This window comes from Zunongwangia pacifica (genome assembly GCF_023499215.1).
Lineage (GTDB): Bacteria > Bacteroidota > Bacteroidia > Flavobacteriales > Flavobacteriaceae > Zunongwangia > Zunongwangia pacifica.
The window spans coordinates 57672-115342 of record NZ_JAKHSK010000005.1 but is presented as its reverse complement, the minus strand read 5'-3'; the positions used below and the strand labels follow the sequence as shown (position 1 = coordinate 115342).

Here is a 57671-nt window from a genome sequence, read left to right as displayed (position 1 = left end):
TTATTTATGTGCTGTACTTTGGATGATATGCTCTGATCTTACTTATTTTATAGCCTATTATCTGGATTTTCCAGAATTTTATTATGCAGATCGCTTTTTTAATGTATTGGGATCTGGCTTTTTAATGCTTTTTGCGTCTACATCTAATAAGAAAAGAAAACTTCTTGATGCCTGTATTTAAGCCTAGCCGGGTAAATATCTCATTTCAATTAAATCATTTTTAGAGGTTACGGAGAGGGTTTGTTTATTCTGAAATAAATAAACTTCATCTGAAATCTCCAATATCGCTTCATAGCGGTGATCTGTAATTATAATGGCTTTTTTTGTTTTTTCCTGTTGAATGATTTCTGAAAATTTCTCTATCATTAACGGCGAAAGCTGTGCAAAAGGTTCGTCCAGTAATACAATATCCACATTTCTTTTAAGGACAAGATAGATTTCAATAATTCGTTGTTGCCCGCCAGATAATTCCCTTGCCCGTTGATGTTTTACGGAAGTCATTTCTAAAAAAACACTGCTAAAATCACCAAAATCGACATTATAGATATCAAAAGCTTTTTCAATTTTAATCCTGGGCGGAAGTAAAGGGAACTGTGGTAGCATTGCGACTCTTTCGGTTGTATAAAAGCGCTTCAGGATTGGCTTTTTATCTATTCTTAGCAGTTTATACTTAGGTTTTAAGGTGCCAAAGAGAATTTTCAAGAGACTGCTCTTTCCGCTTCCGTTTCTACCCAGTAATCCCGTTACTTTTCCGGTTTCGGCCTTTACATAAGCTGCTTTCAGTATAGGTTTATGATCAAAGTAAATTTCCACATTATCAATTTCAAAAATCATAGCAGAAAATTTACGGCAGCAAAAAGGCTAAGTAGAAAAATATCGGCGAGAAGGGCCAAACTGAACAATTGCAATCGGCTAAAGCCAAGATTATAAAAAAATATAAGATCATTTTTTAATGACGTAAACTTGTAAAGAATGTAAATGATAAACGCAATAAATAGTTTATCCAACACAATAAAGACAAGCGGACTACTAAGCCAAAACAATAGGAAATTTATTAAAAGTGAAGGCACTAAAAATTTGCGATAAAATTGTAGAAATACGCCAAAGCTGTTGGTCATTTTTTGAGATTTTGATTGATGCTTTGAAATGAAAGCGTTAAAAAGCTTATTTTATTATGAATATCACCAAAATAAAGAAAACGAACAGGTAAAGTTTAGAGAAGATAAAAATTCAGTCAAATTATTGTAAATTTGTGATCTAAATTCTTAAGAATTGTATGTTAGAGAAGCTTAATATTGTTAAACAACGTTTTGATGAAGTGAATGATCTGATTATCCAGCCAGATATTATTTCCGATCAAAAACGTTATGTTGAACTTAATAAAGAATACAAAGATCTTAGAGCGCTTATGAATGAGCGCGAAAGATATATTGAACTTACCGAGAATCTTAAAGAAGCTGAAGAGATTATTGCTGATGGTAGTGATCCTGAAATGACAGAGATGGCTAAACTTCAACAGGAAGAAGCCAAAGAAGAGTTACCGGCGCTTGAAGAGAAGATACGGATGATGTTGGTGCCTAAAGATCCTGAAGACGCTAAAAACGTCGTGATGGAAATTCGTGCAGGTACCGGTGGTGACGAAGCAAGTATATTTGCAGGTGATCTTTACAGAATGTACACCAAATATGTAGAAAGTAAAGGTTGGAGTCACAATATTGTCGATTTTAGCGAAGGGACCAGTGGCGGATTTAAGGAGATGATCTTTGAGATTTCTGGAGAAGATGTTTATGGTACCATGAAGTTTGAAGCTGGTGTTCACCGTGTACAGCGCGTACCGCAAACCGAAACCCAGGGACGTGTACATACCTCGGCAGCCACCGTGATGGTATTGCCAGAAGCTGAAGAATTTGATGTGGAGATCGATCCTAAAGATGTTCGTATTGATTATTTCTGTTCATCGGGACCTGGTGGGCAATCGGTAAACACTACCTATTCTGCCGTGCGATTAACTCACGAACCAACAGGTTTGGTCGCCCAATGTCAGGATCAAAAATCGCAGCATAAAAACCGCGAAAAGGCCTTTAGGGTGTTGCGCTCCCGTTTATATGAAATGGAGCTGGCAAAGAAGATGGAAGCCGATGCCGCAAAGCGTAACTCGATGGTTTCAAGTGGTGACCGTAGTGCAAAAATTAGAACCTATAACTATCCGCAAGGTCGTGTAACCGATCATAGGATTAACCTTACCCTTTACGATCTATCCAATATTGTAAATGGTGATATTCAAAAGATCATCGACGAGCTTAGACTGGTAGAAAATACCGAGAAGCTTAAAGAGAATTCAGATATATTTTAATATTCGGCATTTTAAATGTCATTTAAAACCTAAATATGACCACTCAGGAGTTAGTAGAGCAGATTAAAAAAAAGCAATCCTTTTTATGTATAGGTCTAGATGTAGACCTTAAAAAAATTCCGACTTATCTACTTTCTGAAGAAGATCCCATATTTAGTTTTAATAAAGCCATTATAGACGCCACGCATCAATTTTGCGTGGCCTATAAACCCAATACGGCTTTTTATGAAGCCTGTGGTTTAAAAGGCTGGGAAGCTTTGCAAAAAACCATTAATTATCTTCACGATAACTATCCTGAAATTTATACCATTGCTGATGCTAAGCGTGGCGATATAGGGAATACTTCTAAAATGTACGCGAAGACCTTTCTTAAAGATATGGGATTCGATTCGGTTACCGTAGCACCATATATGGGAAAAGATTCGGTAGAGCCATTTTTAGAATTCGAAAATAAGCATACAATTCTCCTTGCCTTAACGTCTAACGAAGGTGCTTTCGATTTTCAAACCTTAAAATCTGATGATACCGAAATTTATAAAAGAGTCCTTGAAACCTCTAAAACCTGGGAGCATTCAGAAAACCTGATGTATGTGGTTGGTGCAACTAAAGCCGAATATCTTGCTGAGGTTCGTAAAATTGTACCTGAAAGTTTTCTACTTGTTCCTGGCGTTGGAGCACAGGGGGGAAGTTTAGAAGACGTTTGTAAATATGGAATGACCAAAAATGTGGGGCTTTTAGTGAACAGCAGCCGTAAGATTATTTATGCTTCTACCAATAATAATTTTGCTGAAGTCGCCGCAGCGAAAGCCGAAATTTTACAGCAACAAATGGCTGAAGAATTACAGAAATTTAAATTTGGACATGCGTAATGAATTATAAGAGTACCGTCACCCTGAACCTGCCCGTCCGGCAGGCGGGCTTGATTCAGGGTCTCATACTCAAAGTCTTTTCTTCAATCTGTATGAGATTCCGGATAATTCCGATAGCTATCGGAATGGAATGACAAAAATCACATTGATTACAAATAACTGATAATCATTAATTCCAATAATTTTTATGACGATTTTCGATCATTTAGGCCGAAAATTAATGCTTCGCAATACTCCAAAGCGCATTGTCTCTTTAGTGCCAAGTCAGACAGAGCTTCTGTTAGATCTTGGTCTTAAAGATCGTTTATTGGGGATCACTAAGTTTTGCGTACATCCAAAAAATCTTAGGAATGAAAAAACAATTGTTGGCGGTACAAAATCAGTCCATATAGATAAAATCAAGGCTTTAAAGCCAGATATTATTTTGTGCAACAAAGAAGAGAATACAAAAGAAATGGTAACCGAATTAGAGAAAATCGCCCCGGTTCATGTTTCAGATATTTCCAATACTTCAGATGCACTTCAACTTATAAAAGAATATGGGGAAATCTTTAGAATGCCGGAGAATGCACAAAATTTAGTCTGTTCTATCGAAAATAAAATAGAGATTCTTTCAAAAGAAATTCAGCATAAAAAATGGAAAAGTTGTATTTATCTTATCTGGAAAGACCCGTATATGGCTGCGGGAAAGGATACCTTTATTAATGAACTACTACAACTTAATAAGTTAGAGAATAAAATTGATGAGAATCGATATCCATCGATTAGTAAGGAACAATTGATTGAGTATGCACCAGATCTAGTATTACTGTCTAGTGAACCTTTTCCTTTTAAGCAAAAACATATAGAGGAGATAAAAAGCCTTGGGTTAAACGCTATTCTTGTAGATGGAGAATATTTTAGTTGGTATGGCTCACGATTAGAAAAAGCAATGGATTACTTTAAAACCTTAAATTAATATTCTGTAGCCCAATTTTCGACTTCGGGATAATGCATACGCCTTAGTTCGCGTAATATTTTTTTAGCCTTAGCATTAATTTTATCACTACGTTCTTTATCTACAAGTGCTAATTTATAGGCCTTATGCATTAATTGCGTGTATTTCTCACACATGCATTCTTCTTTCATCTTTTGTTTGAAAATCCTAAACATACTCCTAATCGTTCTTCTGATGAATACAAAGATAGGCCGGAGTTCATTTAAGATTTACTAAGCAGCAGTTAAGGTTAATGTAAAGTTTATTGATAAACCTGTGTTTTTGTTAAAATATTTTGGACTTCTTAATCCTGAAGCGAAAAAACGCGTTTTAGCAGGGGTGTTGTTCGTGCAGAAATATCATCGCGTATATCCTTTTCTTCTACTGCAATCATGGTATAAACACCATCTAAAGCCTCTGAAGTTACATAATCTGAAAGATCTGGATTTACCTTATTGGTTAGCGGAATGCTGTTATAACGCTGAATAATAGTACTCCAAATTTGGTTAGCGCCAACTTTATCCAAAGAGTTTGTAATTATAGGGCTAAATTTATCGTAGAGCTGAGATTTGGTTTTTCCTATTAAATATTGGGTAGCGGCATCATCTTGTCCCAATAAAATATTACGGGCATCATTAAAGGTAATTTCCCTAACCGCGTTTACAAAAATTGGGGTAGCTTCTTTAACAGCATCTTCAGCAGCGCGGTTCAACACTTTTAAGCCTTGGTCGGCTAAATTATCCAATCCAACACCGCGCAAGGTTTTATCTACCTTTTGTAACTCGGCCGGCAAGGTGATTTTTACTAATTCGTTCTTAAAAAAACCATCTTCCTGGGTAAGTTTGGTAACCTGTTTATCGATACCAAAATCTAAGGCCTGGCGTAATCCAGCCGCAATTTCAGTGTTGGTAATACCATAACCACTTTGGGGTAACTGGCTGGCAATATCTTGCAATTCTGCACAAGAGCATAAAGTGAAAATAGCGATAAGGCAAAGTAATTTTTTCATGGAGCTTTTTTTCAAATATAAGATATCTAATGTAGATCTATTATTATAAAAATTTATGAATAAATTAAAATTATCGATTTCTATTATTGAAACATCCTATTTACCTTTAAAAAAATTGAAACTAAAACTAGAATTATGTCTAACGAGAAAAAATTAACCACTGCTTCAGGAAGGCCTTTTGTAGAAAAAGAAGATTCCTTAAGCGTGGGAAGAAGAGGACCGTTATTGCTTGAAGATTATGTACTTCACGAATCAATGGCCCATTTTAACAGAGAGCGAATCCCAGAGCGTGTGGTACACGCCAAAGGTTCTGGTGCTTTTGGGACATTTACAGTAACAAACGATATTACGAAGTATACCCGGGCAAAAATATTTTCTGAAGTTGGTAAAAAAACCGATATGCTGGCAAGGTTCTCTACCGTTGGTGGCGAAAAAGGTTCGGCAGATTCCGATCGTGATCCACGAGGATTCGCATTAAAATTTTATACCGAAGAAGGTAACTGGGATTTAGTGGGAAATAATACTCCGGTGTTCTTTATTAAAGATCCTAAGAAATTCGCCGATTTTATACATACTCAAAAACGGCATCCGTTTACCAATATGAAATCGCAAACCATGCGTTGGGATTACTGGTCGCTAAACCCAGAATCATTACACCAGGTGCTTATTTTAATGAGTGACCGTGGTACGCCTTACGGTTTTCGCCACATGAATGGTTATGGATCACATACTTTCTCGATGATTAATGATAAGGATGAGCGTTTTTATGTGAAATTCCATTTTAAAACCGATCAGGGAATTAAAAACTTCACCGATGAAGAATCAGTTAAAATGGCAGGTGAAAATCCAGATTTCGCTCAGCAGGATCTGCTGGAAAATATTGAAAATGGCAATTTTCCAACATGGACGCTTAAAATTCAGGTAATGCCAGAAGAAGAAGCGAAAGACTATAAATGGAATCCTTTTGATCTTACCAAGGTTTGGCCGCATGATGATTATCCGTTAATCGAAGTGGGGAAGATGGAATTAAACAAAAATGCCGATAATTATTTTGCTCAAATTGAGCAATCGGCTTTCGCGCCAGCACATATTGTAGATGGTATAGGTTATTCTCCAGATAAAATGCTACAGGGACGTTTGTTGTCTTATCCAGACGCGCACCGCTATCGTTTAGGGGCAAATTATGAGCAGATACCGGTAAATCGTTGTCCTTATATGGTGAATAATTATCAAAGAGATGGTTTTATGCGTGTGGATGGTAACGGCGGAAGAAGTGAAAATTACTACCCAAATAGCTTTGATGATATTACGGTAGACGAAAAATATAAATTGAAAGCACCAAGGGTAACCGATACTGAAGCCGAATGGTTTGATCGTAATGCGGCTGAAGCAGGCGATAATGATCATTATACGCAACCCGGTAATTTATACCGAATTATGAGTGACGAGGCGAAATCGAATCTGGTTTCCAACACCGTTGGATCAATGAGCCAGATTGAAGGTGAGAAGAAAGATGAAATTATTATGCGCCAGCTTTGTCACTGGTTTAGAGCTGATCCCGAACTAGGAGGACGAATCGCCAGTGGATTAGGAGTACAAATTAATATGGAAGAATTCGCTCGATAATTATTGAATCTTGAAAATATTGTAGCATATTTTTGAATCAAAGATTCAGAAAAAATAGATGCAAAGAGGCTGTCTAAAAACACCCAAAAACGTCATTTTGAACTTGTTTCAGAATCTCATCTCATTGATTTATAAATTGTTATGAGAAACTGAAACAATTCCGATAGCTATCGGAACAGGTTGACTAAAATTGAGTTTTTAGACAGCCTCTTTTATGTAAAAATGATGGTTTTGTTATTAAAGACCATTGTTTTTCTTTGAATATGAAGCTTTATTCCGCGTGAGAATACGATTTTTTCCAAATCGCGTCCTTTCAGGATCAAATCTTTTATGGAGTGTGAATGCGAAATTCGGGTAATATCCTGTTCGATAATTGGGCCGGCATCCAGTTCAGCCGTAACATAATGGCAGGTGGCACCAATAATCTTTACGCCCCGTTTGTAAGCCGAATGATAAGGTTTTGCCCCGGCAAAGGCAGGTAAAAATGAATGATGAATATTAATAATATTGTTAGGGAATTCGCTAATCATCTTATCTGAGATAATTTGCATGTAACGTGCCAGCACGATAAAATCGACTTCAAATTGTTGCAAAAGCTCCAGCTGTTTTGCTTCAGCCTCTGCTTTATTGTCTTTCGTAACGGGTACATGATAAAAAGGAATATCAAAAGCCTTGGCAATGGGCGCAAGATCCTTGTGGTTGCTTAAAATAAACGGGATCTCTACATTTAGTTCTCCCGCTTTAAACCTTCCCAAAATATCGTATAAACAATGGTCGTATTTAGAGACGAAAATGGCCATTTTTAAGACCCGTTCTTCAGCAAACAGCTTCCAGTCCATATTATAGGTTTCAGCAATCTCTTTATCAAATGCTGCCCGCAGTTCTGCAATATCAAAGTCTGTAGCAAACTCATTTTCCAGACGCATAAAGAAAATACCGTTTTCAGTATCTACATACTGGTCGATATAAACAATATTTCCGTTCCTAGCATGGAAGAAATTAGTAACCGTTGCGATAATTCCGCTTTTATCTTTACAATTAATAAGTAAAGTAACCTTCGCCATTTTTTTATATTAAAAGTTCTAAAAATTACACTACCTGGGACAAGCCCATAAGTAAGTTATTAGAACATTATTTTTATTTAAATGCATTCTTATCCCGTTCCCAATAGCATTGGTATTGGTACGGGATTAGAGTGTCTAATCTCGATTATCAAGTAAAGCCTGATAAAAAATAAAATTAGTCTAATCACTTTAACTGCACTAATATGAAGTCAGATTTATGCTTTTTTCAGAATAATCAAAAATTATTTACAATTTTCGTAAATTGCCACTTATAATTTCACTCTTTATTGATAATGGAACAACAGACTCCGTATTTACCTAAACATAAAATAAGAATTGTTACCGCTGCTTCACTTTTTGATGGCCACGATGCAGCCATAAATATTATGCGCCGTATTATTCAGGCTACCGGGGTAGAGGTGATTCACCTTGGGCATGATCGTAGTGTTGAAGAAGTAGTGAATTGTGCGATACAGGAAGATGCACATGCCATTGCCATGACCAGTTATCAGGGTGGGCATACCGAGTATTTTAAATACATGTACGATTTGCTACAGGAAAAAAATGCCGGACAAATCAAGATTTTTGGAGGTGGAGGCGGAGTAATCCTTCCTGAAGAGATTAAAGATCTTCATGAGTATGGTATTACCAGAATCTATGCGCCCGATGATGGTCGTGAATTAGGATTACAGGGAATGATCAATGACCTGGTGAAAACGGTAGATGAAGAAGTGCCTTCGTTACCTAAAAATAGTGATGTTGCTGCAAACTTAAAATCGAAAAACACCAATACGATTTCCCGATTAATCTCGCTGGCAGAAAATAAGCATAATGAATTTAAAACACATTTTGAAGCGGTAGCCGAAACCACAAAAAATATTCCGGTGCTGGGAATTACAGGAACCGGTGGTGCGGGGAAATCGAGTCTTGTAGACGAACTGGTACGCCGATTTTTAAGTGATTTCCCAGATAAACATATTGGGATTGTCTCTGTAGATCCTTCCAAAAAGAAAACTGGTGGAGCGTTACTGGGAGATCGTATAAGGATGAATGCAATAAACCATCCGCGTGTTTATATGCGCTCGCTGGCCACACGACAAAGTAATCTGGCCTTGTCTAAATATGTTCAGGAAGCGGTTGAGGTATTGAAAAAAGCGGAATACGATCTTATTGTGCTGGAAACCTCTGGAATTGGACAATCAGATACTGAAATTATCGATCATTCTGATGTTTCTTTATATGTGATGACGCCAGAATTTGGTGCAGCAACGCAACTGGAAAAAATCGATATGTTAGATTTTGCAGATCTGGTTGCGATCAATAAATTCGATAAACGTGGCGCCCAGGATGCCTTACGCGATGTAAAAAAACAATACCAGCGAAATCATCAATTATGGCATGAAGATGCTGAAAAACTTCCGGTGTTTGGTACCATCGCTTCGCAGTTTAATGATCCCGGTATGAATACCTTGTACCGTAAAATCATGGATAAGATTGATGAAAAAACAGCTTCAAAATTAGAATCTACTTTTGAAGTGACCAGAGAGATGAGCGAGAAGATTTTTGTGATTCCGCCAAAACGTACACGCTACCTTTCAGAAATTGCAGATAATAATCGCTCGTATAACGAAACCGCAAATAAGCAGGCCGATATTGCACAAAAACTTTTTGGTATCTATAAAACCATACTGAGTGTTGCGAATATTGCTGAAGAAAAATATAATGCACATTTAGATAAAAACGGACTTATACAGGAAGAATTTTTGGACGATCACCAGACTGAAAATCATGAATTTTTAGGGCTTCTTTTTAAAGAATTTGATCGTGTGAAGATGGATCTGGATCCTTACAATTGGGAGATCATCTTGGGATGGCAGGAGAAAGTAAATAAATATACCGAGCCTATTTATTCGTTTAAAGTTCGAGACAAAGAAATTAAAATTGAAACGCATACCGAGTCACTTTCGCGTACGCAAATTCCAAAGATAGCCTTACCAAAATATTCGGCCTGGGGTGATATTCTAAAATGGAGCTTACAGGAAAACGTACCGGGGGAATTTCCCTATACTTCAGGATTATATCCGTTTAAACGGCAAGGAGAAGATCCCACCAGAATGTTTGCCGGTGAAGGTGGGCCAGAGCGAACCAATAGAAGATTTCATTATGTAAGTTTAGGTTTGCCGGCCAAGCGTTTATCTACAGCTTTCGATTCGGTTACCCTTTATGGTAACGATCCCGATCATCGTCCCGATATTTATGGGAAAATAGGTAACGCCGGAGTTTCCATTTGCTGTTTAGATGATGCTAAGAAATTATATTCTGGTTTCGATTTGGCGCATCCGTATACTTCAGTCAGTATGACGATTAACGGCCCGGCACCAATGTTACTTGGATTCTTTATGAATGCCGCTATCGATCAGCAATGTGAGAAATATATTAAAGAGCATGCTTTAGAAGATAAAGTTGAAGCAAAATTAAAAGAGCTTTACGACGATAATAATATCGAGCGACCAGGTTATAAAGGCGAACTTCCTGAAGGAAATGATGGTTTAGGTTTGATGTTATTGGGATTAACCGGAGACCAGATTCTTCCGCAGGAAACGTATCAGGAAATTAAGATCAATACGCTGGCATCGGTGCGTGGAACGGTGCAGGCCGATATTTTAAAAGAAGATCAGGCGCAAAATACCTGTATTTTCTCTACGGAATATGCACTGCGTTTAATGGGGGATGTTCAGGAGTATTTTATTAAAGAGAAAGTAAGAAACTTTTATTCGGTTTCAATTTCAGGCTATCATATTGCTGAAGCCGGCGCCAATCCAATTACGCAGCTGGCATTTACCCTGGCTAATGGTTTTACCTATGTGGAATACTATTTAAGCCGAGGAATGGATATCAATAAATTTGGGCCCAATTTATCGTTTTTCTTCAGTAATGGAGTAGATCCCGAGTATGCGGTGATTGGCCGTGTGGCCAGAAAAATATGGTCTAAAGCTTTAAAAAATAAGTACGAAGCCAATCCAAGAGCGCAAATGCTGAAGTATCATATCCAGACTTCCGGGCGGTCTTTACATGCACAGGAGATTGATTTTAACGACATCAGGACAACACTTCAGGCATTGTATGCTATCTATGATAATTGTAATTCTTTACATACCAATGCTTACGACGAAGCGATTACTACGCCAACCGAAGCTTCAGTAAGACGTGCCATGGCAATTCAGCTAATTATAAATAAAGAATTGGGACTGGCGAAAAACGAAAATCCTATTCAGGGGTCGTTTATTATTGAAGAATTAACCGATTTGGTTGAAGAAGCTGTTTATGCGGAATTTGATCGTATTACAGAAAGAGGCGGAGTCTTAGGTGCGATGGAAACCATGTACCAGCGTGGGCAAATTCAGGAAGAAAGTTTGTATTACGAAACCCTGAAGCACAATGGGGATTATCCAATTATCGGGGTAAATACATTTTTAAGTTCTACAGGCTCTCCAACAGTTACTCCTGGTGAAGTAATAAGAGCGACAGAGGATGAAAAGCAGAACCAGATCAAAACTTTAGAAACGCTGCATACCGCGAAAGAAACCAAAGCAGAAGAAGCTTTGGAAGCGATCAAAAAAGCGGCCGTACAAAACGAGAATATTTTTGAGGTTTTAATGGAAGCAACTAAAGTATGCAGCCTTGGCCAGATTACGAATGCCATGTTTGAAGTGGGCGGGCAATACCGAAGAAATATGTAGCGTAATAAAGCATAAAAAAATCGATCTTAAAATATCGAAAATCAACAAATTGAAACCATCTTTTTTTATAACGAAAAAAGATGTTTTTTTTGTTTGTAAATCAATAAATCCACTCTAATTTTGCCGCCTTTTTAGAAGCGTATTGCAGTATTAATTTTTTAAGAATCTGGCATTGATAGAAAACGTTTGGTTATTCGCGATTGCGGTATTTACAGGTTTCTTTGCGATTAATAGTCCGTTTGGTAACATTCCGGTATTTATTAGTCTTACAAAACAGGCCGATCGTAAAACCCGAAAAAATATATCAAAAAAAGCCACATTTACAGCTTTTGTAATTGTGTCTGGTTTTGTGATTTTGGGTAAATATATCTTTGATCTTTTTGGTTTAACCATTCCGGCCTTTAAGATTACGGGTGGTATACTGATCTTTTTTGTAGGTTTCGAGATGATTAGGGCACAGGAATCCAGTATTGATAACCAGAGTGAAATTAACTTTAATGAAGGGATTTCTACGTCGCCATTAGCGATACCAATTCTGGCGGGGCCAGGTTCTATTGTAACGGCCATGAACTACACCACCAATGCCGGTTATATAGAATTACTGGTGATTTTGGTGATGTTTGGTTTAATCATGTGGTTAAATCACCTTGCTTTTATTTCCAGCGACTATCTGGTTAGGTTTATTGGACAAAACAAAATTGTGGTGATCGAAAAGATTATGGGATTGATCATTGCCATTATTGGAACTAATATGTTAATACAGGGGATAAAATTAGCTTTTTTTAGTGGAGAAACACTATCCTAATTTTTCTGATTTTGGTGAATCCAATCTGAAATTAAATGCTCAAAATGAAGAATTTCTCTTCTAAGCAAATCTAAAAATTCGGTTTCTTTAATACCGGTAATTTCAATATTGCGGCAATTGGATTTAATTCTTTTTGCCGCTTTTCGTATCTTCTCTATACGTTTTAAGCGTAGTTCTTTTGTCCGGGCAGTGACCACACTGGCAATACCGGGAGCAAGTTGTAAAGATTCGGTCACCAGGCGGCCTGCATAATTATGAGCGGGTACTGAAGAGAGTTCCATTTCAATGACATGTCTATTGTCAGAAAAATAAGAAGAAACGGCACTCGAAATTTTAAATATTTCTAAGGCTTTCTTGTAAACTGGCAATTGATAAGCTTTCATAATAGGGAATTTCTTGTATAAAATTACCTAGAAATCGCTTAGGTTACATTTAATATTTAAGGTGTAATTGTTGTTTTGTTTTAATATTTAAATATATTTGAGGTATTTACTTTAAATATGAATATAGATAAATTGAATTGGGCGATACTGGAATCCCTTCAGGAAAATGCCCGACTTTCCTTTTCTGAAATTGGACGAAAAGTAGGCTTAAGTTCGCCGGCGGTGGCTGAGCGGGTCAAGAAAATGGAAGATGCCGGGATTATAAAAGGCTATAAAACCGAGGTTTCTTACCAAAAAACAGGACATCATTTAAAAGCCATTATCACTTTGCGTGCTTTTATGGGGCGTTTAAAACCGTTCTTGGAAAAAGTGACTGAATTTAAGGAAGTCATAAACTGTTACCGAATTACCGGAAACGAAAATATTATTATGGAAGTCATTTTTCAGGACCAGGGACATTTAGAAGTTTTTATTGATAAGTTAATTACTTACGGAGAAACGAAAACGCATATTATTTTATCGAATGTTATCGAACATGCACCGGTAAGAAACCGAAAAATTACTTAATCCCACTAACAAGATACATTAAAGAACCACCGGCGGCGTGATATTGTTCGCGTTGTACGGCGCCCATAATATGATCTGATCGGGTATCGTATTTTTCCTGATATTCGAAATAAAAAGGCATGTATTCTTCTCCGGCAGCATTAAAATAATCGATATCCTTACGCGTTTCAGATTTCCAGGCACTGCCCTGCATCCATTGTTTAAGGGTGGCTATTTGCTCTTTATTATCATAAGGTGGGTACATGGCAATCGCTTTATCAGACAATCTTACCTGAATATCCTTAAGGGCTTCAGAGGCAAACCAGCCGGGTAATAAGTCCCCAAGAGAATTATCCCCTTCGCCAAGTTTCTTTTTCCCTTTTTCAATAATTAAGCGATACTTTATATGATCTAAAGTTTCTTCGATACTATCGTTTTGAGAGATAGAATTTTTGGTTAGGGTCTGGACAATATTGTTAGGTTCTACGCAAAGTAAAAGTCCATTAGGCTTTAGTACCCGCGTCATTTCTCTAAGTGCTTTTTTAGGATTTTTGAGATGAATTAAAACTGTTTGGCAGGTTACAAAATCAAATGTTTCATCTTCAAAAGGCAGGTTTTCAGCATCCCCTTTTTTTAAACTAAATTCAATATTCGATAATTTAAAGTAGTTCTCCAGATCGCTATTATTTTCAAACCAATTGATATCATTATCGATAGCAGTGATGTTCGCTTTTTCAGCAAGATATGGTGCCAGGGTTTTGGTCCAGTGTCCCTGCCCGCAACCAACATCCAGCATTTTAGAAAATTGATGTAACTCTAACCTCTGGGCGGTGAGATCAAGAAAACTTTTGTTCCACCAAAAGTCACGATACGATCCAAAGTAATTATGTGAGTGTCCTTTTTGCAATGCAACTAATTTAGTGGAACAAATATACTTTAGTCTTCAGGTTCTAACAAGTGTAAAGTTTTTAAGAAAAAATAAACCGCTGATATACTGAAAATTAACAATTATTAAATTATTGCCCTGAATTAGTTAAATTTAGGTAAATTGGAAATTCTTTAATAAAATTTTCAGTGATTAGGACGTATCTTTGAAGAAAAATAAAAAGCATTATGAAAAAGTATACGTTGTTGTTTTTAATTTTAGCATTGATAACCGGTCTTGTTGGATTCACGGGATTGCGATTTAGCGGTATTGAAGTAATACGTGTAGTATGTTTAGTAACAGCAGACCTTTTTGTAATTTCCCTAATGGCTAAATTATTTTTCCCAGACAAGAAATTAAGGTTACAAAGAATAAAAAAGGAATAGAATTTGCATTTGCAAAAGGTTTAAGCTTTCACATTAGTGAAGGCTTTTTTTATGCTTTCAATTTAAAAACAAGTTATATTTACTTGATAATCCCAAAGCAAAAATAATTTTTTGATAAATGCTTTAGGAGTGATCTGAGTTATTTTACGCGATAATTGAGATTTTCATTCTGAAGCGTTTTGTGAAATAAAAACTTAAATGGGCTATGGTTTACGAGAAGGCCATTTTAAACTGATGTTTTGCTAAGAAATAATTTAATACCTATGTATATACAAAGACTCACCTGTTTTTTTGCGTTACTAATCTCCTCTGTAGTATTGGCGCAACAGATACGATTGCAAAAAGGAAATGTGACTGATAATATAAAAATTAGCGATTCTACAGAGGCTACTTATGCTGTTTATCTTCCGCAGTCTTATGATATGGAGAAACCAGCTCCTGTCATTTTTTTGTTAACTCCCCAGGGAAATGGAAGGGAAGCAATCCAGATGTTTCGACAAACCGCAGAAGATCAATATTATGTGATAGCGGCGAGTAATCAAAAGATAGAAAGTGATTCTATTCAGGAGGATATGTTGCAATCTGTAAAATTTATGAATGGATTTTATCGTACCATAAAAGTAGACCCCAATTTATTTTATATCGCAGGTATTAATAAAGGAGCCGAAATGGCTTCAGCTATGCCTTTAATTAACGAAGGCGTTAGTGGTGTTTTGGCGATAAATAAAACCTGGATAAATGGGGAGTTTGTCGAAAACCGTAAGAGACCTTATGTTTTTTCAGCCATATCGGGTACCAGGGATTACTCTAGATTTGGATTGCTTGAAGTTGTAGAGTTTTTGAAAGGAAAAGACTTTCCTACTGAAATTAATTATTTTGAAGGCGGTCCTGAGTCCTGGCCAGATACGTATACTATTAATAATGCTGTGGCGAAATTTACCCTGGAAGCTATGAAAAATGGAAGCAGGACAAAAAACGATACCATTATCAATACTATTTTTCAGAATGAAATTAAGTCCATTGAAAATTTAATAAGAGAGAGTGCGTATTACACCGCATTTTTACAAGTGAAGAAGGCAGAAGATAAATTTGAGGATTTTGAACGTTTTGAAGAGCAATTAAAAAACTTAAAAAAGAGTATTCGAAAAAGCGGAACTTTTAAACAACAGCGAAGAAAGTGGTATGATGTAAAAGAGGAAGAAGCTTTCCAGAAAGAAGATTACGCCTATTTTCTAGAAATGGACATTTTTACGAACAATTTTGAAAATATAGGTTGGTGGGCAGAGCAGGTTGATAAACTAAAGGAAGGGCAGCAACAAAAAAATACGATCGATCGGAATATGGCTTATCGTCTGGAGGATTATTTAGATGATCTGGTGACCGGAACTTATAAAACGGTGATTGCTTCGAAGCGTCCTATTGATACAAAGATTTTTATTTCTATCCTAAAAACCATCGTAGATAAAGAAAACCCTGAAGGCTATTTAAGTATTATTCAACTTGCCGGTCATGATGGGGATGCTCAAACTGCCATGTTATATGTAGAGGATCTTTTAAAAACAGGTTTTAAGGATTTTGATAAGCTTTATGAAATAGAAGGAATCTTGGATTTGCAGATGAGTACCGAATTTAATTTGCTAATCGAAGAATATGGAGGAGAAGCAAAATACATTATTTTTGATTCTGAAAAAGAGACTGAAAAAACTGAAGCAACCAAGACTAATTAATGCCTCAACGCGGCTTTGTTTTCCTGAGGATAGCCTCTAAATTGTAAAATTTCACTATACTACGATACATATCTTTGCGTGCTTTTTTTACTATAAATACCAAAAAATAATCGATGAAAACTGCTATTTTTAGCTTTGTATTTTTATTAATTCCTTTTCTGAATATTGCTCAACATTCTCATGAAAGCCAAATTGAAAGTATAAGAGAATTTCAGAAACATCTTAACGAAGAATATAAAGATCCGGAAGAATCGCCTTTATCTGAAGATGAACGATTGTTATTTCCCCATCATGATTTTTATGAGATAGATACTTCGTTTATTGTAGAAGCCGAGTTTGTAAGAACACCTTATGAGACTACCTTCAGGATGCAAACTTCTTCAGATCGCCAGCCGGTTTATGTGAAATATGCCGATTTGTATTTTACCTTAAAAGGTGAAAAGATGAAATTAGCAGTGTATCAAAGTCAGTCTTTAAAAGAAAATCCAGAGTATTTTGATTATTTGTTTTTGCCGTTTACCGATCTTACTAATGGCGATGGTTCCTATGCAGGCGGAAGATATATCGATTTAAGAATCCCCGAAGAAGGGTTGAAAAAAATCACTTTAGATTTTAATAAAGCTTATAATCCTTATTGTGCGTATAGCGGCGGGTATTCCTGTCCTGTACCTCCTGCTGAAAATAACCTGGATATGGCCATTACAGCAGGAGTAAAAGCTTACAATAAGCATTGACAGGTGCATAATAAAAAATTGAGACTAAAAGGAGATAGGTTTATTATGCATAAAAATTTGGTTAGTTAGTTGTCGATTTTTGATTGTTAGAATGAATAAATCGCTGCAACTAAAAATGATGATAAATTATCCTGCATCATAAGGTCTGAATCCACAAATGGCGCAGCACCATCTACGCTGTCTAATCTTAGTTCTGGTTTTATCATTAGATTTCCATAAGTATAGCTTCCGGTTAATGTAAAAGCTGTTGTATTAGCATCTGCTCCATAAACTAGACCTTCGCCATCTGATAATTCGTTAAAATATTCAGCTCTTAAACCAATAGCAAAGCTATCTGAAGTACTCAACTGAGGATAGATAGCGGCACCAGCAAATCCTTCTCCGTCTGTGGTTTGGTAGGTTCCGTTAAATCCTAAATAGAATGAGTCACTTAGGTTCCATCCTGTAGTTAAATCAACTTGAAATAAAGCATCATCAGATAACGACTGTTCTCCATAAATTAAATTAAGGTAGGCACTACCAGCATCGTTAGCATACCCTAATTGTCCGCCAAAGGTATATTTGCCAATAGGATTAAATTCGGTATAATCTGTTGGGTTCATTACCGCTAACATGGCGCTCCAGTTTTCATCTATGGTAAAATCTGCTTTTAAACCTGTATGAGAAAATGGTCCATAGGAAAACATATAAGAAGTGGAATAGTTAAAGTTAGCTGCCGGAGAGATTACTTCGTACCCCAAAAAGGTATTAAAATTACCAAAGGTCAATTTAACATTATCGCTAAGATTATAGTATACATATAATTGGTTAACGATAGCAGGAGAACCGGTAGATAAAAACACGGCATCTTCACCACGGGGACCAAAAACAAGATCGGCTACAAAACCAACTTTGTCACCTTCGTACCCTAAAATTACATTCGCCATACCAATGGCAAATCCAGGATCGTTAGCAAAAGAGCTTGCAGGTGCTGCGGCATCATACAAAGGATCGCCATTATCATCGTAAGCTGTTTTATTTAATCCGTTAAAATTGGCTCTAAAATATGCATCTACAGTACCTGAGATGCTAAAGGAACTTTCTTTTTCTTCTTGCGCCTGAAGGTCTATATTTAAAAAGGCTGTTATTGAAAATACTAGAAAAAGTCGGATATTTGCAAAAGTGAATTTAGACATGTTTACATGATTTAGTTTGTTCGACAAAAATGAATTAATAGTAAGCAGTAAGAAAAATTCATAGTAGAGGAGCACTCCGCCAAGTGCTCCTTTTTTATTTTTCAGACTGTAATAGTAAACGTGTGTGCTTGTTATATTTTTGAAGTGGGAGAGTTATTATTTATCTCTACCAAATTCAGGGTAAGAATCGATACCGTGTTCGTGAAGGTCTAATCCTTCTAATTCTTCTTTTTCGGTAACTCTTAATCCTATCACTGCTTTAAGGATAGAAAGTAGGATAAAAGTTGTGATCATAGCCCATCCGCCAATGGAAACCACACCAATAGCCTGTACTCCAAGCTGTCCAAATCCGCCTCCGTATAGCAGTCCGCCATCGGTAGCGAAAACACCTACTAATAACGTACCCACGGCACCAACAACACCGTGTACAGAGATTGCACCTACAGGGTCGTCAATTTTAAGTACTTTATCAATAAATTCGATAGAGAAGACCACTACAATACCAGAAATAACTCCGATAAAAAATGCTCCCATAGGATCTACTGCAGCACATCCTGCTGTAATACCTACAAGGCCTGCTAAGGCACCGTTAAGAGTCATAGAGATATCGGCTTTTCCGTATCTAATCCAGGTAAGGAATAAAGCAACTACGGCTCCTGCGGCTGCGGCAAGGTTTGTGGTAATTACAATGCCAGCTACGTTATTTGCACTATCTCCAGAGATTGCCAGTTCAGATCCCGGGTTAAACCCAAACCATCCAAACCAAAGAATAAATACTCCAAGGGCACCGTAAAGCATATTGTGACCAGGAAGCGCATTCGATTTACCATCGGTATATTTACCAATACGCGGGCCTACTAAAGCTGCAGCAACTAATGCAGCCCATCCACCTACCGAGTGAACAACAGTAGAACCGGCAAAATCAATAAATCCAAGACTGGTTAACCAACCATCTCCCTGCCATACCCAGTGACCTGAGATTGGATAAATAACGGTTGTCATTAATAAAGAGAAGATAAGATAGGTAGAGAATTTTGTTCTTTCGGCCACAGCACCAGATACAATGGTTGCTGCGGTTGCACAAAATACAGTTTGAAAGAATAAATTATGCATATCCCCGCGAACATTATAAAATAAACTAGGGCTTCCTATAAAACTACCAATAGAGTCTCCATACATGATTGTATACCCAATAGCCCAAAAAGCTAAAGAACCTACGGCAAGGTCCATGAGGTTTTTCATGATAATATTCGATGTGTTTTTTGCCCTGGTGAAGCCGGCTTCTACCAGTGTGAATCCTGCTTGCATAAAAAATACCAGTATCCCACAAATTACAATCCACATTAAATCTAATACAGCGTCTGTTTCCATAATAATTTCGTTATTTCAATGTTATTTAATTATTTTAGGGAATCGGTCCCTTTTTCTTTAGTACGTATACGGTAAGCTTCGTCGATTGTAGACACGAATATTTTACCGTCACCAACAGAACCTGTGTAGGCAGATTCTAAAATGGCATTTACAGTTTTGTCCAGGAATTCGTCTGAAACGACAATAGACAATTTTCGCCGTTGTATATCGGTAGTGCTGTAAGACACCCCACGATACACATGGCCTTGTTTCTCGTTTCCGACACCTGTAACATCCCAGTACGTAAAAAAGACAACCTCAGAGCTGTGTAAGGCTTTTTTTACTTCGTCAAATTTTGACTTTCTGATAATAGCTTCAATTTTCTTCATAAGAATTTCAGGTTTAGTGATTTAAAAGTATTAAAAATTCTTAAATAAAGTTAAAAAAATAGGGGGTAAGCTTAAATAAATGTGAATATCAGAAAATTACCCCCTTATTGTTATGGGGTAAATAATTAAAAAGTAGAAATTTTAGTTTTCAGTAGAAAGTTTTTAAACGCTATTAAGCCAATTTTGAAAAATAAAGGCCAATAGCTGCTGCGACAATTCCCAGAATTAAACTTCCTATAGCATAAACTGCAAAATTGTAGTAGTCGCCCGATTTTAAAAGGGCTTGATTTTCAAATGAAAAAGTAGAAAACGTAGTGAAACCGCCACAAAACCCCGTGGCTAGTAAAAGGTTGGTGGTACTATTAAGGTTATTGTTTTTTATGGCTATTCCCAGTAATACTCCAATAATAAAGCTTCCTAATATGTTAACGGTAAAAGTGCCCCAGGGTAAGACCGTTCCCTTGCTATTAAGGGCCTTGCTAATCAAATATCGGCATACACTGCCTAAACCGCCCCCCAGAAATACTAAAATTGCACTTTTAAACATACAAGTTTTAATTTACCGGAATATAGATGTTGGTTACCCAATCTGCTGGATTTGGGGTTTCCTCGGGACTGGTGAGGTAGACTTCAAAAGGTTTTGATTCTTCCGCAACTTCAAGTCCGTTTTTATCGATATAATCGTAAGCTTTATTCCAGGCCTCTTCAAGATTATCATATTTGCCTTTTAAAACAGTTTTTAAAACTTTTTGATTAGGCATGTTTCCGTTTAAAACATCTGCATCTAACGGAGTGATGACTTCGCTTGGGGTAAAGTAACCGGCCGAGAAGATGGCAGAACCATTAGATTGGTTCCATTCATTATAAATAACAAAAGGGTTTCCAATTCTTTCAATATTCTGGGCTTTCATAAAATTAGCTACCTCAGTAATCATTGGTCGCATTTTTTCGCTTACCTGGCTAATTTTACTCGCAGTTGTAGTATACATATAATAACCACCACCATGATTTACAACACCATCTACGCTAATGCTGTATTGGTTCATTTTATTGGTAATTACTTTTTCCATTTTAGAAAGTCCTTTCTCTAATTTAGGACGCATGATCTGCGGTAAGGATTCTTTAGTTAAAATAAAAGAAAGTTTTTCTTTAAAGCTTTGCTTACCTTCCATGCCCCAGGTGACTTTAGTTTGATTGTTTTCCTGGGTTTCAAACTTCCAGTACATCTTACCGGTAGTGTTGGCAAAAGTTTGTGATAGTGTGATTTTTTGAATGATCTCTTTAAAAGGCTTGGTTTCTATGGTAGTGATTTTACCATCACCCAATTCGTTACTTTCCCAGGAAAAAAGGGCACCTTCTCCTTTTAGGGTATCACCATAGCTTATAATTAGGTGATCTGATTCCTGATTCCAGGGATCCCAATATTCCCAGTTTTTAAAGTTATTTACTTCGTTAAACACAATTTCCTGAGGTGCGTTAAAAACCTGAGTTTCTTCAAATTTGTAATCTCCATCTTTGGTTGCCACATAAATAGAACCGCCAATAAGTACAATAAGAATTAAAAAAAGTAAATATTTAAAAATCTTCATGGGCTTTTCAAATCACAGTTATTGCTAAGATAATAAAATAGCAGCGAAGCACTTATTTTAAATATACCTTAATTACGAACAATAAAAGAATAAATGCAATAAATCCTATTAATACAAAAATACTGTTCTTATAATATTTACGGTGCAGCTTTAAATCTTTCCTATACATAATGATCATTACGATGATAAACGTTATAAGAAAAAAACCTGCAAATATCCACTGTCCTGTGCTAAACATTTTGTCTATTTTTATGCAAATTTAAACGAATAAGCGAAGAAAGTAATGAAAAAAAGAATTGATGCGGTTACGCAATTTCATAATGCATTTGGATTAGGGGTAAGTGATAAGCCACTAGCAAGTTTAGGGGAAGCTAAAAACAAGCTGCGGTTTGAATTAATGAAAGAAGAGAATGAAGAATATCTTGAAGCTGCCCAAAATAATGATCTGGTAGAAGTTGCTGATGCTCTGGGAGATATGCTTTATATTTTATGCGGAACCATTATTGAACATGGAATGCAGCATAAAATAGAAGAGGTTTTTGATGAAATTCAGCGTAGTAATATGAGTAAACTGGGAGCCGATGGTAAACCAATTTATAGAGAAGATGGCAAAGTATTAAAAGGGCCTAATTATTTTAAACCTAATATTAAGCAAATTCTGGATAAATAATTTATTGATATTCTAAAATATGAGGAGGCTCGTAACGGTAGTTTTTTAAGGTAAATTGATTGTCTGTATTTACATTGAAATACATAACGTTGCGACCTTTTCCTGGCATATTAGGGAAAATGGCAAAGGATATGCGAATATTATCAAAAACAAAATAGTCGTTACTAATAATAAATCCCATACCAAATTTAGTATAAAGATCATTGCTGAAAAAAGGTTTTGGAGCTTCACCAATAAAGCCCAGGTCGAAATTCACAAAAGGGCTCATCCTAAATCCTAACCAACTAAAGGGAACATAAGATTGTGTGTGAAAATTAAATACAAACTTACGTGTCCCAAAAACCTCATAGGTGTCAAAACCATAAATCCCATTTTCTTCATTTAAAGTAATCCTGTCGCGAATAAAATCTTTACGATTAATCCCAACTACAATATTTGATTTTGCAAATTGCCTGAAAAACCAATTGCCAATTCTAAAAATAGGGGAAAAATAGGTGTTTTCTAATTTAAAGAGGGATTGTCTGGCTGTATAGTTGCGAAAATAACTTCCGTATCCAAGATTGGTCGATAAATACCCAAAATTTTTAATGTAATCTGAATAGGTCAGATCGATCCCTAAATAAAAATAATTATGATTGTCAGAATTTCTTTGAATTCCTGAATTTATAAAATAACTGTGCCCAAGAGCAATATCTTCAATATCACCATTTCTAAAAATATAGCGATCTCTTGTGTAATTAATATCTCTAATCCCAACCGATCCCAAAAGAACATTGGTATTAGAGAAATACGCAACAGAATCTATATGCTCTCCAGGTTTGTCTAAGTAATCTCTTTTGGTATACCTCGCGGCCAATATAAGGTTGGTAGGCAGTTGCTTTTCAGAATTTTTATTGGCAACGGGAATGGCGTAAGCTCCCCAAGCATTGTAATCCCTAAATTTTAAGGGTTCTAAAAGTAAAGTATCCAGTTCTTCATGATAAATATGTTCATCATAAAGCGTTTCTCTTATACTTATTTGTCCTGCCCAGCGAGCATAAGGAGAATAAAACTCCCGGTCTATACTCACAAAATTCTCATAATTATCATCAACTTCTAAATCTCTTAAAACTTCAACATTAATGTAGGTTTTAAATAAATTCTGAGCGCGATACCCTACGGTGTAGCCGTTACCTATTTCATCCTTATACCCTTTTTTATACGCTAAAGTACCCCGATGTCCCAATCCAAAACTATTAAATTCCCGTAATCTTAATTCGCTTTTTCGGCCAGAGACACTTCCATCGATACCCATACTCCAACTATCTAGCACATATACATATAAGTCTACCAAAGTTGGATCACCTGCTACTTCTTTGGGTCTAATTAATGCCCTTCTTATATAATTTTGTGCTCTTAAAACACGTTCAGATTCTAAAACTTCCAAAGAGTCCATTTTAGAATTTTCTTTAATTAATAGTAAACCTTTTACTGTAAACTCTTTAGTACGTGCATGTAAAACGTTCCCTATTTTTTGGATTTTTTGGGTAGGTTTTACAGCGGTATCTTTTTCGCTATAACCAAAAGGATCCAGAGAGGTGATATAAATTTTATGTATAGTTTTTCCCTGATATTTTGAAAAATCACGTTGTAGCTGATTTTCTATTTTTTTGGTGGCGGTTTTAGAGTCTGCAGGATTTACAGGATCAAACATCAAATCGTAAAGCATCCTTGTAAACTTACTGTTTTTGGTTTTTTCCTGAAGTTGTTTATAGAAGTCACGATCTTTAAGCATCTGAACAGAATCCCGCACGGGAAATTGTTGCAGACTGTCATTTTGAGCGGATACTTTTAGACAGAAAAATAATAATATAATAATACAGTATCTCAACTCTTAATCTATTTTGCAGATGCCAACAAACTTATGTAATTTTTTTCAATGGAAATATTTAGCCTTTGTTAAAGAAACAAGGCTTTTTAAAACGAAAAATGCGCTGATTTTCAGCGCATTTTTCTATAATTTTTAGATAAATTTTTATTTTACCTCGTATCTCCAGCCAAATTTGTCTTCTGCCTTATTGTATTGAATTTTCAATAATTGATCTTTAAAAGATTTAGCGTAAGAATCTTCGATGGTTGGTAACTCGTATTTTTTACCTTTATAGCCAAAACCTAAAATAGGGGTAACGACAGTGGCTGTACCCGATCCAAAAATTTCTTTGAGCTCGCCGGCGTTTGCCGCTTCAATAAGCTCAGAAACTTTTATTCTTCTAATTTCAACATCGATATTAGCGTCTTTAGCAAGATCGATAATACTTTTCCTGGTCACACCATCAAGTATTCTATCACTGGTAGGGGCAGTAACTAAAGTATCACCAATTCTAAAGAAAAGGTTCATTGTTCCTGCTTCCTCTAAATATTCGTGCGTATTGGCATCAGTCCAGATAATTTGTTGATAACCTTCACTGTTTGCAATATCTGTTGGGAAAAACTGAGCGCCGTAGTTTCCGGCAGCTTTTGCAAAACCAACCCCACCATCTGCGGCTCGGCTATAATCTTCAGAAACTTTTACGCGAACTTCACCACTATAATAGGATTGCGCGGGAGAACATAAAATCATGAATTTATACTCGGTAGATGTAGATGCAGAAACACCAGCTTCAGTAGCAATTACAAAAGGGCGAAGGTACATAGAGTTTCCCAAGCCTTTTTGGATCCACTCTCTATCTAATTTTAGTAATTCTTCCAGTCCGTTAAAAAAATGACCTTTTGGGAATTCAGGGATAGCAAGTCGTTTACTCGACTTATTAATACGTTCAAAGTTTTGCTCTGGTCTAAACAGCCATATTTTGTCATCATCGTCTTTATAGGCTTTCATTCCTTCAAAAACTGCCTGCCCATAGTGAAATACTTTTGCAGATGGGTACATTTGTAAAGGTCCGTAAGGAACAATCTCGGGAGTTTGCCAGGAACCATCCTTGTAATCACAAACCATCATATGGTCGGTAAAGACTTTACCAAAGGTAAGATTACTAAAATCTACACTAGATAATTTAGAAGAAGGTGCTTTTGTGATTTTTACTTTCGTCGCGATGTTTTCCATTTTATATAATTTAAGAACTCCAAATTTACCTAAATAAAAGTAAAATTAAAATCTAAAGTTTTGGTATTTTTGAGGATAAACAATCAACCAATAACCAATAGAGATGAGAAAAATCATATATTCGGCTTTGCTATGTTGTGCAATGATGAGTTGCAAAAATTCCGAAGAAAAATCTAAAGCTATAAAAGATGCACCTGTCGCCACTGAAACTGGTAATGAAGATTTGGCGTATGCCTCTTTTGGAGAAGAAATTACTACGAAAGGTGCTTTAAATGCCAGTACTATGGCAGATAAATATGCCGAATTGAAACCTGGCGACACTATTCCTGCAAGTTTTACCAGTACGGTAAACTCGGTTTGTAAGATGAAGGGATGTTGGATGAATTTAGAGATTCCAGGTGATGAAGATGTAAGCGTAAAATTTAAAGATTATGGGTTTTTTGTTCCCAAAGACATTGAAGGCAAGGAAGTAGTAGTTGAAGGAAAAGCTTTTCTTAAAGTAGTATCTGTAGAAGACCAAAAGCATTTTGCTGAAGATGCCGGTAAATCTAAAGAAGAAATTGCTGCCATTACAAAACCAAAGCAGGAACTTGCATTTTTAGCTGATGGCGTGCTTTTAAAACAATAATATTTGGAACGAAAAATCATTAAAACCGGGGACGGTTCGGCTACGATTCATTTGCCGGAATGGAACGAGCAATACCATTCTAAACATGGTGCTTTGCAGGAAGCAATGCATGTTTTTATAAAAATGGGACTGGATTTTACGATTACGGAGTTTAATAAAACCGAACTGTATATTTTAGAGATTGGTTTTGGAACCGGTTTAAATGCGCTGCTTACCGCTTTTTACGGAAACACAGTAAAAATTAATTACACCGGTGTTGAGGCTTATCCGGTAAAACCTGAAGAATTAGAAGTTTTAGATTATGCTTCTGTATTACCCGATTTTAAAACTGCGGCAGCTATTTTTAATAAGATGCATCAGGTAGATTGGGAAAAATCCTTGCCTATAACCTCAAATTTCAGTTTAAATAAACAGAAAAAAACATTTCAGGAGATCGACGATAAAGAGGTTTTTGACCTAATTTATTTTGATGCTTTTGGAGCCCGGGTTCAACCTGAATTATGGACAGAGGTTATTTTTCAGAAAATGTATGATTCGCTAAAATTAAATGGAGTTTTAGTGACTTATGCGGCTAAGGGAAGTGTAAGAAGGGCAATGCAGGCTGTAGGATTTACAGTAGAAAGATTGCCAGGGCCACCCGGAAAAAGAGAAATGTTAAGAGCCGTTAAAAAATAGCTTTTACAGTTGTTAAACCTCGCTAAAAAAATAAAACTTATTAGGTTTAGCGGTATCTTCAAAAGAAAAAAATGCGGGTATTAATTACTGGAGCAACAGGGCTTATTGGTTCAAAAATTTCAGCATTATGCCATGAAAAAGGCATCGATGTAAATTATCTCACAACTAGTAAAGATAAAATTCAGCATAAGGACCATTATCGCGGATTTTTATGGGATCCGCAACATGGAGAAATCGATATACGTGCTATTGAAAATGTAGATGCGATTATTAATCTGGTTGGCGCTAGTATTGCGCAGCGATGGACGAGTGAGAATAAACGTAAAATTTTAAATAGCAGGGTAGAAAGTGCTAACTTGTTATTTGATACCTTATCTAAAAATGATCACCAGATTAAGCAAATTGTATCTGCCAGTGCTATTGGTATTTACCCTAGTTCTTTACAAAAGCTTTATTTTGAAGAAGAAGAAAAAGTAGATGATTCTTTTGTAGGTGAAGTAGTAGTAAAATGGGAAAGTGCAGTTAATAATTTTAAAGATTTAGGGCTTAAAGTTTCAAAAATAAGGATCGGGCTGGTGATGGCTGAAAATGGCGGAATGCTAGAGAAGCTAAAAGAACCGGTGAATTTTAATATTGGTGCACCCCTAGGTAGTGGTAGCCAGTGGCAATCCTGGATACATATTAAAGATCTCACACAAATTTTTCTTTACGTGCTGGAGAATGAGCTTTCAGGTACTTTTAATGGTGTAGCGCCAAATCCGGTAACTAATAAAGAAATGACCAAAGAGGTAGCCAAACAATTAGATAAACCATTATGGTTACCTAATGTTCCAAAATTTGTACTTAAAGCTGCTTTTGGAGAAATGGCAACGCTTTTATTATCTAGTCAATTAGTAAGTAGTAAAAAAATTGAAGGGCAGGGGTATCATTTTGAATATGTACATATACAACCAGCATTAAGGGATTTGTTATAAAATGAAATCGGTGTAAAATAAAAACAGCCGACAATTTGCCGGCTGTTCTGTTTCATCTAAAAATGAAATTAAGCTTTTTTATCAGCTTTAATATCTAATTTTAAAGTGATATCGTCGTAGATAAAGTTATCTCCTAAACTATCAAATACAGACTTAGATCCGTAGTTAACATTCCAGTTGGTACGATCGATAGTAAATTCTTCACTAGAAATTTCGTAACCATCGTTAGTTTTCTTAATAGAAACAGGGAAAGAAATGTTCTTAGTTTCTTCTTTAAGAGTAAGGTTTCCTTCTAGCATTGTTTTACCATCTACTTCAGAAATTCCAGTTACTTCAAAAGTAGCTTCAGGATATTCATTTACATTAAAGAAATCTCCTTCTTTACCTTCTACTGTTCCCATTAAGTGATCTTCAAGATCTTTTTTGTCGTCACCTTCAAGATCAGTAACTTCGATAGACGTCATATCGATAGTAAAGTTTCCGCTCTCGATAATACTGTCGTTAGCCATAAAAGCTCCTTCAGCAACTTTAATGGTGCCGGTATGCTGTCCTGCTGGTTTTTTACCAATCCAGCTAATTGAAGAAGCTGTAGTATCTACAACATACTCCATAGATTCAGCTGTTGCTTCTGCTACTTCTTTAGCATCTTCAGCTTCACTTTCGTGACCATTATTGTTTTTACAACTTCCTAAACCTATAATAAGGCTTAAGGCCATAAATCCTTTTAAAATGTTTTTTTTCATTTTGTTGAAATTTAGTTTTTTTGCAATCTGGTTGAAGCGCAAAAATAAGAGGATTTAAAATTTTATATACTAAAAAATTATTAAAAATTATCGGTGACATTTTGACACAACGCAGCGCTTGGCAATAAATTTGCCAATTATTAAGCATCGAAAAATTGATAGAAAAAAATGACAAAGAAAGCTAACGATAAAGATCAGGATATAAAAGATCAGGTAGAGGAAAATATCGATAAGGCAATCGATGAGGTAGAAAAAGAACAAGTTGAAATGCCTGAAGATAAGAAGGTAGCAGATGAAGAGACTTCTGAACAAGATAAGCTGAAAGAAGATCTTCAAAAAGAAAAAGACAAGTTTTTACGTCTTTTTGCTGAATTTGAGAATTATAAAAAGCGTACTTCTAAAGAGCGTTTGGAACTTTTTAAAACTGCCAATCAGGAAGTGATGCTGGCGATGTTGCCAGTTTTAGATGATTTTGACAGAGCTTTGGTTGAAATTAATAAAACCGAAGATAAAAACCTTTTAAAAGGAGTAGAGCTTATACATAATAAGTTTAGGGAAACGCTTAAAAATAAAGGTCTGGAACCTGTAGAAGTTGAAAGTGGTGACACTTTTGATGCTGATATTCATGAGGCCATAACGCAAATCCCTGCTCCTAATGACGATCTAAAAGGCAAAATTGTAGATGTGGTAGAGCGAGGGTATAAATTAGGAGAACGTATTATTCGTTATCCAAAGGTTGTTACCGGTAAGTAAGGAGTACAACTTTAAAAAGCAAACTTAGACCATGAAAGAGGATTATTACGACATATTAGGAATAAGCAAAGGTGCTTCGGCGGCTGAAATTAAGAAAGCCTATCGTAAGATGGCGATCAAATATCACCCAGATAAAAATCCGGGGGACACAGAGGCCGAAAATAAATTTAAGAAAGCAGCTGAGGCTTATGAGGTATTAGGAAACGAAGAAAAAAGAGCCAAATACGACCGATTTGGACACCAGGCCTTTGAAGGAGGCGGGTTTGGTGGTGGCGGTGGTATGAATATGGACGACATATTCAGCCAGTTTGGTGATATCTTTGGTGGCGGCTTTGGCGGTGGATTCTCAGGTTTTGGTGGCTTTGGCGGTGGCGGTCAGCGTCGCGCAAAAGGAAGTAACCTTAGGATTCGTGTAGCACTTACTCTAGAAGAAATAGCCAACGGGGTAGAGAAGAAGATCAAAGTTAAGCGTAAGGTTCAGGCCCCCGGCACAACCTATAAAACCTGTTCTACCTGTAATGGTACTGGGCAGGTAACCCGTGTTACCAATACGATTTTAGGTAGAATGCAAACCGCTTCCCCATGTACTACCTGTGGTGGTAGTGGGCAAATCATTGATAAAAAACCCGCCGATGCCGATGCGCAGGGATTAAAAATTCAGGAAGAAATGGTTTCCATTAAAATACCTGCCGGGGTAGAAGATGGAATGCAGTTAAAAGTCTCTGGTAAAGGAAACGAAGCTCCCGGAAATGGAATTCCCGGTGATCTTTTAGTGGCTATAGAAGAAAAAGCTCACGATAGTTTACAAAGAGAAGGTGACAATTTACACTATGATCTTTACATAAGTATTTCTGAAGCTGCTCTGGGAGCTTCAAAAGAAATACAAACCGTTAATGGTAAAGTGAGAATTAAAATTGAACCGGGTGTGCAATCGGGTAAAATTTTAAGGCTGCGCGGTAAAGGTGTAAATAGTTTGAACGGGTACGGTAAAGGAGATTTACTGGTTCATGTAAATGTTTGGACGCCAAAAATTTTAACAAAAGAACAAAAAGAGTTTTTCGAGAAGATGGCTAATGACGAGAACTTTCAGCCAAATCCCGAAAAAAGTGATAAATCATTTTTTGAAAAAGTTAAAGATATGTTTTCTTAGAATCTTGATTTTAAGAAAAAATTTATATATTTGATTCTCACTAAGACTTTTAGTGATAATTTTTCTTTTTCATAGCAATTTTTTTCCCATCCTTAATTTATTTAAGGGTGGGTTTTGTTTTTAATATTGGCATTCAATCTTTTTAAAGCCTGGTTTAAATTATTTAAAATAAAGGCTTTTCTTTAATGATTTATAAGGAATTAAAAGTAGTCGCCGAAAATTTTAAGTTGTTGGTTTTGTCGGTGATATGCAGGTTTTTAGTGAAATAAGTTCGAAAAAGAGGATTTTTTATTTATCAATAATTTAAGTCCTACTTTAAATGACCTTGCTCTTACTCAATAAAAAATTAGCTGAGAATTAGCCAATATCTTCCTTAATTTGAGATGTTTTTTTACGTTTAATTCAGAAATAACAAATATTATGAGGCAATTTTTAAGTCTGTATTAGGATTTCAATATCTTTACAGCTCTAAAGTTATTTTATGGAAAATCTTTTGGTTGCAGAGAACATCTATAAACGATTTGGAGATTACACTGCACTCAACAATGTATCGATCACCATACCTAAAGGAAGTGTTTTTGGCTTATTAGGCCCAAACGGTGCCGGAAAAACCACATTCATAAGGATTATCAACCAGATTACCATGCCAGATGAAGGCAGGGTATATCTTGATGGTAAACCTTTGCATCCAGAAGATATACAACACATTGGTTATCTGCCCGAGGAACGCGGACTGTATAAATCTATGAAAGTAGGCGAGCAGGCTCTATATTTAGCCAGATTAAAAGGTCTTTCTAAAGCCGAAGCTAAAGAGCGTTTAAAATACTGGTTCGAAAAACTGGAAATTACCGGCTGGTGGGATAAGAAAATACAGGAACTTTCTAAGGGAATGGCACAAAAAGTACAATTTGTAATTACCGTGCTTCATAACCCCAAATTGTTGATTTTTGACGAGCCTTTTAGCGGTTTTGATCCTGTAAATGCCAATATCATAAAACGTGAAATCTTAGAATTAAAAGAAAAAGGAGCGACTATTTTATTTTCAACACATCGTATGGAGAGTGTCGAAGAGCTTTGTGATTATATGGCGCTTATCAATAAGTCTAATAAATTATTAGATGGTAAGGTTTCTGAAATAAAGAAAGAATATAAAAATAATACGTTTGAAGTTGGGTTAGAATGTGAAAATGAAACAGTTTTAATGGCAGAACTTCAGGAGAAATTTAAAATAGGAAAAGCTCACTTTAAAAGTATTAATGAGGATCTTAAGGTCAGCATTCAGCTTCAGCCTGACGAAAATCCAAATGATTTAATTCAGTATTTATTAACCAAAGCAAGAATTAATCATTTTGTAGAGGTAATCCCTTCAGTAAACGATATTTTCATCAAAACGGTTACTCATAATGCGTAGTTTAAAACTTATCATTCAGCGAGAATATTTAGCCAGAGTACGTAATAAGACTTTTATTGTAATGACATTCCTTAGTCCGCTTATCCTGGTAGGAATGTTTGCTTTAATAGCCTATTTAAGTATGCTGAATAGTAGTGAACAGCATATTATTGGCCTTCATGATGAAACGGGTTTGTTTGTAAAAGAATTTAAGGATGATGAGAATCTTCAGTATTTAAATTTTTCAGATAAAAGTTTAGATGAAGCCAAGAAAATTGTTCGCGAGAGTGAATATTATGGGCTTATACATATTCCCAAAGCAGATAACAATTATGATCTCACCGGAAAGGTCGAATTTTATGGGGAAGAATCTCCCGGTTTGGGAACAGTTCAGAATATAGAAAAAATTATTGCGAATAAATTACAACGAAATGAGCTTATCCAACGGGGGATAGACGTAGCACAGATCGATGCGGTTAAGACCAAGGTAGATGTAGAGATTCAGAATTTCTCTGGAGAGACCACCTCGAAAATGGCAAATTATCTCCGCATGTTTTTTGGAGGTGCCGCCGGTTATTTATTGATGATGTTTATTATCATCTACGGGAATATGGTGATGCGATCTGTAATTGAAGAGAAAACTAACCGAATCATTGAAATTATAGTTTCTTCAGTAAAACCTATCCAATTAATGTTGGGAAAAGTGCTGGGTACGTCGTTAGCCGGAATCACACAATTTACAGTTTGGGTTGTGTTAGGCGGAATTTTATACACGATCGCCGGCTTGTATTTTGGTATCGACTTAATGAATGCGCAACCAGGTCAAATAGAAGCGCATCAATTAGACATACCAGAAGTAAATCAATTAGTTGCCGATGTGCTTAACCTGCCCATTTTTAGTTTAATTATTTATTTTCTGATTTACTTTTTAGGAGGATATTTTTTATATAGTGCAATATATGCTTCTATAGGTGCCGCGGTAGATAGTGAAACCGATACGCAGCAATTTATGCTCCCGGTAATTATCCCTTTAATGCTTGGTATTTATATTGGTTTTTTTGCCGTAATCGAGAATCCCCACGGTACGGTAAGTACAATTTTCTCAATGATTCCTTTAACTTCTCCTATAGTTATGTTAATGCGTATTCCATTTGGGGTACCATGGTGGGAAATTTCACTTTCTATTCTTATATTGCTGCTAACCAATGCGGCAGTAGTGTGGATAGCAGCAAAAATTTATCGTATTGGTATTTTAATGTATGGTAAAAAAGCTAGTTATAAAGAAATTTATAAGTGGCTTAAATATTAGAATGCAAAACGACACAGCCAATCAGATTTCAGAAGTAATAGAGCAGGATGTTTGGGGAAGTATAAAGGATTTCTTAGATTTTACACTGCTTACTAAGCCATTTGAACTTACCGTTGGGATAGTTTTACTGGTGATTTTTGTATTTATTCTAACTTCTATTGTTTTAAGGCTTGTACGTAATTTTATTGCAAGTAAACTTTTAAACGAAGACAAATTAAAATTTATAAGCGTCTTTAAGTTTGTAAAGTATGTTGTTTACCTCATTGTCATTTTAATTACTTTAAGTTCGAGCGGAGTAGATATTTCTATTTTACTAACCGCTTCAGCTGCTTTATTTGTAGGTGTAGGTTTAGCTTTACAAGAGCTCTTTCAGGATATTATTGGTGGGATTTTTATCATTTTAGATAAATCTTTACTGGTTGGTGATATTATAGAAATCGATAGTAAGGTTGCCAGGGTTTTCGAAATTAAGCTTAGAACAACCAGAGCACTCACCAGAGATGATAAAGTAATGATTATTCCCAACCATAAGTTTATAAGTGATACGGTGTATAATTATACCCAAAATCATCGTACTACCAGAGAATGTGTAAAGGTTGGTGTTGCTTATGGTAGCGATACGCAAAAAGTTAGGACACTTCTTTTGGATTGTGTCGACAAGCAAAAAGGAGTGCTTAAAAATCCTAAACCATTTGTACTTTTTGAAGATTTTGGAGATTCTGCCTTATTGTTTGGTGTCTATTTTTACATAGGGGATAGTTTTACCGATCCAAAAATAAAAAGCGAAATACGTTTTAAGATCGACGATAGTTTTAGAGAAAATAATATTAGTATACCATTCCCTCAACGCGATATTCACATATTTAACCCCAAAATTGAACCAAAAGATAGCTAGTATGAAGAAAACCTTTACCTTAATTTTATGGGTGTTTTTTTGTTTTTTAGGAACAGTTTCACATGCCCAACTTTCCGATTTAGCGAGGATGGAATATACCTATTTTCCGCAGTCCAGTTCAGATAATTCATTTAGAAGGTTTAGGACTTTTGTAAATTTTCCTATTAAAGTGGGAAAAAAAGATGCTTATCTGGTACCTGGCATCGAATATCGTAATGTGAATTTCGATTACGACGATCCCGCAACCTTTAAGACGCTTCATTTGGAAAGGTTTCAATCCTTCACCGCTTCTCTAGGTTATATTTTTCACTTAACCAAAGAATGGCGTTTAGGTTTAAAAACCGGTTTAAAAACGGCTTCTAACTTTTCTACGAATAAAATATTAAACGATGATTTTATTTATGAAGGTGGGATTTATTTTATTAAAATAATTAATGGTGAGGACGTAGAAAAAGATACAAGAATAGTTTTTGGGCTAAATTACTCTACCACAACAGGTTTTCCATTTCCATTACCGGTAGCTCATTATTATAAAAAATTCCATCCGCAATGGTCTTATATGTTGGGAGTTCCTAAATCTAACTTAAAATATCATCTTAATGATAAGAATGTTCTTCAGGCTTTTGTAACTTTAGATGGGTTTTATGCAAATATTCAGGAAAATTTTGATATTACTCCTTTAAAACCGGATAATCATGATATTGCCAATAGCATGTCTATGACTATTCTATTGGCTGGTTTGGGATATGAATTTAATTTTACCGAACATTTTTCATTTTATTTATATGCCGGTCATACTTTATTAAACGATATCCGCTTTAGGGATACAGATAGAAACGATGTGTATACGATAAACTCTACCAATACGTTTTATGCCCGTAGCGGACTTAAATTTAGCTTATTTTAATGTCTAAAATATTATTGATAGAAGATGAAGCAGCCATAAGAAGGGTGCTTGTAAAGATTCTAAACGAAGAAAATAAGGATTATCACGTTACCGAAGCAGAAGATGGTCTTGTTGGGATGGAATTGATTAAAAAGGAAGATTTTGATCTAGTACTTTGTGATATCAAAATGCCCAAAATGGATGGTGTAGAGGTTTTAGAGGCCACAAATAAGATCAAGCCAGAGATTCCTTTTGTAATGATTTCGGGACATGGAGATTTAGACACTGCCGTGCAAACTATGAGAATGGGCGCTTTCGATTATATTTCTAAACCGCCAGATTTAAATCGATTGCTAAATGCTGTTCGCAATGCCTTAGATAGAAAACAACTGGTACAGGAAAATGCCCGTCTTAAAAAGAAAGTGGGCAAAAATTTCCAAATGATTGGCGAATCTGAAGAGATTAATCGTATCAAAGAAATAATTGAAAAAGTAGCCCCTACAGATGCCCGTGTTTTGGTTACCGGAGCTAACGGAACGGGGAAAGAACTTGTAGCGCATTGGATCCATCAAAAAAGTGAACGTTCTAAAGGACCAATGATTGAAGTAAATTGTGCTGCAATTCCTTCAGAATTAATAGAAAGTGAACTTTTTGGGCACGTAAAAGGTGCTTTTACTTCAGCAAATAAAGATAGAGCGGGTAAATTTGAGGCTGCCAATGGCGGAACCATTTTTCTAGATGAAATTGGGGATATGAGTCTTTCTGCCCAGGCTAAGGTTTTAAGGGCATTACAGGAAAATAAGATTTCACGTGTTGGTAGTGACAAGGATATCAAGGTAGATGTACGTGTAGTGGCCGCAACTAATAAAGATCTTAAAAAAGAGATCGAAGATAAAAAGTTTAGAGAGGATTTATACCATCGTCTTGCTGTCATTTTAATTGAAGTTCCTTCATTAAATAATCGAAGGGAAGATATTCCGCTTTTGGTAGAACACTTTTCTGAAAAAATTGCCAATGAGCAGGGAACAAATAAAAAAACCTTTACGCAGGAAGCGCTTAATCAGCTTAAAGAATATAACTGGACCGGAAATATTAGAGAATTAAGAAACGTAGTAGAGCGTTTATTGATCCTTGGTGGGGCAGAAATTACTGAAGAAGATGTGAGCCTCTTTGCCAGTAAAGTTTAAGTTAAAGAAGCAAAAAAAAAGGACATTAAAAAGCTGAATCTCAAGATTCAGCTTTTTCATTTATTATTGATATTTATTAATGACAAGCCATCTGTTACCCGCGCTTAAAATAGTGAGTACGGTTCCCCTTTCGATAGTTGTAACTTTACTGTTGGTGGTCACATCGAATAAATCATCTCCATTTAAAAAAGAAAAAGATTTATCTGAAGTAGTGGGCCAGCAGACTAAGATTATCGTTCTTCCTTTATTTTCTGAGGCATCTGGAAGCTCAACCGAACTCAGATCATCGTTTATTCTTAGAACTCCTAAATTATTTTCAATCGTAAAGGTTCCGGTATCGCTGGTAGAAGAAAAATAGGGATAATAGGTTGGTGGTCGCCATTGCATTATTCCGTTTTCAGATAAACTTAAAACCATATCGTCCTCACTTCTTTCAGCCGGGAGAACATATTGGGTAGAAGGAGTTAATCCAATTCCCAGACGACCTTCAAAATAACCTGCAAAAACATTGGCATTACGATCACCTTCTGCTTTACTGTAAATTCCATAAATATTTCCCTGCCCTGTGGAACTACCAATTTCAGAATACACTCCATAATTATCACTATTTGCTCCATACGTACGACCTACGCGATTAAAGAATCCAAAAATATGGTTAGTTCCCGTATTTTGAAAAGTTTCATTAAAAATTCCGTAGTGGACGCCAGAGCCTGTTCCATTTACCTTATTTTTTATTCCATATTTAGTACCGTTGGTTGAACTTCCGTTGAAATTTTCGATACCGTAAGTTGTTAAGTTATTTTCTTCAGAATTTTGATTGTCTATTTTAATTCCTTTTTTGATATTATCATCGCTATCTGCTATAATCCCGATTTGTAATTTAGCTTCAATATCATCGGTACCAATACCAAGATTACCTTCACGATAAATGGAAGACTCTATGTTTTTAGGTGAAGTTTTCTTTTCTACCTCATAAAAATTGGCCTCAGCTGAATTTCCCTCAATAGACATCCAAGAAGATTCTTCTGCATTCCAATAATAAAATCCTTTTGAAAAATCGCCGTTGGTGGCAGTCAGAAATACCATCAAGCCATTTTGATCTTCAGTTGGATTTTCTGATGGGAATTTTGAAATACGGGGAATTAAAATTCCATCGATATTCGAAGGATCTTCGGTATCTGAGCTTTTTATGTCTAAACTTGCCTTTGGTTCTTCTGTGTTGATACCCACTTGTGCAGCTGTGGACAACGCAACAAATAAGAAAAATAATAAAGATAAATAGCTTTTCATAGCAATCGATTTTAGAGTGCTTAGAGAGCTAATGGCTTCGGGGAAAAATAACTATCCTAAAAATAGTAATTAAAACCCTAAAAATCAATATTTTGTGGGTTAATTGTAAGAATTAGTTATGCTAAATCCTTTAATTTTTCCTGTAATATCTTGATTTCATCACGCAATCTGGCCGCTTCCATAAAGTCAAGTTCTTTAGCGGCAGTTTCCATCGCCTTACGTTTTTCTTTGATTTTTTTGTCGATCTGAGGTTTTGTTAGATAAGCACCTTCCTCTTCTGCAGCCTGCATTGGAGGTTTATGATCTCCTTCAAAAATTTCAAGCTTCTTTTTAACTAAAGAATTATCCAGCTTTTTCACTAACGGCTTAGGCGTGATATTATGCTTTTTATTGTAATTCATCTGCTTGGTGCGGCGATATTCGGTTTCATCCATGGTTTTTTGCATACTATCCGTAATTTTGTCAGCATACAAAATTGCTTTTCCTTCTACATTTCGGGCAGCACGTCCAATAGTTTGGGTTAAAGAGCGGTTACTTCTAAGAAAGCCTTCTTTATCCGCATCAATTATAGCCACCAGGGAAACCTCTGGTAAGTCCAATCCTTCTCTTAAAAGGTTAACACCAATCAGCACATCAAAAAGGCCACGACGTAAATCCTGCATAATTTCCACACGCTCCAACGTATCTACATCGCTATGAATGTACCGACACCGAATATCGATCCTGGTTAAATATTTGGCCAATTCTTCCGCCATTCTTTTCGTTAGGGTGGTGACTAAAGTCCGTTCATCTTTTTCAACTCTTATTTGAATTTCTTCAATAAGATCGTCAATCTGATTAGTACTTGGGCGAACTTCAATGACCGGATCTAAAAGTCCGGTTGGTCTAATCACCTGTTCTACATACACCCCTTCACTTTTCTGAAGTTCATAATCGGCCGGAGTAGCACTTACATAAATCACCTGATTTTGCAGCATTTCGAATTCTTCGAATTTAAGCGGACGGTTATCCATTGCTGCGGGAAGCCTAAAGCCATAATCCACCAGAGTTTCTTTACGTGAGCGGTCACCACCGTACATGGCATGCACCTGCGGAATGGTTACGTGAGATTCATCGACAACCATCAGGAAATCATCTGGGAAATAATCTAAAAGGCAGAAAGGACGTGTGCCGGGTTGGCGGCCATCCAGATACCTTGAGTAATTTTCTATACCAGAACAATAGCCAAGTTCACGAATCATCTCTAAATCAAAATTGGTTCTTTCGTCCAGTCTTTTGGCTTCAAGATGTTTCCCGATATCCCTAAAATAATCGACTTGTTTTACCAAATCGTCCTGAATATTTCTAATCGCATTCTGAAGAACATCAGGCGATGTCACAAACATATTGGCAGGATATATATTTAAACGCTCATATTTTTCGATAATATCGTTAGTGGCAGGATCAAAGGCTTCGATATCTTCGATCTCATCACCAAAAAAATGAATTCTGAAGGCATTATCGGCATAACTTGGGAAAACATCCACCGTGTCACCTTTTATCCTGAAATTTCCATGAACAAACTCAGCTTCGGTTCTGGAATATAGACTTTGCACCAGGCTATGAAGAAATTTTGTTCTGGAGATTTCCATATCCCGTTCGATAGAAACCACGTTTTTACGAAACTCAACCGGGTTACCAATACCGTAAAGACAGGAAACCGAGGCAACCACAATAACATCCCTTCTTCCGCTTAGCAGAGAAGAAGTAGTGCTTAATCGTAGTTTTTCGATTTCATCGTTTATTGAAAGATCTTTTTCAATATAGGTTCCAGAAGAGGGAATAAAAGCTTCGGGCTGATAATAATCGTAATAACTCACAAAATACTCTACCGCATTATTCGGGAAAAATTGCTTGAATTCTGAATATAACTGCGCAGCAAGTGTCTTGTTATGCGCCAAAACCAATGTTGGTTTTTGCACCTCTTCAATAACATTTGCCACGGTAAAGGTTTTACCAGAACCAGTAACTCCCAGCAATGTTTGAAACTGGTCGTTTTTTTCGATTCCCCCAACCAGTTGTTTTATCGCGTTAGGTTGGTCGCCGGTTGGTTGATAGTCAGATTCAATCTTAAATTTCATGCGTTCTTTTTCTTAGCCTTACGAAGTTAAGCAATAAATGTGCCTATTCAAACAGGCTGGAAAAATTGGCGAAATAAGATTTTATAAATCTCTTTTCTTCAATAAAGCATACGAGGAATACACAAAAATACAGGTCCAAACCAAGACGATTAAAATCTGATACCAGTGAATGGAATAATCTTTTTCGAAAGCAGATCCTAACTGATTGGCGGCAGATTGTACGGCATTAAGCCTGGAAAAGGGTTCTTTAACCAAATTGCTCATTGATTCAAGCGGAAAAAACTGTACAATTTTATCTGCAATATCAGATTCTCTAAAAATCCGCCATCTTAAAACAGCGTAAAAAATACTTTCTACAATCCACCAGATAAACAGGAACCCAAGGGCAAAGGCCGAACGTTTTACCAAAATCCCCAGAAATAGACAGAAAGCAAAAAAACCGGTTAGTTTAACGAAATAGGCAAGAATATAGTCAAGATCCGAAAAGATAATTGAAAACTCATTATAATCGGAAAATGAAAGGCCTAAAATCAACGAAACCAAAAAAAGGAAAATGGTGGAAACTATAGAAAACACCATCACGGTGATGAATTTAGATAAAATAAATTCCTTTTTTGATAATCCGTCGATAAGGTTTTGTTTTAGTGTTCGGTTGCTATATTCATTAGACATCATGGAAACAATCACAATCGCCAGAAATAATTTTAATGTGGCAGCGATATAGCTGTTAAAGTGCCAGATAAAAGGGAAGTTAAAAATTCCCTGATCGGCAATTCTAAAATTAACCTGTCCAATAGGAAATTCTATCGATGCGATAAGGGCAATAAACGTGATTAAGATGAAATAAGTTAGAATTAAGATTTTTGAAGATCTACTATATCTAAGTTTTAAAAATTCTATATTTAAAAGTCGTAACATTACGCGGTAGTTTGATTGGTTAGTTGAAGGAATTGTTCTTCCAGGCTTTCTTTTCGTTTTATTAAATAGCTAAGACTAAGTCCTTTTTCAAAAAGATAGCGGTTAATGTCTGATGCTCCCATAGGCTCTTCAATAATCGCGATAACCAAATTTCCTTTAAGGCTTACTTTTCCAATAGATGGGTGTTCGTTTAATAACTGCTGGAGTAATTCGGTATTTTCAGCTTCCAATTCAAAGAAGCCATGGCTGGCATTAATTCCGTCAACAGGGCCACTATATAATTTTACACCTTTTCTTATAATCACGACATGGCTACACACTTTTTCAACTTCATCTAAAAGGTGCGAGGCCAATAAGATGGTCGTGCCATTTGAAGCAATTTTGCGGATAATTTCACGAATCTGATGGATTCCCTGCGGATCCAAACCATTAGTGGGTTCATCCAGAATCAAAATTTCAGGATCGTTAAGCAGGGCAGAGGCGATAGCCAATCGTTGTTTCATCCCTAAAGAAAAGGTTTTGAACTTACTGTCTTTACGATCCAGTAAGCCAACAATTTCTAGTTTTTCCTCAACTTTATGCTCTGGCACGCCTTTAATTTTACATACCAGTTTAAGGTTTTGTGCCGCTGTCATATAAGGATAAAAGTTAGGATGCTCGATGATGGCTCCTACTTTTTTTAAAGCTTCATGTGTAGATTCGGTGCCATTAAACCACTTAAATTCTCCAGAGGTTTTGTTTACTACATTAAGCACCATACCTAAAGTGGTCGATTTACCGCTTCCGTTAGGGCCTAAGATTCCGTACACGTTTCCTTTCTCTATAGTAAAGGATAAATTGTCTACTGCTTTTAACGGCCCATAGACTTTTGTTAATTTATTAATGCTAAGGATTGTTTCCAAAATAGATGGTTTCTTTTCTTACACGACGACTAATTTACATTTTTGTTACAGTTTTCACTTTACTATCTTTATTTTTACTCGATAATCGAGATTAAATGCTCCGATCCCTTTTCGATAGCTATCGAAAAGGGATCGAAGTAAAAAATAATTTTCTAATAAATACCTTATGCGTGTAACTTTAGGTAATTTATTGGATAAAAGAGGTTTTTGGTGCTAATTTTTAAAAACTTATCAGAAATTAGAATGCTGTAAATCCTCATAGTATAAATACCTTAAAGACTTTCTTCGGAAGAGTTTAAAAAAGCGCAAGAATATGGAACCTAAACTGATGTCTAAAAGAAAACCTTCTTTTCCTGTAAACGAACGTTTTAATAAATATCTGGCACGTTACAATCGAAATACAAAAATCCCTGTTTTTTATGAAGATTTATTACGGTTTTCAGGTTCTGTAGTGGTTTATGACCAGGATGATGAAGATACGTATTGGGTACGTTGTTATTACCCGGAGTTTGAGCGTGAAGAGATCGACGAGAGTCTTAAAAAGATCTATAATATTTTACATTCTGACGGTAGTGATGATATGTTGGAATTCCTGGCCGTTGATGCAATAGATTACTGTACCTTCGGAAATTCTAAACCTTTCCGTATAAAGGTTAGAAATATCCTGAATGATGTTTTTACATATTTCTATATAAAAAAGGCGGATGCTTCCCGAATTTATGGATTGGAATTAGAGCATTTGCTGTCACCACATCGTATTACCTTTTTGGTGTATAAAGACACGTTGATTGAAGCGCATATTGCAGGAATTCCGGGAGATGTTTTTATTGAAGAACATTTGCCAAAATTATCGGAATGGGAGAAAGCGCAAATCGCCAAGCAGTTTGTAAAGTTTAACGAACGCTGTACGGTAAGGCTTTTAGGTGATATGCGATCGTATAATTATGTGGTGATCCCAACGCACGATTTTGATCATGTACAATACCAAATAAGAGCAATAGATTTTGATCAGCAATGTTTCGAAGGGAAATTTAAGGTGTATCGTCCTCAGTTTTTTAAGGAAAATTATAAGATGGTAAAATTGGTTTCAGAAAAACTACAGCTTTCCTCGATCGAGCAGTATAGAAAAGAAGAACGCTCGCTTTTGGCCAAAAGAATGATTAATACCCAGGCACGGTTTAAGCGATTGATAAAATGCATGAGTAACGATCATGTTTCCACCAAAGAAAATGTAAATCAGTTACGAACCGAATTATATCACTTTACCAAAGATGTGAAATTTAAACGTGCCAGTACGATGGGGCAGATTTTAAGAACCGCTCTAGATTTTGTGCAACGTAATTATGAAGATGTAAATATGAAAAGGTTGTTGCAATAAGAGTTTAAAAACCAAAGGCCAAAATTATCGAATTTCGGCCTTTGGTTTTTTCTATTTTATCTGTCTAGCTTTTTTCTTCTTTATTGAAGTATACCAGATAATAATACATCTGTTTTTCTTCGTCCCAGCCTTTTTCTACAAACTTATCGGCAGATTCTGCATTCACAAAATCCATTTTAATCTGAATATTGGTATCCAGGTTAATCACATTTTTAAGTTTTTTACGCGCATCGGTCACCGCTTTGTTAGCAATAGGGAACGTGGTGAGATCTTCGATCTTATATTTAGGCGCTTTTTCGGTTTTATAATTCTGGAATTCAGGAACCAGATCTGGGTTATCGATCACCGAGTTTAAGAAGTTAGATTCTTCAAAATCATCGTTTTTTGCGAAGTAATCCATACTTCGGTTCATAAACATGACTTCTTCTTTTTTGTCTTCCGCAGGTAAAACCACGTCTTTGGCAAAATTCTGGCAGAATTTTAAGTACTTTTTAGTGTAATAATTTTCATCGGCCATTACATCTACGCCCAAAAAGTTTTCTAACCAGTATTTTGTATCGTATTTGTTAGAATCGATCGATAAAATCTTATAACCTTCCTCACGTTGCTTGTTGAAAATCAATGCTCCTTTATCTAATTTTTGAAGATTGATTCCCTGTTGAACGATCATTTCTAGAATACTTCCTTTTTCCTGGAATTGTAAGAAATCATGCTTTAATTCAGATTTAAAAATCCCAATAGCCGGAAGTTTTTCGTTATCCAGCTGCGCGTTTTCAAAATAAACCACATACACTTCACCACTTTTAATGTGTGGATGTGCCGATTGTTCAAAAAGTAAGGTGGTAATTTTTTTTGAAGCCTCATGAATGCTTTCAGGATTATCAAAAATCGTATTCGCCAGATTATAAAGTTCGTTAAACTCTAAATCGGTTTCATGGTCAAATTTGTAATAGTTCTCTTCTTTTTCCCGAAAAGGCTTCAGAAAATATTCCTTGATTAACGGGGTAATCTCGTCATTTAACTGGTAAGGTGCCGCAGATAAAAAGATATTTTCATTACGGCTCTTGTTGCCCACACGGTGAATAGACAGGGATTCGATCTGGGCATTATATAAATTAATCATTCAGTTTAAAAATTAAAGTTGAAAATATAGAAAATCAGTTCCAGTTTTCGTCGAAAGAAAAACTATCGTAATCGTCTACATCAAAATCGTCATTAAAATTTTCGTCTTCTGTAGGATCTTCTTCAGCTTTAAATTCTTTATCTGGTGCGTTAGTGGGAATTTGCCCGTGTACAAACATTAAATTTGGGTAATCACGACCTTCTTCGATCTCTGCAATTTGTGCAAGTTCTACCATAAACGTCCACATATTAAAGAAATCGTAAACGTAAAGCAGTTTGGTTTGATCTTCAGACAGTACGCTATCTAAAGTAGTTTCATTCATCAGGCGAATGCTATCATCGCCACCACTCATATCAAACTGGTGAATTTCTTCGCCCTGCGTCCACTCGTCGTCACTTAAGTAAAACGAAGCCATTTCGGTTCCATCAAAACCAAACGCCTGTATGATGGTATTGTGTAAATCCTCGAGCGTATCGGTTTTTAAAATTTCAATATCTCTAAAAACATCTTCCTCTGCATCTAATATCACTCTAAATCTGTAGACCATTTTTGTAAAATTTGGTTAGCAAAGATACGGTTTCAAAACCGTAATAGACAAATTCATTTTACCAGAACTATGGTAAATTTAATAATTATTTACTGAATCTGTGCAGTACAAAAGTCATGCTGGCCAATAGGAAAAAAGCACCTACCTGATGTGTTACGCCCAACCATACCGGAACCTGATAAATCAGGGTGAAAACACCCAATAAAAATTGGATACCAACAATAATTAGTAAACTATTGACCCCGTTTTTTTGAGGTTGTGTTAATTGGAATTTTTTGGCTTTATTCCAGATAATCAGGATGGCGATGACCACAAAATAGGCAAGATAACGGTGTACAAACTGAACGCCGCTTTTACCGGCGATAAAATTTTTCCACACCGGGTTCAATTCGATATAAACGGTTTCATGGATCCATTTCCCTTCGGTCATTAATGGCCAACTATTGTGAATAAACCCCGCGTCTAATCCTGCTACAAATGCACCCCAGGTGATTTGAAGAATTAAAACGATCATTCCTGCCCAAACCCATTTTCTCATTTCAGGGATTGCTGGTTTTACATTGTTTTTATAAATGATATCGAGGGCTACCCAAAATGAATACGCAAAAGTAACAAAGGCTGTCATAAGGTGTGCGGCCAGTCGATAATGACTAACTGAAGGTCGATCTACCAAACCACTTTTTACCATATACCATCCCATAAATCCCTGAAAAGCTCCTAATCCTAATAAAACAATAGCTTTTTTTATAGTTGATTTGGTAAGTTGTTTTGTAAATAAAAAATAGAAAAAAGGGATAATGAAGACCACTCCAATAAGTCGACCAATTACCCGATGAATCCATTCCCAAAAATAGATACCCTTGAAATCTTCTAGATTGAAATGATAATGAAGTTTTTGATATTCCGGATATTGTTTATAAAGATCAAAAGCTTCTTCCCATTCTTGCTGATTCATTGGAGGGATCACACCATGAATAAGCTTATAATTCGATATCGAAAGCCCCGAATTAGTTAAGCGGGTAATGCCACCAACTATAACCATAATAAAAATAAGGATACATCCCGTTAATAGCCAGTATACTACTTTTTTATTGTCTTTCATTAGATATTAATTATAGTTTTTTCGATCATCGAAAATGAAAAGTTTCAAAGTTGTATGGTAATTTTAACTTTTTTGCTGTTGCAATTTAAGTTGTTTACCTTTCTTAAGCATAAGTTCGTGTGCGGCATCATGCTCGTTTGGGATATGACCTTCCAGGATCGCTTCTTTAATGGCATCTTTTATAATACCAACTTCGCGACAGGGCTTTATATTGAAGGTTTCCATAATTTCTTCTCCACTAACCGGCGGCTGAAAATTACGTACATGATCACGTTCTTCAACCTCTTTCATTTTTTGTCTTACAATCTTGAAATTGTTATGATATTTTTTGTAACGACGCGGATTTTTAGTGGTAATATCTGCCTCACACAAGGTCATTAAATCATCGATATTTTCGCCGGCATCAAAGATCAATCTCCGTACAGCCGAATCTGTGACATCATCGTCTACCACTGCGATGGGACGTGAACTCATTAATACCATTTTCTGCACAAATTTCATTTTGTCATTTAATGGCATTCTAAGTCGTTTAAATAATTTAAAAACCATCTTAGAGCCTACAAACTCGTGACCATGGAACGTCCATCCAATCTTTTTATGAAACTTCTTGGTAGGTGCTTTACCAATATCGTGTAGCAAAGCAGCCCAGCGTAACCAAAGATTATCGGTATTTTCGCTAATATTATCCACAACTTCCAGCGTATGCCAAAAGTTATCTTTATGGCGCTGGCCTTCAATCTCGTCGATACCTTCCAACGCCGTAAGTTCTGGAAGGATAAGTTTTAAAAGCTTTGTTTTGTGTAAAAGCGCAAAACCTTTAGACGGTCTTTCAGACATTAGAATTTTATGTAATTCTTCTGTAATTCGCTCTTTCGAGATAATTTTTATACGATTGTGATGCTCTTTAATGGCATCTAAAGATTTTTTCTGAATAATAAAATTAAGTTGCGATGCAAAACGAATCGCCCTTAACATACGTAAGGGATCATCAGAATAGGTAACTCCGGGTTCAAGCGGAGTCCTTATTAACTGAGATTTTAAATCTTCAAGTCCGCCAAAAGGATCCAGTAAATCACCAAAATTAGAGGTGTTTAAGCTTAAGGCTAATGCATTTATCGTAAAATCACGGCGGTTCTGATCATCTTCGAGCGTTCCATTTTCTACTACCGGATTCCTGCTGTCTTCAGAATAGCTTTCTTTTCTGGCGCCTACAAATTCAATTTCTATATCAAAAGCACGTAGCATGGCGGTACCATAATTTTTAAAAACCTGTACCTTGGGTTTATGCGGGAGGAGTTGAGAAACCTTTAATGCCAAATCGATCCCGCTACCTAAAGCAACAATATCAATATCTTTGGCGTCACCACGTTGCAGGATAAAGTCTCTTACAAATCCACCAATCACATAACTTTCTAATTGAAGTTCTTCTGCTGCCTGAGAAATTACTTTAAAAATTTGATGATCTAAAGCTTCGCTATAATTTTTCACTACATTAATTTTCTTTGCCACGAATACACAAATGGTTATAAACGTCTCTTTTAAAGTCTAATCAATCAATCTTTAAATCGTGGTGAAATTTGGCAAATCCTATTCAACTTTATTAGCAGTATAAGAATCTATTTCCTTATCACTTTTACCGTTCCGTCGTTGCTAAGTTTAATGATAGCCGAGGGTTTTGCTGATTTTTTAGACCGGTGCAAATTTACTACATAGTCTACACCTTTTAAAATTTCGGGACTAATTTGGGAAAAAGAACCCGGCGTTGGCTGCCCACTGATATTTGCAGAAGTCGATACCAAAGGTCGGCGCATACGCTTTGTGAGTTCTTTGCAAAAAGGATCTTTAGTTACCCGTATGGCCAGGGTGTTATCTTCAGCAATCAAATTTTCAGCTACACGAATGGGATCATCGTAAATAATGGAAGTTGGTTTGGCTGCATATTTTAGAATATCGTAAGCAACTTCTGGAACTTCTTCGACATATTCATTGAGCATTTTAAAATCCGAAACCAAACAGATCATGGATTTGCTTTCAGCTCTTTTTTTAAGGGCAAAAATTTTATCAATAGCATCTGCATTGGTGGCATCACAGCCAATTCCCCAAACCGTATCGGTAGGATAAAGGATAATTCCACCTTTTTTAAGAACGGCTAAACAATTTTGAATTTCAGTCTTTTTATCTTCCATAGTTACCTTGCTAACGACCTGCAAAGATACTTCAGAAAATTGATGAAACCAGTTTTAAATCACATTTCCTTAAAATTCATGACATCTTTTATCTATAGCTCTTTTATGGATTGTTTTTGTTTTAGGGAATCAGAAATAGAAGCACCACGAAGTAGCAGTTTAAGCAATGGGAAATATTTTGGTTTTACAATAAATGTTACCCCATAGCGAGTACATAAAAGGTTTAGTGAAAATTGATGACATAAAAGCTAGAATGTTGGCACGTATGGTATAGAAGCGAGATTTTTATAAAACAATCAATACTAATTGGTATTTTAGTTAGTCTTTAAATTTCTATAATTGTAATTTTGCAGCATGAAAATCGTATACGCAGACGCTTTTAAAGATCAGACTGAAGAAATAGAGCATATTTTATCTGATTTTTCAGAAAAAGGGAAGGTGCTTAGCAGTGGGCGAAATACCATAAAAACTTTCGTTCTTAATGGAAGGGAAGTGAATGTAAAGTCATTTAGGATTCCTAACCTTATCAATAAAATTGTATATCGTTTTTTTAGAAAATCCAAAGCAGAGCGCAGTTTTAGTTATGCTGAATATCTTTTATCTCGCGAAGTAGGTACGCCTTTTCCCGTTGCGTATGCTGAAGAATGTAAATGGCTCACCTTTGGTAGAAGCTACTACATTTGTGATCATTTAGAGTACGATTTTACCTTTAGGGATATCGAGAAATTTAAGAATGCTGCGCAACAGGAAGCGGTTTTAAGAGCTTTTACACGATTTACCTACGATCTTCACGAAAAAAATATCGAATTTTTAGACCATTCTCCCGGGAATACACTTATTCAGGTTGATGGTGATGGTTTTCAGTTCTTTTTAGTCGACTTAAACCGAATGAATTTTAAGCGACTGGATTTTAAACAGCGCATGAAAAATTTCTCTCGTTTAACGCCCAATAAGGGAATGATTAAAATTATGGCTAACGAGTACTCGCAACTTACCGCCTGGAATGAAAATGAAGTTTTTGAAACCATGTGGGGACTTACACAGGAATTTCAGGAGAAATTTTTCAGAAAAAAAAGACTAAAGAAAAAGCTTAAGTTCTGGAAAAAATAACTTCTTAAAAGTAGCAAAAAAGTCTTCGATTTTATCTAATATCGATTATCGCGTAAATGGTTTTCTATAGCTTTTAAAAGTAAAATAATTTAGTTTTTTTCTTAATTGATAGCGTCTTACCAGGTTTAAAGGTTTGCTGGTTAAAGTTGGTTTTGCAGTATGTAAAACATCAATACAGGTAGAAATTACACGCTCGCTGCTTTTGCCGTCAAAATAAGGATGCGTATCATAGATGTAAGATTCGATATCTTTCAATAGTTTTTTTGAAGGAGAAAAAGCTGTCCTAATGGCATTTTCGATCTCTTCAGGAGTAGAAATATCGATAAGGTGATTTGCCGGTTTATTATTTCTGAAGGTAACTACCGGTTTTTTCTGAAGTATAAATTCGGTTATCGCTGAAGTGGTATCTGAAAACATAATATCTGCCTGGCGGAACAGCGGAATAATATTGGTAGTATCATAATATTTGAAGTTTTCGTGCTGCATTTTTTTTACAATCTCGATCTTCTCTTTATCCATTTTTGGGTGGAGTACCGCTAAAAACTCAAATTCCCCGGTTTTCGATAATTTTTTAATTTCGGCAATCACTTCTTCATGATACAACCAGCTGTATTTAGGAGAAAAGGTAGAAGAAAGCAAAATTGTAGGTTTTTCACGCTGTTTTTCTTCAATTTTAAATAAAGGATCTACTTTAGACCAGCCTGTCTCCCGCACTAAAAAATGATTCTTTTTTTGCTGAATTTCTTTAAACGGAATAGTGGTCGATGGCCCTTGTGTGCAATAAAGATCGAATAAGCCGCGAATTCTAAAATGTCCTTTTTTATCACTGTGCTTATTGGCTAAAAATCCATGAAATATCTGCACTTTTAATCCCGGTAGAAAATCGGCAACCACATCGGTAATGCAAAGTACGATATGCGGTTTGTAAACAATAGCTTCTTCGATAGAATTAATTAATTCGCCATTTTCAGGAAAGTAACTTTTGGGAGGATCAAGTTCAGAAAACCACTTCACTTCATAATTTCTTCTCTTGATTTCTTCCTGAAGCGGCAAGCCGATAGGCAAAGCGTAAGTATGACTTATATAAATGAGAAAGCGATAGGTCATTTAGCATTCAATTTTAGAAAATGATTCAGTGGCTTTTCAATAAATGTTGGTAGGAATTTATCGTAAAGCTCAAATACGTTTTTATGCAACTCATCCTGATTTTTATCCGTAAATAATTCCGGAGAAAAATCTTTTAAATGCACCGAGACATTTTGTTTTCCGTCCTCATAAATATTCCAATTCGCTTTGTTTAAAGGAGGTGAGAATATCGCGAAAGATGGGATGTTTAAGGCTTTTGCCATGTTTATGGCGCCACCTTCATTACCAATAATCGCATCGCAAAAACTGGTAAGTGCCAAAAAATCTCGTAGGCTCTCACCATAGATATCAAGATAAACCTTTTCTCTTGTTTGCGCTTTACAATAGCCAATTAAAGTGGTAATTTGATCTTTTTGACTTGGGATATAATTGAATAAAATAGCCGTATTTGCTTTCGCTGCGATCTGGTCTAAAAGCTCAGCTAAATAGGGGAGTGGATAGGTTTTCTTTGCAGAACTTCCCAAAGCACCAATCATATAAATGGAGTCTGAAAGATTTACGCCACCTTCAGTTAATTTTGTTTTGGCTTTCTCACGTTCAGTATCGCTTAAAAATATTTTTGGTTTTAGCTGAATTGGAGCATCTTTAATAAGTGGACTAAGCAATCGCATCCTTTTTTCTATGGCGGCACCGGCGTTTGTTTTTGCCTGAATATTTCTGCTGAATGTATGGGTATAAAAAGGACGGGTATATTTCTTCTCAAATCCAATTTTATATTTCGCCCCCGAAAAACTGGTAATGATTGAAGTCTTTACGGTTGAATAAGCATCGATAATAGCATAGTAGTTTTCGGTTCTAACCTGTTTTACCAGTTTATAAAAAGGAAGCTCATTTTTACCGAATATCAGCTTATCGATAAACGGGTTATTTTCTACAACCGCTTTGGTGTGCGGGTAAATAAGGTAATGCAGCTGCGCCTCGGGATAAGCTTCCCGAAGTGCTTCAAATAAGATTGAGGACGTAAGAACGTCCCCAATCATTTTTTGCTGTATAACCAGAATTTTCATTTATACCGCTACATCATATTCTCTAAGCGCATCGTTTAGAGATGTTTTTTTGTTGGTACTTTCTTTACGTTTCCCAATAATTAATGCACAGGGAACATTAAATTCTCCTGCGGGGAATTTTTTAGTATAACTACCAGGAATCACTACCGATCTTGCCGGTACAATTCCTTTCATTTCTACAGGCTCATCTCCGGTTACATCGATAATTTTTGTTGAACCGGTAAGCACAACATTAGCACCAAGTACGGCCTCTTTTTCAACACGAACACCTTCTACAACGATGCTACGAGATCCTAAGAATGCGTTATCTTCAATAATTACAGGAGAAGCTTGTAATGGTTCTAACACACCACCAATACCAACACCGCCGCTAAGATGAACATTTTTACCAATTTGTGCACAACTACCCACAGTAGCCCAGGTATCTACCATGGTACCTTCGTCTACATAAGCGCCAATGTTTACATAACTTGGCATCATGATAACGCCGCTAGAAATATAAGCACCATGTCTTGCAACTGCATTTGGAACTACACGAATTCCTTTCTCTTTATAGCCTTTCTTTAAAGGCATTTTATCGTGATACTCGAAGATTCCGGCTTCCAAGGTTTCCATTTTTTGGATAGGAAAATAAAGCACTACGCCTTTTTTTACCCATTCGTTCACCTGCCATCCACCGTCAATTGGCTCGGCAGTTCTTAGTTTACCTTCGTCCAAAAGTGTAATAACTTCTCTAATGGCATCTGTAGTTTCTTTATCTTTTAACAGCTCACGGTTTTCCCAGGCTGCTTCGATTTTCGCTTTTAAGTGATCCATAAATCTAATTTTTAGCAAATATAAGAGCTTCAATGTAATTTTTGGGGAGCTATGGATATAAACCTTACCTTTGCATAAATTTTGAAGTATGGCAAGAGTTATGGCATTGGATTATGGAGTTAAGCGAACGGGTATAGCCGTTACCGATGAGCTTCAGATGATTGCCAGCGGACTTACCACTGTTGATACGCCGTCTCTTTTAAATTTTCTTGAAGACTATTTTAAAAAAGAAAAGGTAGAAACGGTCGTGGTGGGAGAGCCAAAGCAAAAAGACAATTCGGCTAGCCAAAGTGAGGTTTTTATTGCTGAATTTCTTAAAAAATTCACTGAAAAATTTCCCGATATGAAGCTGGTGCGTGTTGACGAACGTTTTACCAGTAAAATGGCTTTTCAGACCATGATCGATAGCGGACTCAAAAAGAAAAAGCGACAAAATAAAGCTTTGGTCGATGAGGTAAGTGCGACCATTATCCTTCAGTCTTATCTTTATTGAAAAGGATGAAAGTAGAAAGTATAAAAGAATAAGGTTTAAGGAAGAAGTATAAACTTCAAAATGAAATCTGATGAATGTATTTTTTGATAGATTTTGCGATGAGGGAAGGGGTAAGTGAAAAAGCTGAAGTCGAGGTTCTTAAAGAAGCAAAAGGAACTAAAAGCAATCTTTGTAGCTTCTAGAAAAACAGCTCTGCGAGAAATAAAGTATTTTATATGGAATGAAAGATATTATAACTTATTCATTAGACATTAAAAGTTAAACAGAGATTAGAGATTAAAGAATAGTATATGATTTTACCAATAGTAGCCTACGGTGATCCGGTATTAAAAAAGAAGGCAAAACCGATTGATAAGGACTATCCAAAATTAGAAGAATTAATAAGTAATATGTGGGATACCATGTACAATGCCTATGGCGTTGGACTTGCTGCACCACAGGTTGGCGTTCCTATTCGATTATTTGTGATCGATGCCGCCCCTTTTGCTGAAGATGATGATTTAAGTGCTTCTGAAAAAGAATACCTAAAAGGATTTAAAAAAGTATTTATCAATGCGCAGATCATAGAAGAAACCGGAGATGAATGGGCTTTTTCTGAAGGTTGTTTAAGTATCCCTGATGTTAGGGAAGATATTTTTAGAAAGCCAGAGGTCACTATCGAATATCAGGATCAAAATTTTGAAACCCAAAAGGAAACTTTTACCGGTTTGGCAGCACGTGTGGTACAACACGAATACGATCATACGGAAGGAATTCTTTTTACCGAAAAAATATCCAGTCTTAAGAAACGACTGATTAACGGGCGTTTAAAAAAGATTTCTTCGGGGAAAATAAAAGTAGACTATAAAATGCGTTTTCCAAGCGTAAAAAAAGGTCGTTAATATTTTTGATAATTTAAAGCGGGGTGTGATATTTGCCACCCAAATTCAAAAGACACTATGGGATTAGATAAAATTTTAGCAATATCAGGAAAACCAGGTTTGTATGAGCTTGCTGCGCAAACCAGAGGAGGATTTATTGCAAAATCAATCTTGGATGGAAAGAAAATCGCCGTTAATATGCGTCACAATGTGAGTATTCTTAGCGAGATCGCGATTTATACCTATACTGAAGAAGTACCTCTTGGGCAGGTGCTGGAAAATATAAAACAAAAAGAAGATGGTGGTGAAGCAATGAGCCACAAATCTTCTAAAGCTCAACTGGAAGATTATTTTTCTGAAGTGTTGCCAGATTACGACGTAGATCGTGTGTACACCAGCGACATTAAAAAAATTATCCAGTGGTATAATCTTCTTACCAAAAATGGATATACAGATTTCTCTAAAGGAGAGGAAAAAGAAACCAGTGGAGAAGAAGAAGAATAGATAATACTATTATTTCAAAACAGCGAAAAACCTGTTTCAGCAGCATGCTGAAACAGGTTTTTTATTTAACTGAAATTCAGAAGGTTATATTAGGGTTTATCTTGATGATTTCTTAAAATTTAACTTCTATTATTAATATATTAACGATTTCTAATCACATTTTAATCTCAATCCAATAATATTCTAAGGCCAGTCCCGTAGTTTTGATTCAAATCAAAGAGAAAAATCAACGCTATGAGAATCGGTATTTTAGTTTGTTTAGGAGTATTGATTTCTGGCTTAAGTTATGGTCAGGAACAACCACAAAATGTAAAAGAAGGAGATATTTTCACGATTAATTCCGGCAGTGATTTAAAATTCCATTCCTTAAAACTTCCAAAATTAAATATGCTGGTGAAGCAGGGGGAACGACCAAATTATAAAAAGCTGGATGGGATGGAAGTAGAAGTTGTTTCTATAGAAAATACTAAAAAGGGAACTTTTGCAGTTCTAAAAAGAACCAACGATGAAGATTTTTTTATTCATCGCAAAACGATTAAAGCTAATTTAAATAAAGCTTTTAGTTACGAGGAGTTAGAGTAGATTGTTTTTCCAAACGAGAAGGAGTATAGTTTTTAATTATACTCCTTTTTTATTCGGTCTAATTTACGTTTGTTATCACGATCTTTAATAGTCTCACGCTTATCGTAAAGCTTTTTACCTTTTGCCAGTGTAATCTGTACTTTTGCGAGTCCGCGATCGTTAATAAATAATCGAAGCGGGATAATCGTCAATCCGCCGTTTTTTACTTCTTTTTCCAGCTTTCTTAATTCTCGTTTTTGTAAAAGAAGTTTACGTTCACTTTTAGGATTGTGGTTAAAGTGGGTAGCATGAGAATATTCTTCAACATGCATATTGATTACGTATAATTCACCATCCTGAAATTCACAAAAACTCTCGGCAATCGAAGCCTTACCCTGTCGTATCGCTTTAATTTCGGTTCCGGCTAATTTAATTCCCGCTACATATTTGTCCAGAAATTCATATTGAAATTTAGCCTTTCGGTTTTTTATATTTATGGTATTCGCTTGTTTCATTTATACTGAAATTTGACAACTTTGGTGTCCTGTTACTTTGCAGATTTTTAATACTGCGATGTTATAAAAAGCCTTTTTAGCTATTATAGACTGCAAAAATAGCAAGCTTTGTAAGATTATTAAGGGATTTTAAAGAAATCGTAACAAACAAAGGTAATGATTCATTTTTATTTCCCTTCAATCACTTTTTGTTAATGCTACCGCTACCTAAAAGGATTTATTATCTTTGCCGACAATTTTAGAGCTATGAAAAAAGTGACCCTACTCTTTATAATTTCATTTCTAATGAGTTCCTGCCAGCAAAAAGAGCTTGATGCCAACCAAATTGTGAGTAAAGCCATAGAAGTTTCTGGTGGCGAAAAATATGATTCAGCTAAAATCTCATTTACTTTTCGCGATAAACAATATAAAAGTACCCGTAAAAACGGCCAATTTCAATTAGAACGTTTTCAGGAAGATACTTTGGGAAATAAAATTACAGATATAGTAACCAATAGCGGCTTTACACGTAGCAGGAATAATAAGGAACTTAGTCTGGCAGATTCTAAGGCCAGTGCTTACTCAAATTCGGTAAATTCGGTGCATTATTTTGTACAATTGCCTTACGGCTTAGGTGGTGATGCGGTAAATAAGACCTTATTGGGTAAGGATAGTATTAAAGGACAGGAATATTACGAAATAAAGGTGACTTTTAATCAGGATGGCGGCGGCACCGATTACGAGGATGAATATTTATACTGGATAAATACCAACACTTTTACAGTCGATTATTTAGCCTATAGCTACCATGTTAACAAAGGCGGAATTCGTTTTAGGGCGGCTTTTAATCCCAGAGTAGTGAACGGATTGCGTTTTGTAGATTATAAAAATTATGCTGAAGATGACCTTTCTACACCATTAGAAAATTTAGATGAACTTTACGAAGCCGGAGAACTGGAATTATTTTCTGAAATTATTACTGAAGACGTGGAAGTTACGGTTTCGGAATGATTCTTTTTCATAATCCAGAAGCTTTTGATAAGGATCACCTTCCAATTGAAGCAATTTTGCGAAAGCAGGCTCGGTTTTTTAATCCTTCCCTTTTAAGTTTTATAATTTCTCTACTAAAGTTGTTGTCGTTTTCCTTAAGGATTTTATGATCAATAATCATGTGGCGATATGCATTTTGCTGCGTTACTTCAAGATGTTGTCCAAAGATTTCGATTTTAAAATGTTCGCCTTCAAAGCAGCAAATACTGGCGGTTTCACCAAACCTTGAGGTGGTTTTAAAACTGAAGTCTGATTGTTCAGCATAATTCTTAAAGAGCTTTTGTTTGAATTCATCATGATTTTTTACCGTGCATGAAATATCCAGATCGCTGGAAGAGATCGCAATGTCCAACGGAATGGTACCGGTAAGTACGGGATGAAATTCATCTAAAACCCACATGATTTTTAGGACTGAAAGTTCGTGATACGCCAGCTGCTGAATGGTACTACCGTGTTTTAAATAGTCCAGATTCTTAAAATCCATATTAACTGTTTTTGTACGCGATGATGCGTAAACGTCGATAATCGGCATACCAACCATCTTCTTTTAAAAGTGTTGTTTTCAATCTGGTTTGCACTTCCTTTTTAATGATTTCAGCCTCAACTTCAGGAATACCTTCAAAAAAAGTCTTTCCAAACAATAAAAGCCAGTCTGCAATTCCGCTTTCGGCATCAGCTAACTTGGTAGGTCGATCGTACAATTCCGCTAATCGGATTTCAAAACCTGTTTGTTCCAGTAGCGTTGTATATTCGGCAACCGATGGGAAATACCATAGTTTGATATTGGCCTTTTTTTCATACCCTTTTTCTAATAATACCGCTTTTAGCGTGGTTTCAATTTTCTGAACATTTCCTTTACCACCAAATTCCAAAACTAGACGTCCGTTTTTCTGTAAATGTCGAAACATATTTTCGGCTGCAGCTTTGTAATCTTTTACCCAGTGTAAAGCGGCATTAGAGAAAATGGCATCAAATTTTTCAGTAAAATTGAAATTTTCGGCATTCGCCACTCTAAAATCCAGTTCGGGAAAATTGCTTTTAGCACTTTCAATCATACTTTCAGAAGCGTCCATGCCTATAACTTTTGCTCCACTTTTCGCAATCTCTTCCGTAAGCTGGCCGGCACCGCAGCCCAAATCCAAAATTAGTTCTTTCGCTTTCGGTTTTAAGAGTTCGATTAAAGAACTTCCGTAGTTAAATACAAAATCGTGCTTGGTATTATATAATTTTGCATCCCAGCTTGTTGCCATTTTTTAGTTTTTTAATGATTATATAGTATCGGTACTTAAAGAACTGGTTTCTGCCAATTCTTCTTTTAAGCGATATTTCCAACGTAAGGTTTCGGTATATTCTAAACCAAAATTGGTCTCGGTTTCCAGGTAATAGATTTCGGTTTCAAAATCGTTAAAAATTTCATTGTAGATTCCTTCAGCAAATTTTTGCCATTTTATCTGCGAGTCGACTTTCGCTTCATTAAAAGCATCACGCATTTTACGGGCATAAAGTTCTAGTAAATCAAACTTAAGCTGATTGTATTCTAATTGGTGCTTGTTTTGATAATTAGGCTGAATATAACTACAGCTAAGAACAATAACGGGCAATACTTCAACTCTGCCTTTACCGCCAATTTTATAGTCTTTATAATCGACATTAATCGTAGCGCAAAGAAAAGAAGGGCGTTCCAATTTTGGGGCACCTTTAAAATATTTCCAGTCCAGCGTATGTTTGGTGCTCCAAATAAGCATATTTTGGAATGGAAAAATATCATCTATTTTAAGGATCTTAAACGTAATCTGATGGCAGATGGATAGCGCATTTGGTAATTTATGTGCAGTAATTTTTATAGCATTGCCACCAAGTTTACGAGCCTCGTTTTTTGCCAGACTCAATACATGTTCGTAGCTGCAATCTACCGTTAAGCCACCATCTTTTAAGTGAAACTCCCCAATAGTTTTAGAAGGAATAGAATCGGGTATCTTTTTGTATTCTTCTATGACGACAACGACATCATTGTTGTTAAGCGGAGTAAATTGCTGGACAGCTTCTCCTTTTAATTTCATTTTAGAAGCACAGGAT

The 57671-nt window shown here is 36.0% G+C and carries 59 protein-coding genes and 1 pseudogene (1 of these 60 only partly in view); 29 read left to right on the top strand and 31 right to left on the bottom strand.

Annotated features, from left to right (window positions below; translation table 11 throughout):
- Positions 1 to 181, top strand: the end of a protein-coding gene (locus L1967_RS05070; RefSeq protein WP_249600643.1) for a hypothetical protein. The gene continues 518 nt to the left of window position 1, outside the view; 181 of the gene's 699 nt are visible here — the last part of the coding sequence; the start codon falls outside the window, past its left edge; the stop codon is at positions 179 to 181.
- Positions 182 to 183: 2 nt separating this feature from the next.
- Here the strand turns inward: L1967_RS05070 and L1967_RS05065 are convergent, their stop codons facing one another.
- Positions 184 to 834, bottom strand: coding sequence for an ATP-binding cassette domain-containing protein (locus L1967_RS05065; protein WP_249600642.1), 651 nt, complete (start codon positions 832 to 834; stop codon positions 184 to 186).
- A 442-nt stretch (positions 835 to 1276) separates the two neighbouring features.
- On the opposite strand from L1967_RS05065, the gene prfA reads away from it, so the two are divergent.
- The 3 genes from prfA to L1967_RS05050 all read left to right on the top strand — a co-directional run bounded on the left by prfA (position 1277) and on the right by L1967_RS05050 (position 4180).
- Positions 1277 to 2353, top strand: a complete 1077-nt coding sequence (gene prfA / locus L1967_RS05060) for a peptide chain release factor 1 (RefSeq protein WP_249600641.1) — start codon at positions 1277 to 1279, stop codon at positions 2351 to 2353.
- 35 nt (positions 2354 to 2388) lie between these two features.
- Positions 2389 to 3222 (top strand): orotidine-5'-phosphate decarboxylase, encoded by an 834-nt coding sequence (gene pyrF / locus L1967_RS05055; RefSeq protein ID WP_249600640.1) that lies wholly within the window; start codon positions 2389 to 2391, stop codon positions 3220 to 3222.
- 187 nt (positions 3223 to 3409) lie between these two features.
- Complete coding sequence (locus L1967_RS05050; RefSeq protein ID WP_249600639.1) at positions 3410 to 4180, top strand: ABC transporter substrate-binding protein; 771 nt, start codon at positions 3410 to 3412, stop codon at positions 4178 to 4180.
- On the opposite strand, the gene L1967_RS05045 is transcribed toward L1967_RS05050, so the two are convergent.
- Positions 4177 to 4374, bottom strand: coding sequence for a Lacal_2735 family protein (locus L1967_RS05045; RefSeq protein WP_262917413.1), 198 nt, complete (start codon positions 4372 to 4374; stop codon positions 4177 to 4179). The genes L1967_RS05050 and L1967_RS05045 overlap by 4 nt on opposite strands.
- Positions 4375 to 4502: 128 nt before the next feature.
- Positions 4503 to 5207 (bottom strand): DUF4197 domain-containing protein, encoded by a 705-nt coding sequence (locus L1967_RS05040; protein WP_249600637.1) that lies wholly within the window; start codon positions 5205 to 5207, stop codon positions 4503 to 4505.
- Between the two features lie 135 nt (positions 5208 to 5342).
- Here L1967_RS05040 and L1967_RS05035 point away from each other — a divergent pair, with 135 nt between their 5' ends.
- On the top strand, positions 5343 to 6833 hold the full coding sequence (locus L1967_RS05035; protein WP_249600636.1) for a catalase: 1491 nt from the start codon (positions 5343 to 5345) through the stop codon (positions 6831 to 6833).
- Between the two features lie 212 nt (positions 6834 to 7045).
- Here L1967_RS05035 and purU read toward each other — a convergent pair whose 3' ends face one another.
- Positions 7046 to 7897 (bottom strand): formyltetrahydrofolate deformylase, encoded by an 852-nt coding sequence (purU, locus tag L1967_RS05030; protein ID WP_249600635.1) that lies wholly within the window; start codon positions 7895 to 7897, stop codon positions 7046 to 7048.
- Positions 7898 to 8190: 293 nt separating this feature from the next.
- Between purU and L1967_RS05025 the strand changes: the two genes are divergently transcribed.
- Complete coding sequence (locus tag L1967_RS05025; RefSeq protein WP_249600634.1) at positions 8191 to 11637, top strand: methylmalonyl-CoA mutase family protein; 3447 nt, start codon at positions 8191 to 8193, stop codon at positions 11635 to 11637.
- Positions 11638 to 11812: 175 nt separating this feature from the next.
- The gene (locus tag L1967_RS05020; protein WP_249600719.1) at positions 11813 to 12442 is read left to right on the top strand and encodes a MarC family protein; all 630 of its coding nucleotides are present in this window, start codon (positions 11813 to 11815) and stop codon (positions 12440 to 12442) included.
- Here L1967_RS05020 and L1967_RS05015 read toward each other — a convergent pair.
- Positions 12439 to 12825 (bottom strand): hypothetical protein, encoded by a 387-nt coding sequence (locus L1967_RS05015; protein ID WP_249600633.1) that lies wholly within the window; start codon positions 12823 to 12825, stop codon positions 12439 to 12441. The two genes, L1967_RS05020 and L1967_RS05015, sit on opposite strands and share 4 nt — an antisense overlap.
- Before the next feature lie 117 nt (positions 12826 to 12942).
- Between L1967_RS05015 and L1967_RS05010 the strand changes: the two genes are divergently transcribed.
- Positions 12943 to 13392: an Lrp/AsnC family transcriptional regulator gene (locus L1967_RS05010; RefSeq protein ID WP_249600632.1), complete on the top strand. Its 450-nt coding sequence runs from the start codon at positions 12943 to 12945 to the stop codon at positions 13390 to 13392.
- Here the strand turns inward: L1967_RS05010 and L1967_RS05005 are convergent.
- The gene (locus L1967_RS05005; protein ID WP_249600631.1) at positions 13385 to 14278 is read right to left on the bottom strand and encodes a class I SAM-dependent methyltransferase; all 894 of its coding nucleotides are present in this window, start codon (positions 14276 to 14278) and stop codon (positions 13385 to 13387) included. The two genes, L1967_RS05010 and L1967_RS05005, sit on opposite strands and share 8 nt — an antisense overlap.
- Before the next feature lie 206 nt (positions 14279 to 14484).
- Here L1967_RS05005 and L1967_RS05000 point away from each other — a divergent pair, with 206 nt between their 5' ends.
- From L1967_RS05000 to L1967_RS04990, 3 genes are all read left to right on the top strand, one after another.
- On the top strand, positions 14485 to 14682 hold the full coding sequence (locus tag L1967_RS05000; RefSeq protein ID WP_249600630.1) for a DUF1328 domain-containing protein: 198 nt from the start codon (positions 14485 to 14487) through the stop codon (positions 14680 to 14682).
- A gap of 263 nt (positions 14683 to 14945) precedes the next feature.
- Positions 14946 to 16409, top strand: coding sequence for a hypothetical protein (locus L1967_RS04995; RefSeq protein ID WP_249600629.1), 1464 nt, complete (start codon positions 14946 to 14948; stop codon positions 16407 to 16409).
- Between the two features lie 113 nt (positions 16410 to 16522).
- Entirely contained in the window at positions 16523 to 17143 is a 621-nt protein-coding gene (locus L1967_RS04990) for a DUF1684 domain-containing protein (RefSeq protein WP_249600628.1), read from the top strand.
- 86 nt (positions 17144 to 17229) lie between these two features.
- Here L1967_RS04990 and L1967_RS04985 read toward each other — a convergent pair whose 3' ends face one another.
- From L1967_RS04985 to L1967_RS04960, 6 genes are all read right to left on the bottom strand, one after another.
- A complete protein-coding gene (locus L1967_RS04985) occupies positions 17230 to 18318 on the bottom strand; it encodes an outer membrane beta-barrel protein (protein WP_249600627.1) in 1089 nt (362 codons plus the stop codon).
- A 156-nt stretch (positions 18319 to 18474) separates the two neighbouring features.
- Entirely contained in the window at positions 18475 to 19689 is a 1215-nt protein-coding gene (locus L1967_RS04980) for an ammonium transporter (protein ID WP_249600626.1), read from the bottom strand.
- Positions 19690 to 19718: 29 nt separating this feature from the next.
- Positions 19719 to 20057, bottom strand: a complete 339-nt coding sequence (locus L1967_RS04975; RefSeq protein ID WP_249600625.1) for a P-II family nitrogen regulator — start codon at positions 20055 to 20057, stop codon at positions 19719 to 19721.
- A gap of 172 nt (positions 20058 to 20229) precedes the next feature.
- Complete coding sequence (gene crcB, locus L1967_RS04970) at positions 20230 to 20604, bottom strand: fluoride efflux transporter CrcB (RefSeq protein ID WP_249600624.1); 375 nt, start codon at positions 20602 to 20604, stop codon at positions 20230 to 20232.
- A gap of 7 nt (positions 20605 to 20611) precedes the next feature.
- Positions 20612 to 21646, bottom strand: a complete 1035-nt coding sequence (locus tag L1967_RS04965) for an SRPBCC family protein (RefSeq protein ID WP_249600623.1) — start codon at positions 21644 to 21646, stop codon at positions 20612 to 20614.
- Positions 21647 to 21698: 52 nt separating this feature from the next.
- Positions 21699 to 21884: a hypothetical protein gene (locus L1967_RS04960; protein WP_249600622.1), complete on the bottom strand. Its 186-nt coding sequence runs from the start codon at positions 21882 to 21884 to the stop codon at positions 21699 to 21701.
- A gap of 45 nt (positions 21885 to 21929) precedes the next feature.
- Here L1967_RS04960 and L1967_RS04955 point away from each other — a divergent pair, with 45 nt between their 5' ends.
- On the top strand, positions 21930 to 22316 hold the full coding sequence (locus L1967_RS04955) for a nucleoside triphosphate pyrophosphohydrolase family protein (protein ID WP_249600621.1): 387 nt from the start codon (positions 21930 to 21932) through the stop codon (positions 22314 to 22316).
- 1 nt (position 22317) lies between these two features.
- Here the strand turns inward: L1967_RS04955 and L1967_RS04950 are convergent, their stop codons facing one another.
- Together L1967_RS04950 and L1967_RS04945 are read right to left on the bottom strand one after the other, a co-directional pair.
- Positions 22318 to 24186, bottom strand: a complete 1869-nt coding sequence (locus L1967_RS04950) for a BamA/TamA family outer membrane protein (RefSeq protein WP_249600620.1) — start codon at positions 24184 to 24186, stop codon at positions 22318 to 22320.
- 144 nt (positions 24187 to 24330) lie between these two features.
- Positions 24331 to 25398: a branched-chain amino acid aminotransferase gene (locus L1967_RS04945; protein WP_249600619.1), complete on the bottom strand. Its 1068-nt coding sequence runs from the start codon at positions 25396 to 25398 to the stop codon at positions 24331 to 24333.
- Positions 25399 to 25501: 103 nt separating this feature from the next.
- Between L1967_RS04945 and L1967_RS04940 the strand changes: the two genes are divergently transcribed.
- The 3 genes from L1967_RS04940 (at position 25502) to L1967_RS04930 (ending at position 27675) form a co-directional block, all read left to right on the top strand.
- Positions 25502 to 26026, top strand: coding sequence for a DUF4920 domain-containing protein (locus tag L1967_RS04940; protein ID WP_249600618.1), 525 nt, complete (start codon positions 25502 to 25504; stop codon positions 26024 to 26026).
- Between the two features lie 3 nt (positions 26027 to 26029).
- A complete protein-coding gene (gene mnmC2, locus L1967_RS04935) occupies positions 26030 to 26701 on the top strand; it encodes a tRNA (5-methylaminomethyl-2-thiouridine)(34)-methyltransferase MnmC2 (RefSeq protein WP_249600617.1) in 672 nt (223 codons plus the stop codon).
- A 71-nt stretch (positions 26702 to 26772) separates the two neighbouring features.
- Entirely contained in the window at positions 26773 to 27675 is a 903-nt protein-coding gene (locus L1967_RS04930) for a TIGR01777 family oxidoreductase (protein ID WP_249600616.1), read from the top strand.
- A 68-nt stretch (positions 27676 to 27743) separates the two neighbouring features.
- Here L1967_RS04930 and L1967_RS04925 read toward each other — a convergent pair whose 3' ends face one another.
- On the bottom strand, positions 27744 to 28418 hold the full coding sequence (locus L1967_RS04925; protein WP_249600615.1) for a YceI family protein: 675 nt from the start codon (positions 28416 to 28418) through the stop codon (positions 27744 to 27746).
- A gap of 168 nt (positions 28419 to 28586) precedes the next feature.
- Between L1967_RS04925 and L1967_RS04920 the strand changes: the two genes are divergently transcribed.
- From L1967_RS04920 to L1967_RS04890, 7 genes are all read left to right on the top strand, one after another.
- The gene (locus L1967_RS04920; RefSeq protein ID WP_249600614.1) at positions 28587 to 29171 is read left to right on the top strand and encodes a nucleotide exchange factor GrpE; all 585 of its coding nucleotides are present in this window, start codon (positions 28587 to 28589) and stop codon (positions 29169 to 29171) included.
- A gap of 31 nt (positions 29172 to 29202) precedes the next feature.
- Positions 29203 to 30321: a molecular chaperone DnaJ gene (dnaJ, locus tag L1967_RS04915; protein ID WP_249600613.1), complete on the top strand. Its 1119-nt coding sequence runs from the start codon at positions 29203 to 29205 to the stop codon at positions 30319 to 30321.
- 481 nt (positions 30322 to 30802) lie between these two features.
- Positions 30803 to 31732 (top strand): ABC transporter ATP-binding protein, encoded by a 930-nt coding sequence (locus L1967_RS04910; RefSeq protein ID WP_249600612.1) that lies wholly within the window; start codon positions 30803 to 30805, stop codon positions 31730 to 31732.
- Positions 31725 to 33020, top strand: coding sequence for an ABC transporter permease (locus L1967_RS04905; protein ID WP_249600611.1), 1296 nt, complete (start codon positions 31725 to 31727; stop codon positions 33018 to 33020). Before L1967_RS04910 ends, L1967_RS04905 begins: the two co-directional genes overlap by 8 nt.
- A gap of 1 nt (position 33021) precedes the next feature.
- Positions 33022 to 33915, top strand: coding sequence for a mechanosensitive ion channel family protein (locus tag L1967_RS04900; RefSeq protein ID WP_249600610.1), 894 nt, complete (start codon positions 33022 to 33024; stop codon positions 33913 to 33915).
- A 1-nt stretch (position 33916) separates the two neighbouring features.
- Positions 33917 to 34822, top strand: a complete 906-nt coding sequence (locus L1967_RS04895) for a DUF6268 family outer membrane beta-barrel protein (protein WP_249600609.1) — start codon at positions 33917 to 33919, stop codon at positions 34820 to 34822.
- A complete protein-coding gene (locus tag L1967_RS04890) occupies positions 34822 to 35988 on the top strand; it encodes a sigma-54-dependent transcriptional regulator (RefSeq protein WP_249600608.1) in 1167 nt (388 codons plus the stop codon). The genes L1967_RS04895 and L1967_RS04890 overlap by 1 nt, the downstream gene beginning before the upstream one ends.
- A 63-nt stretch (positions 35989 to 36051) precedes the next feature.
- Here L1967_RS04890 and L1967_RS04885 read toward each other — a convergent pair whose 3' ends face one another.
- The 4 genes from L1967_RS04885 to L1967_RS04870 form a co-directional block, all read right to left on the bottom strand.
- Positions 36052 to 37278, bottom strand: a complete 1227-nt coding sequence (locus tag L1967_RS04885) for a hypothetical protein (RefSeq protein WP_249600607.1) — start codon at positions 37276 to 37278, stop codon at positions 36052 to 36054.
- 116 nt (positions 37279 to 37394) lie between these two features.
- Positions 37395 to 39398, bottom strand: a complete 2004-nt coding sequence (gene uvrB, locus L1967_RS04880) for an excinuclease ABC subunit UvrB (protein ID WP_249600606.1) — start codon at positions 39396 to 39398, stop codon at positions 37395 to 37397.
- A gap of 81 nt (positions 39399 to 39479) precedes the next feature.
- The gene (locus L1967_RS04875; RefSeq protein ID WP_249600605.1) at positions 39480 to 40316 is read right to left on the bottom strand and encodes an ABC transporter permease; all 837 of its coding nucleotides are present in this window, start codon (positions 40314 to 40316) and stop codon (positions 39480 to 39482) included.
- Positions 40316 to 41218, bottom strand: a complete 903-nt coding sequence (locus tag L1967_RS04870; protein ID WP_249600604.1) for an ABC transporter ATP-binding protein — start codon at positions 41216 to 41218, stop codon at positions 40316 to 40318. The genes L1967_RS04875 and L1967_RS04870 overlap by 1 nt, the downstream gene beginning before the upstream one ends.
- A gap of 313 nt (positions 41219 to 41531) precedes the next feature.
- Between L1967_RS04870 and L1967_RS04865 the strand changes: the two genes are divergently transcribed.
- Positions 41532 to 42596: a hypothetical protein gene (locus L1967_RS04865; RefSeq protein ID WP_249600603.1), complete on the top strand. Its 1065-nt coding sequence runs from the start codon at positions 41532 to 41534 to the stop codon at positions 42594 to 42596.
- Between the two features lie 64 nt (positions 42597 to 42660).
- Here L1967_RS04865 and L1967_RS04860 read toward each other — a convergent pair whose 3' ends face one another.
- The 5 genes from L1967_RS04860 to L1967_RS04840 all read right to left on the bottom strand — a co-directional run bounded on the left by L1967_RS04860 (position 42661) and on the right by L1967_RS04840 (position 47554).
- Complete coding sequence (locus L1967_RS04860; RefSeq protein WP_249600602.1) at positions 42661 to 43719, bottom strand: nucleoid-associated protein; 1059 nt, start codon at positions 43717 to 43719, stop codon at positions 42661 to 42663.
- A 34-nt stretch (positions 43720 to 43753) separates the two neighbouring features.
- Complete coding sequence (locus tag L1967_RS04855; protein ID WP_249600601.1) at positions 43754 to 44266, bottom strand: plasmid pRiA4b ORF-3 family protein; 513 nt, start codon at positions 44264 to 44266, stop codon at positions 43754 to 43756.
- Between the two features lie 85 nt (positions 44267 to 44351).
- Positions 44352 to 45368: a COX15/CtaA family protein gene (locus tag L1967_RS04850; RefSeq protein ID WP_249600600.1), complete on the bottom strand. Its 1017-nt coding sequence runs from the start codon at positions 45366 to 45368 to the stop codon at positions 44352 to 44354.
- Positions 45369 to 45431: 63 nt separating this feature from the next.
- On the bottom strand, positions 45432 to 46877 hold the full coding sequence (locus tag L1967_RS04845; RefSeq protein WP_249600599.1) for a CCA tRNA nucleotidyltransferase: 1446 nt from the start codon (positions 46875 to 46877) through the stop codon (positions 45432 to 45434).
- A gap of 107 nt (positions 46878 to 46984) precedes the next feature.
- Positions 46985 to 47554 carry an L-threonylcarbamoyladenylate synthase gene (locus tag L1967_RS04840; protein ID WP_249600598.1) on the bottom strand — a complete coding sequence of 190 codons (570 nt, stop codon included), beginning with the start codon at positions 47552 to 47554 and terminating at the stop codon, positions 46985 to 46987.
- Between the two features lie 354 nt (positions 47555 to 47908).
- On the opposite strand from L1967_RS04840, the gene L1967_RS04835 reads away from it, so the two are divergent.
- A complete protein-coding gene (locus tag L1967_RS04835) occupies positions 47909 to 48664 on the top strand; it encodes a lipopolysaccharide kinase InaA family protein (RefSeq protein WP_249600597.1) in 756 nt (251 codons plus the stop codon).
- 45 nt (positions 48665 to 48709) lie between these two features.
- Here L1967_RS04835 and L1967_RS04830 read toward each other — a convergent pair whose 3' ends face one another.
- From L1967_RS04830 to L1967_RS04820, 3 genes are read right to left on the bottom strand one after another with little or no spacing between them, the layout of a single operon-like run.
- Positions 48710 to 49771 (bottom strand): UDP-N-acetylglucosamine 2-epimerase, encoded by a 1062-nt coding sequence (locus L1967_RS04830; RefSeq protein WP_249600596.1) that lies wholly within the window; start codon positions 49769 to 49771, stop codon positions 48710 to 48712.
- Complete coding sequence (locus L1967_RS04825) at positions 49768 to 50790, bottom strand: glycosyltransferase family 9 protein (RefSeq protein ID WP_249600595.1); 1023 nt, start codon at positions 50788 to 50790, stop codon at positions 49768 to 49770. The genes L1967_RS04830 and L1967_RS04825 overlap by 4 nt, the downstream gene beginning before the upstream one ends.
- Positions 50791 to 50817: 27 nt before the next feature.
- Positions 50818 to 51633: a 2,3,4,5-tetrahydropyridine-2,6-dicarboxylate N-succinyltransferase gene (locus L1967_RS04820; RefSeq protein ID WP_249600594.1), complete on the bottom strand. Its 816-nt coding sequence runs from the start codon at positions 51631 to 51633 to the stop codon at positions 50818 to 50820.
- A gap of 88 nt (positions 51634 to 51721) precedes the next feature.
- Between L1967_RS04820 and ruvX the strand changes: the two genes are divergently transcribed.
- The 4 genes from ruvX to L1967_RS04800 all read left to right on the top strand — a co-directional run bounded on the left by ruvX (position 51722) and on the right by L1967_RS04800 (position 54072).
- Entirely contained in the window at positions 51722 to 52126 is a 405-nt protein-coding gene (ruvX, locus tag L1967_RS04815; protein WP_084842670.1) for a Holliday junction resolvase RuvX, read from the top strand.
- A gap of 290 nt (positions 52127 to 52416) precedes the next feature.
- Complete coding sequence (gene def, locus L1967_RS04810) at positions 52417 to 53007, top strand: peptide deformylase (protein WP_249600593.1); 591 nt, start codon at positions 52417 to 52419, stop codon at positions 53005 to 53007.
- A 57-nt stretch (positions 53008 to 53064) separates the two neighbouring features.
- Positions 53065 to 53490 carry a DUF5606 family protein gene (locus L1967_RS04805; RefSeq protein ID WP_249600592.1) on the top strand — a complete coding sequence of 142 codons (426 nt, stop codon included), beginning with the start codon at positions 53065 to 53067 and terminating at the stop codon, positions 53488 to 53490.
- 234 nt (positions 53491 to 53724) lie between these two features.
- Positions 53725 to 54072: a hypothetical protein gene (locus L1967_RS04800; protein ID WP_249600591.1), complete on the top strand. Its 348-nt coding sequence runs from the start codon at positions 53725 to 53727 to the stop codon at positions 54070 to 54072.
- A gap of 32 nt (positions 54073 to 54104) precedes the next feature.
- On the opposite strand, the gene smpB is transcribed toward L1967_RS04800, so the two are convergent.
- Entirely contained in the window at positions 54105 to 54566 is a 462-nt protein-coding gene (gene smpB / locus L1967_RS04795; protein WP_249600590.1) for an SsrA-binding protein SmpB, read from the bottom strand.
- 246 nt (positions 54567 to 54812) lie between these two features.
- On the opposite strand from smpB, the gene L1967_RS04790 reads away from it, so the two are divergent.
- Positions 54813 to 55556: a DUF6503 family protein gene (locus tag L1967_RS04790; RefSeq protein ID WP_249600589.1), complete on the top strand. Its 744-nt coding sequence runs from the start codon at positions 54813 to 54815 to the stop codon at positions 55554 to 55556.
- A gap of 91 nt (positions 55557 to 55647) precedes the next feature.
- On the opposite strand, the pseudogene L1967_RS04785 reads toward L1967_RS04790, so the two are convergent.
- From L1967_RS04785 to L1967_RS04775, 3 genes and pseudogenes are all read right to left on the bottom strand, one after another.
- Positions 55648 to 56079, bottom strand: a pseudogene (locus tag L1967_RS04785) (DUF4269 domain-containing protein); the annotation flags it as partial.
- A 1-nt stretch (position 56080) separates the two neighbouring features.
- Positions 56081 to 56845 (bottom strand): class I SAM-dependent methyltransferase, encoded by a 765-nt coding sequence (locus L1967_RS04780; RefSeq protein WP_249600587.1) that lies wholly within the window; start codon positions 56843 to 56845, stop codon positions 56081 to 56083.
- Between the two features lie 18 nt (positions 56846 to 56863).
- Complete coding sequence (locus L1967_RS04775) at positions 56864 to 57655, bottom strand: hypothetical protein (RefSeq protein WP_249600586.1); 792 nt, start codon at positions 57653 to 57655, stop codon at positions 56864 to 56866.
- Positions 57656 to 57671 lie beyond the last annotated feature (16 nt).

Bases quoted from the DNA above. Each gene is read 5' to 3' on its own strand.
- L1967_RS05065 (WP_249600642.1), bottom strand. From the start codon at position 834: ATGATTTTTGAAATTGATAATGTGGAAATTTACTTTGATCATAAACCT.
- prfA (WP_249600641.1), top strand. From the start codon at position 1,277: ATGTTAGAGAAGCTTAATATTGTTAAACAACGTTTTGATGAAGTGAAT.
- pyrF (WP_249600640.1), top strand. From the start codon at position 2,389: ATGACCACTCAGGAGTTAGTAGAGCAGATTAAAAAAAAGCAATCCTTT.
- L1967_RS05050 (WP_249600639.1), top strand. From the start codon at position 3,410: ATGACGATTTTCGATCATTTAGGCCGAAAATTAATGCTTCGCAATACT.
- L1967_RS05045 (WP_262917413.1), bottom strand. From the start codon at position 4,374: ATGTTTAGGATTTTCAAACAAAAGATGAAAGAAGAATGCATGTGTGAG.
- L1967_RS05040 (WP_249600637.1), bottom strand. From the start codon at position 5,207: ATGAAAAAATTACTTTGCCTTATCGCTATTTTCACTTTATGCTCTTGT.
- L1967_RS05035 (WP_249600636.1), top strand. From the start codon at position 5,343: ATGTCTAACGAGAAAAAATTAACCACTGCTTCAGGAAGGCCTTTTGTA.
- purU (WP_249600635.1), bottom strand. From the start codon at position 7,897: ATGGCGAAGGTTACTTTACTTATTAATTGTAAAGATAAAAGCGGAATT.
- L1967_RS05025 (WP_249600634.1), top strand. From the start codon at position 8,191: ATGGAACAACAGACTCCGTATTTACCTAAACATAAAATAAGAATTGTT.
- L1967_RS05015 (WP_249600633.1), bottom strand. From the start codon at position 12,825: ATGAAAGCTTATCAATTGCCAGTTTACAAGAAAGCCTTAGAAATATTT.
- L1967_RS05010 (WP_249600632.1), top strand. From the start codon at position 12,943: ATGAATATAGATAAATTGAATTGGGCGATACTGGAATCCCTTCAGGAA.
- L1967_RS05000 (WP_249600630.1), top strand. From the start codon at position 14,485: ATGAAAAAGTATACGTTGTTGTTTTTAATTTTAGCATTGATAACCGGT.
- L1967_RS04995 (WP_249600629.1), top strand. From the start codon at position 14,946: ATGTATATACAAAGACTCACCTGTTTTTTTGCGTTACTAATCTCCTCT.
- L1967_RS04990 (WP_249600628.1), top strand. From the start codon at position 16,523: ATGAAAACTGCTATTTTTAGCTTTGTATTTTTATTAATTCCTTTTCTG.
- L1967_RS04985 (WP_249600627.1), bottom strand. From the start codon at position 18,318: ATGTCTAAATTCACTTTTGCAAATATCCGACTTTTTCTAGTATTTTCA.
- L1967_RS04980 (WP_249600626.1), bottom strand. From the start codon at position 19,689: ATGGAAACAGACGCTGTATTAGATTTAATGTGGATTGTAATTTGTGGG.
- L1967_RS04975 (WP_249600625.1), bottom strand. From the start codon at position 20,057: ATGAAGAAAATTGAAGCTATTATCAGAAAGTCAAAATTTGACGAAGTA.
- crcB (WP_249600624.1), bottom strand. From the start codon at position 20,604: ATGTTTAAAAGTGCAATTTTAGTATTTCTGGGGGGCGGTTTAGGCAGT.
- L1967_RS04965 (WP_249600623.1), bottom strand. From the start codon at position 21,646: ATGAAGATTTTTAAATATTTACTTTTTTTAATTCTTATTGTACTTATT.
- L1967_RS04960 (WP_249600622.1), bottom strand. From the start codon at position 21,884: ATGTTTAGCACAGGACAGTGGATATTTGCAGGTTTTTTTCTTATAACG.
- L1967_RS04955 (WP_249600621.1), top strand. From the start codon at position 21,930: ATGAAAAAAAGAATTGATGCGGTTACGCAATTTCATAATGCATTTGGA.
- L1967_RS04945 (WP_249600619.1), bottom strand. From the start codon at position 25,398: ATGGAAAACATCGCGACGAAAGTAAAAATCACAAAAGCACCTTCTTCT.
- L1967_RS04940 (WP_249600618.1), top strand. From the start codon at position 25,502: ATGAGAAAAATCATATATTCGGCTTTGCTATGTTGTGCAATGATGAGT.
- L1967_RS04930 (WP_249600616.1), top strand. From the start codon at position 26,773: ATGCGGGTATTAATTACTGGAGCAACAGGGCTTATTGGTTCAAAAATT.
- L1967_RS04925 (WP_249600615.1), bottom strand. From the start codon at position 28,418: ATGAAAAAAAACATTTTAAAAGGATTTATGGCCTTAAGCCTTATTATA.
- L1967_RS04920 (WP_249600614.1), top strand. From the start codon at position 28,587: ATGACAAAGAAAGCTAACGATAAAGATCAGGATATAAAAGATCAGGTA.
- dnaJ (WP_249600613.1), top strand. From the start codon at position 29,203: ATGAAAGAGGATTATTACGACATATTAGGAATAAGCAAAGGTGCTTCG.
- L1967_RS04910 (WP_249600612.1), top strand. From the start codon at position 30,803: ATGGAAAATCTTTTGGTTGCAGAGAACATCTATAAACGATTTGGAGAT.
- L1967_RS04905 (WP_249600611.1), top strand. From the start codon at position 31,725: ATGCGTAGTTTAAAACTTATCATTCAGCGAGAATATTTAGCCAGAGTA.
- L1967_RS04900 (WP_249600610.1), top strand. From the start codon at position 33,022: ATGCAAAACGACACAGCCAATCAGATTTCAGAAGTAATAGAGCAGGAT.
- L1967_RS04895 (WP_249600609.1), top strand. From the start codon at position 33,917: ATGAAGAAAACCTTTACCTTAATTTTATGGGTGTTTTTTTGTTTTTTA.
- L1967_RS04890 (WP_249600608.1), top strand. From the start codon at position 34,822: ATGTCTAAAATATTATTGATAGAAGATGAAGCAGCCATAAGAAGGGTG.
- L1967_RS04885 (WP_249600607.1), bottom strand. From the start codon at position 37,278: ATGAAAAGCTATTTATCTTTATTATTTTTCTTATTTGTTGCGTTGTCC.
- uvrB (WP_249600606.1), bottom strand. From the start codon at position 39,398: ATGAAATTTAAGATTGAATCTGACTATCAACCAACCGGCGACCAACCT.
- L1967_RS04875 (WP_249600605.1), bottom strand. From the start codon at position 40,316: ATGTTACGACTTTTAAATATAGAATTTTTAAAACTTAGATATAGTAGA.
- L1967_RS04865 (WP_249600603.1), top strand. From the start codon at position 41,532: ATGGAACCTAAACTGATGTCTAAAAGAAAACCTTCTTTTCCTGTAAAC.
- L1967_RS04860 (WP_249600602.1), bottom strand. From the start codon at position 43,719: ATGATTAATTTATATAATGCCCAGATCGAATCCCTGTCTATTCACCGT.
- L1967_RS04855 (WP_249600601.1), bottom strand. From the start codon at position 44,266: ATGGTCTACAGATTTAGAGTGATATTAGATGCAGAGGAAGATGTTTTT.
- L1967_RS04850 (WP_249600600.1), bottom strand. From the start codon at position 45,368: ATGAAAGACAATAAAAAAGTAGTATACTGGCTATTAACGGGATGTATC.
- L1967_RS04840 (WP_249600598.1), bottom strand. From the start codon at position 47,554: ATGGAAGATAAAAAGACTGAAATTCAAAATTGTTTAGCCGTTCTTAAA.
- L1967_RS04835 (WP_249600597.1), top strand. From the start codon at position 47,909: ATGAAAATCGTATACGCAGACGCTTTTAAAGATCAGACTGAAGAAATA.
- L1967_RS04830 (WP_249600596.1), bottom strand. From the start codon at position 49,771: ATGACCTATCGCTTTCTCATTTATATAAGTCATACTTACGCTTTGCCT.
- L1967_RS04825 (WP_249600595.1), bottom strand. From the start codon at position 50,790: ATGATTGGGGACGTTCTTACGTCCTCAATCTTATTTGAAGCACTTCGG.
- L1967_RS04820 (WP_249600594.1), bottom strand. From the start codon at position 51,633: ATGGATCACTTAAAAGCGAAAATCGAAGCAGCCTGGGAAAACCGTGAG.
- ruvX (WP_084842670.1), top strand. From the start codon at position 51,722: ATGGCAAGAGTTATGGCATTGGATTATGGAGTTAAGCGAACGGGTATA.
- def (WP_249600593.1), top strand. From the start codon at position 52,417: ATGATTTTACCAATAGTAGCCTACGGTGATCCGGTATTAAAAAAGAAG.
- L1967_RS04805 (WP_249600592.1), top strand. From the start codon at position 53,065: ATGGGATTAGATAAAATTTTAGCAATATCAGGAAAACCAGGTTTGTAT.
- L1967_RS04800 (WP_249600591.1), top strand. From the start codon at position 53,725: ATGAGAATCGGTATTTTAGTTTGTTTAGGAGTATTGATTTCTGGCTTA.
- smpB (WP_249600590.1), bottom strand. From the start codon at position 54,566: ATGAAACAAGCGAATACCATAAATATAAAAAACCGAAAGGCTAAATTT.
- L1967_RS04790 (WP_249600589.1), top strand. From the start codon at position 54,813: ATGAAAAAAGTGACCCTACTCTTTATAATTTCATTTCTAATGAGTTCC.
- L1967_RS04780 (WP_249600587.1), bottom strand. From the start codon at position 56,845: ATGGCAACAAGCTGGGATGCAAAATTATATAATACCAAGCACGATTTT.
- L1967_RS04775 (WP_249600586.1), bottom strand. From the start codon at position 57,655: ATGAAATTAAAAGGAGAAGCTGTCCAGCAATTTACTCCGCTTAACAAC.